Here is a 55710-nt window from a genome sequence, read left to right on the forward strand (position 1 = left end):
GATGAAGTGGCACTGGAGTTTACCTTTGATCAGGACAGATTGATTGCTAAAGCCAACGTCGCTTAAACAAGCATCCAATGAATAAAAACCGGCTTAGGCCGGTTTTTTGTGTTTTATAGTCGCTATTTTTTGGGCTCGGGCGCATTCATCCGAAACGGCATCAGAATGAGATGAAGGGAGAGCAAAATTGCACTGGCACCTGCACCAAAGAGCAGGGTGATGGACTCTATCGATTTCGGTGTGTCACTAAACCCGATAAACCATATCGGCCAAAGCACCATATTCATCACAGCAAGTTGAAACATGCAGCGTTTGCAGCGTCCGAGTTTGGCTCGGATGGTGAGAGAAGCGTCTTTGCAGAAGCGGCAGCTCATGAATAGTAAGCCTTAAAATATCAACTCGTTGCAGCCTACAAAGAAAAAAGCCCTCCGTAAAGGAGGGCAAATCATAAACCGAATCTTGGGGAGAGTCCGGTGTGCAAGTAAGGGGATTAACGTGTTATTGGAATCTTTTTTAACAGCCTGGACCGCAATCCAGACAGTGTTTGATCATTTCAGGACCTAAGTGCAGTTTGGCGTTCAGGTCACGCAGTGCAGTACGCACACCTTCTTCAATCACCGGGTGATAGAAAGGCATATCCAGCATTTGCGAAATGGTCATTTGATTCTGGTGTGCCCAAGCCAGCAGGTGCGCAAGATGTTCTGCGTTTGGACCCATCATCTCTGCGCCAAGGAAGCGGCCGGTACCCTGCTCACCGTAAACGTGCAGCACACCTTTGTTTCGCAGCATGACGCGAGAGCGGCCTTGACCTTCAAACGACACTACACCGGTTTCGAAACAGCCACAGGTGCCAAGACGTGCGGTGATTTCTTTGTAGGTTTCACCCACCATGGCGATTTGTGGGTCAGAGAACACAGCAGAGATTTTGCTTCGGCGCAGACCTGCACGGATATCTGGGAATCGACCTGCGTTGTCACCGGCGATTCGACCTTGATCAGCTGCTTCGTGAAGCAATGGGATCTGGTTGCTCGCATCTCCTGATATGAAAATCGACGCGACGCTGGTTTGCATGGTGTACGGGTCAGCCGTTGGTACACCGCGTGCGTCCAATTCCATGCCTGTGTTTTCAATGTCCAGCTTGTCGACGTTAGGACGACGGCCGGTGGCTGCCAGCACATAGTCCACTTCCATACGCTGCTCCTGACCTTGTTTGTCGAGGTAACGGATATGGACTTTCTCGCCTTCGCGCACCATTTCTTCGACTTTTGCGTCAGCATCCAGATAGAACTCTTCATTGAAGGCTTTATCTGCGTAAGCCATTACCGTTGGGTCAGTTAAAGGACCTACCTGACCGCCAACACCGAAGACTTTCACTTTCACGCCAAGGCGATGCAGTGACTGGCCAAGCTCAAGACCGATAACACCCGGACCAAATACAGCGACAGAACCTGGTAAATCATCCCAATCGAATACGTCATCGTTCACAATCAGACGGTCACCCAAATCATTCCAAGGGGCCGGCCAGGTTGGCCGTGAGCCCGTCGCAATGACAATGCGTTTTGCTTCAATGCGGGTGTGGTCGTCTACGATGAGAGTGTTATCGTCAATAAACTTGGCGTAACCGGCGATTTTGTCTTCTGCCGGGATTTCATCAACACCTTCGAGAACAAAGCCAACGAATCGGTCACGTTCGCGTTTCACACGATCCATCACCTCGCGGCCATTGATTTTAATTTCACCTTGAGGATGTACGCCAAAACCCGGCGCTTTTTCGATGTGGTGAACGGCTTCAGCAGCGGCAATCAGAAGTTTCGATGGCATACAGCCAACGCGCGCACAGGTCGTGCCGTAAGGACCGCCTTCGATGATCACAACATTGTCGGTGTGTGCTTTGGCTGAGCGGTAAGCACCCAGACCTGCGGTACCTCCACCAATGACGGCGACATCTACATTCAAGGTTTTCATTATTATTCTCCAGGTAAATCCGGTTACAAGCTTCAGGATTAAGTAGGGCAGCCTAAGCTGCCCTGTTCGGTGTTATGCGAAGTATGCTTCCAGCTCGTCGCTGCCACCGATGTGCTTACCGCCAATGAATACTTGTGGCACTGTAGCGCGGCCGCTTACTGCACGCAGGCTCACAGTGGTAGCATCCTGACCCAGCACAATCTCTTCAAACTGTAGCTTGTTATCAATCAGCAGTTGTTTCGCTTTCGCACAGAAAGGACAACCTGGTTTGCTGAATACCGTAATTGATTCTTGCAGTTTATGGTTTGGTGCAATGTGGCCAAGCATAGTGTCTGCATCTGAAACCTTGAACGGGTCGCCCGGCTCGTTTGGTTCGATAAACATCTTCTCTACCACGCCGTCTTTAACCAGCATGCTGTAGCGCCATGAACGCTCACCAAAGCCCAAATCGTCTTTAGCTACTGCCATACCCATGCCACGGGTGAACTCTGCGTTGCCGTCTGGGATGAAAGTGATGTTTTCTGCTTCCTGGTCTGCTTTCCAAGCGTTCATCACGAACGTATCGTTTACAGACACACAAAGAATGTCATCAACACCGTGCTCTTGGAACACTGAGTACAGCTCGTTGTAGCGAGGCAGGTGCGTTGAAGAACACGTCGGAGTGAAAGCACCTGGCAGGCTGAATACAACAACCGTTTTACCGGCAAACAGCTCGTCAGTGGTCACGTTAACCCACTCATCACCCTTGCGAGTTGGGAATGTAACGCTTGGTACTTTCTGACCTTCTTTGTTAATAAATTCCATGGTAATACCCCTTAAATAGATTTTGTTTTTCAGTTCTTTAATCCGGTGTTCCCGGTTGATGTGTGTATATTAGGGTGAAAGGGGTGGATAGTTCTAATTGATTGGGTTTATCATTTTAATAAGTAAAATCTATCAAAGAGGTTTGGTGTGAATATTCGCGATCTCGAATACCTGGTAGCTTTGTCTGAGCACCAGCACTTCCGAAAGGCAGCGGAAGCCTGTTTCGTCAGCCAGCCAACGTTAAGCGGCCAAATCCGCAAGTTGGAAGATGAATTGGGTGTGGTGCTACTGGAGCGCACCAGCCGGAAAGTGTTGTTTACCGATGCGGGCATGCAGCTTGTCCGTCAGGCTCAAAAGATCCTGATGGAAGTGAAGGTGCTGGAAGAAATGGCAAGCCAGCAAGGTGAGGAAATGTCAGGGCCACTGCATGTGGGCTTTATTCCCACCGTGGGGCCATATCTGCTGCCTCACATAGTGCCAGCGGTAAAAGAAGCGTTTCCTGAACTTGAGCTCTTCCTGCATGAAGCACAAACCCATCAGCTCGTGCAGCAGTTGGAAGAAGGAAAACTGGACTGCATTATCTTGGCCTCGGTAAAAGAGACTGAACATTTTAAAGAGATCCCGCTTTATCTGGAGCCTATGCTGCTGGCTTTGCCGGAAGGGCATAAGTGGTCAAAGGCAGAAACCGTGCCGATGGACGACCTGCGCGGCGAAACACTGTTGATGCTGGCAGATGGCCATTGTCTTCGCGATCAGGCGATGGGCTTTTGTTTTGCGGCAGGTGCGAAGGAAGATTCGCGTTTCCGTGCGACCAGTCTGGAGACGCTTCGAAACATGGTGGCCGCTGAGACGGGTATCACTTTGTTGCCGAAACTGTCAGTACCCAAGAGCATGCACCGAGATGGGGTGGTGTATGTGAAAGCCATCGACCCAGAGCCACAGCGCTTGATCACGCTGGATTATCGCCCGGGATCGCCGCTTCGCGCTCGCTATGAAAAGCTGGCGTCAGTGATTTCAGCAGCGATGAAAGGAACCTGTAACGCGATTGGCTAAATAAAACGACAGAAATAACAAAGGCGCCCGATGGGCGCCTTTGTTATTTCTTTAGAACTTAAAAAAGCTCTTCACCTTCAGACTCGTAGATATTTCCGCTACTGGCGGCGGAGGATACATAGTCAGTTGGCTCGGTGCCCTTCTCAAAGAACTCGAACATTGAGCTTGCGTCATTCTTGCGGGTCAGTAGGCCAGTGTCGCGGTCAATACGCACTTTTACGATGTCAGATGGCACCACTTTGCGCTGCGCTGGTACGTCGACCAATGCATCAACCATAAAGTCGATCCAAGCAGGTTGCGCAGTTTTTGCCCCCGCTTCCGCACCGGAGATCTGGGAGTTATCCAGGTTAGCGTTGCGGGAGGTTCTGCCGAGTTCACGTGAGTGATCATCAAACCCAACCCATACCGTTGCGACAAGCCCGGGTGCGAAGCCGCTGTACCACGCATCTTTAGAATCGTTGGTAGTACCCGTCTTACCGCCGATATCGCGTCGGTTCAGTGGTTTCTGCGCGCGCCAGCCTGTACCGTTCCAGCCAGTACCCTGACGCCAGTCGCCGCCGCCCCAGATATTCGCTTCCATCATTTCGCGGGTCAGGAAGGCATTTTGCTCACTGATGACCTGTGGTGCGAACTCTGGCTCGTTTTCCATGGCTGCGGTTTCATCGAGGAGGTTTTCCTCTTCCATCAGGTTATCTGAGCTGAGTTTAGACGTATTACTGTCGCAGTTTTCTCGGCAGATAGTTTGTGGGTGAGCAGTGAAAAGCAGCTGTCCAAACGGGTCTTCAACTTTGCTGATGAAGTAAGGCTTAAGATAGTAACCGCCGTTGGCAAACACACTGAAGCCTTGGGCTACTTGCATTGGCGTCAGGCTGCCAGCACCCAAAGCCAGGGTTTCAGAGCGCGGCAGTTCTTCATGCTTGAAGCCAAAGCGGGTCAGAAAGTCGATAGTTTCATCCAAACCCACTTTGCGCAGTACGCGGACGGCCATGACGTTTTTAGACGTTGCCAGACCAATGCGTGCCCGGGTTGGGCCAATGTAGGTAGGTGGGGAGTTTTTAGGACGCCATGCCGTGCCCTGACTTGAGTCCCATTTATTGATTGGAGCGTCGTTGATCAAAGTTGCCAGTGTCATCCCCTGATCCAATGCCGCCGAATAGATAAATGGCTTGATGGCAGAACCTACCTGACGAACTGACTGAGTCGCACGGTTGAACTTGCTGTGAACGAAGTTAAAACCACCTACCAGCGCTTTTATGGCGCCGTTTTCCGGAGACATGGCCACCATGGCGGTATTGGCATCCGGCACCTGGCTCAGCTGCCATGCATCATCGACCTTGCGTACCCAAATTTGTTCACCAACAGCCAGAATATCCGCGGCCTGCTTCGGTGCGGTGCCCTGGCGGGTATCTGTTCTGTAGCGGCGAGCCCATTTCATACCATCCCAAGGCAGCGTGGCGGTCTCACCACTTTGCAATTCAACTTCCGCCGCTTTTCCGTCGACCTTGATAACAACAGCCGGGTTGAGCTCGCCATAAGTGGGTTGTTGCTTCAGGTGCTTGGCAATCTTCTCTGCATCCCATGGCTCAGCGCCATCTTTCCAAAGTGTAGCTACTGCACCGCGATAGCCGTGACGTTCATCGTAGGAGAGGAGGTTGTTGATCGCTGCTTTTTCCGCTGCGTTTTGCAGACGTGAATCAAGGGTGGTGTAGACCTTCATGCCTGATTCATAAACATCTTCGCCATATTGCTCAACCGCCCAAGCACGCGCCATTTCAGCCATATAAGGCGCATTGAGTTCAATTTCAGCACCATGGTAGCGGGCGACAATCGGCTCATTCTTGGCTTGCTCGTATTCAGAGCGGGTGACATAACCTTCATCCAGCATACGCTTCAATACTACGTTGCGACGGTTAGTTGCCCGCTCAACTGAATAAATCGGGTTCATGGTGGATGGGGCTTTTGGCATTCCTGCGAGGGTGGCCAGTTCACTGAGCGTTAAATCTTGAAGGTCTTTACCGAAGTAAACGCGCGCGGCAGCGCCAAACCCATACGAGCGGTAACCCAGGAAAATTTTGTTGGCGTAAAGCTCCATGATTTCCTGTTTGGTTAGCAATTGCTCGATGTGGATCGCGATAAATATCTCTTTGATTTTACGCATAATCTTCTTTTCGTTAGAAAGGAAGAAATTACGCGCAAGTTGTTGGGTGATGGTACTTGCGCCCTGTTTGGCGCTCCCTGACATGGCCACGACAATGGCGGCACGGGTGATGCCGATAGGGTCGATGCCCGGATGGTCATAAAAGCGGCTGTCTTCAGTCGCGATCAGGGCGTCAATCAGATCTTGTGGAATGTCATTGTAAGTGACTGGAATACGTCGTTTTTCACCAAACTGGGAAATCAGTTTTCCGTCTGCGCTGTACACCTGCATTGGCGTTTGCAGTTCAACATCCTTGAGTGTGGCAACATCTGGTAATTCAGGTTTTACGTAAACGTAAAAACCAAAAATTGTACCCACTCCAAGTAATATGCAAATTATTGCAAGGATAAGCAGTCGCTTAATGAACTTCACTTGATATTTCCCGTAAGTTTTCAGTCGAGTCGTTCAAACCATTAGTGCTCGTAGTATAAAGAGAACTGAACAAAAAATAACGAACCTGCGGAGAGAACTTTCAAAAAAGTTACTTGATGCTGACTTTTAAGAAGGTGGCATTTCAAATGTTTGCTGGAAAAACCGCTATGGGGATCGATGTTGGCGCACATTCTGTTCGCGCTGCCATAATCCAAAAACGTGGCAAGGCATTAAAGCTTCAGGCTCTCGTTGTTGCACCGCGACAATCCTCCTTAGATGACTCCCTTAAATCGGTAAAAAAGCAGCTCAGAAAAGCGTGTGGTGTGCCTTGGAACTGGCCGCAGGCCCAGATCATGGGTGTGCCGCAAAGCAACGTGGCGATGAAGAGATTCCCCGCAGCCCTCGATATTCCAGAACACGAACAGTACGTTCAGGTTGGGCTTCAACTTAGCGAAAGCCTTGGGTTACCGATGGATGAGTTGCTCTATGACTTCCGCCCACTTCCCGAAAATGACGGTGTTGAAGTCTATGCCTGCCGTAAACCCATGCTGAAAGATACGCTGTCAGGCTTGAAATCAGCAGGATTTTCGTTGTCGGTGATTGAACTCCAAACCCATGCACTGATGCGACTCTATAAACAGCATATGACGTCCCGGCCTGATGCGGGGGCTTCGTTGATGGTGGATGTCGGAACTGAGCGCTTACAAATCTGTTTAGGGGACGCCAGTGATGGCAAATTCTACCGAGAGCTTCCCGTGCCCTTTGAACAAACGGATGCGGGTGCAGAAGAGCTAAGGGCGCTTTATACACAGCAACTGGCAGAGACTATACAGCGGCAGTATCAACTGGCTTCCACTCAGCTTCAAGGGATCAAGGTCTCGACAGTTTGGTTGTCTGGAGATGGGGCGAAAAAGATCGATATTTTCAAACTGGAAGCGGCGCTTGGTTGGAGAGTGAGGGCATTGAATCCGCTTCAGGGGCTGAGTTATTCACCAAAGCTTGTTGATGGTCTGAATGAGTCAGCTGCCGCCTGGTCAACATCTATTGGGCTCGCTTTGCGCGGAGTGATGGATGAACATTAGTATTAATCTTCTTCCTTGGCGTGAAATGCAGCGTCAGGCAATACGCCGACGCTTTATGAACAAATCTGTGTTGGTCCTCGTTCTGGTTTCCTTGTGTGTGATTGGTGGCCGTTGGACTGTTTATAACCAACTCACTATTCAGGAAGCGAGAAATGCGCGTCTTCAGCAGGAAATCAATGAACTGAATGCCACGCTCAGGGAATTTGCCAAACGTGAAGTCGAACGCGATGAACTTCACCGCCGCCTGACGCTCGTCAACTCGCTGCAAAAACAGCGCAATAATGCCACCTTGCTTTTCAATCTCTTGCCACAAATTACGCCGGATGGCGTGGTGCTGGATAAAGTCTCAATGGCAGCGGGAACAGTGACGATTGAAGGACGCAGCCGGGATAACGCTAAGCTCGCCAGCCTGTTAGCTTTGCTGGAATCGGATTCGGGTGCCAAGAATGTGCAAATTCATTCCATCATCAATAACACTGCGCAGTCTTCTCTGGTCGCCAAGAATTTTCGCGCGACGTTTGACCTTACCGATTACTTGACGCTGGAATTGCCGAAGGAGGACAGCAATGGGCGCTGATTGGCGCGATTGGGAAATCGATGAAATCCCCGAATGGTCAGCGACTGCGCAGAACGTATTGTTGGGAGTGCTGGGCATCATTGTGCTGGCGGCAGCGGTATTTTTTGTTGTCCTACCTGCACAGCAAGAAGTCGAGCTAGCCAGACAAGATGAGAGCTTGCTGCGGACACAATTTCGCATTAAGGCAGAACAAGTGGCGGCGCTTCCGAATGTTGATGAACAGCTGGAAGAGTTGCAGAAATTTTATAGCCACTTGACTAAACAGTTACCTGCGGAAGATGAATTAGCTTTGCTGCTTGCCGGCATCAACGACACCGGACTTCAGTACAACCTCAATTTCGAAAAGCTCAACTGGAACAAAGGAAAGCATGTTGGCTGGTTGTATCAGGTGCCTCTGGATATTGAACTCACTGGTGAGTATGCAGACATGGGCCAGTTCTCGGCCGCACTGGCAAGATTACCACGTATCGTCGCCCTCCAGGATTTCACGCTGTTACGTGAGAAAGATAAAACTGATCAATTGCGTTTCTCGGTAGGGGCTCATACCTATCGCTATGAGAAGCAAGAGGAGGTTTCGCAATGAGATACCAAGTTGCGATGCTAAGTGTGATCCTGCTTTCCGGCTGTATGCAGGAGCCCAAAACGCAGGACCTCGAACGCTTTATCGTCCAGACCTATGCGGCAGCCCAGGTAACAGCAACACCGCTTCCGCCTGAACCGACTTACTTCCCTACGCCTTTTGACCCAGGTATCGACACCGACCCTTTCGTGCTGCCGATAGCCATGGAAGAAGAGGAGTTGGTGAAAGGAGACTGCTGGCAGCCGGAAGATCTCCCAGGTAAAGACCCACTCGAGAGCTACGAGCTATCGTCACTCGAGTTTAAGGGAGTTATTGGACTGCCAGGGAGCTATTGGGCATTGGTCGCAGCGCCCGATGAAAGCATTCACCGCGTTGGATTGGGGCGTATGCTCGGCAACAATCGGGGGCGTGTGGACAGTATCAGTCAACACACGCTCTCTATCACAGAACACTTGCCTGACGGACTTGGCTGCTGGCAGGTACGTAACGTTAGATTGGCACTCAACAAAAACTAAAAAGGGTAACTCATGATAAGCCTGGGGAAAGGATGCCGTAGTCTAAGGCTGGGGGCGCTTTGTCGCAGCCTGATGGTGATAGCCGCAGTCGTGGCGACACCTTGGTCGATTGCGGCCAATCAGCTTCAAAATATTGAGGTCAAAGCAGGGGAGAATGGAAAAACCTTGCTGGCACTGTCTCTTGAAGATAAATCCGTGGTCACCAATTTCACAAAAAGCGACGGCGCTTTGTCGATAAGCCTTAAAGGCACATCGGTAGAAGACAATCTGGTGGGCGTCCGCAGCCTTCAGGATATCGGAAAGGCAACGGCGAATCTGGATGTTAAGCCTGTTGATGATGATGTTGAACTGACAGTACTAACAGATGGGCACTTCGGGTATGACTATTACCAGACCAGCAACGTGCTGACAGTAGAAATTTTCCCTTTTGCTTCTCTGCCTTCAGCGAAGAAATTTGATGCTGAGAAAAGCAAGAAAAACAAAAATATCTCCATCAATTTCCAAGATATTCCTGTCCGTTCTGTGTTGCAGATGGTGGCTGAGCACAACGGGTTCAACCTGGTCGTATCCGACTCCGTGCAGGGCAGTCTGACGTTACGACTGGACGATGTGCCGTGGCAAAAGGCGCTGCAGACTATTTTGAATGTCAAAGGTTTGGATAAGCGCCAGATGGGGAACATTCTGCTTGTAGCTCCAAAAGTGGAACTGGATGAACAGGAACGTCTAGTACTTGAAAAACGTCGTCAGGAGCGCGAACTCGCATCACTGAGATCAGAAGTGATTCAGATTAAGTATGCCAACGCCGTCGACCTGAAAGAAATGATTGGTGGGGGCAGCAGTGGTGAAGATGATGATGAAGGCATTAGTCTGTTGTCCGAGCGTGGCAGTATCGCCGTCGACCCACGCACCAATTCACTGGTGATTAAAGATCTGGCTGATAACATCGACGTCGTAAAAATGATGATTGATTCGCTGGATATTCCGGTCGACCAGGTTGAGATAGAGGCGCGTATCGTGACTGTGGATGAAGGTACGCTTGAAGAAATTGGCGTTCGGTGGGGAATTAACAGTCAAAACGGTAACTTCACGACGGGCGGCTCAATTGAGGGTAACTGGCAGCACTCTGACCGGATAGATTTTGGGGCAGACAATGAGCCTGACGAGTTGATTCTGGATGACCTGCTTAATGTCAACTTGGGAGCTGTGAGTCCAAACGCAAGTAGTATCGCATTCTCGGTCGCGAACTTAGGTAAAGATTTATTACTCGATCTTGAGCTGTCTGCGCTGCAGGCTGAGTCGCGCGCTGAAATTATTTCCAGTCCCCGCCTGTTAACGACGAACAAACGCGCTGCATATATCGAACAAGGCACAGAGCTACCCTATTTGGAAGCATCTTCAAGCGGTGCGGCTGCAGTGTCTTTTAAAAAGGCGGTACTCAGTTTGTCAGTGACACCACAAATTACGCCAGATAGCAGACTGGTCCTTGATCTTCAGGTCACTCAGGACAAACCTGCAGGTACTGTAAAAGCAGGTACTGGCGAAGCAATGGCCATTAATACCCAACGTATTGGTACTCAGGTGCTGGTGAATGACGGGGAAACAGTCGTACTTGGCGGGATTTATCAACACGAAATGATGGAAGGCGTCGATAAGGTGCCATTGTTGGGTGATATCCCTGGGCTTGGTCAACTCTTTCGCCGCAACTATGAAACCATGGGTAAACGAGAGCTTCTGATCTTTGTTACTCCAAGGATTATGGCGCAGTAAATTGAGTTAATTCATCTGTTTAACCATGGTTGGAGCGGGAATGCGTAACAAGGGCAGAGGTCTACGGTGAATGTGGGTTTCTGCCCTTTTCTTGTCCTTTTGAGCCTCTGGCAGGAATTTAAAGGCAAGGCGAAACGTATTTTAAGTTGCCAAACGCCCAGTCTACCTGAGATAATTTTTGGTCTGATCACGAATATACTGTGAGGAATTTGGCGCCTCGGGCTTTCTGATTGCGAGCCTGCGGGCGGTGTTGTTTTCATTAACCGCGCGTAAACTGCTTAAAATGGCTGAAAAACGAAATATCTTTCTTGTAGGTCCAATGGGGGCTGGCAAAAGCACAATTGGTCGACACCTGGCACAACAACTACACATGGAATTTTTCGACTCTGACACTGTGATCGAAGAGCGCACAGGTGCAGACATTGCATGGGTTTTCGATGTTGAAGGTGAAGAGGGATTCCGCGTTCGCGAAGAGAACGTCATCAACGACCTGACTGAAAAACAAGGTATCGTTCTGGCAACCGGTGGTGGTTCAATCAAGAGCCGAGAGAGCCGTAACCGTCTGTCTGCTCGTGGTATCGTGGTTTATCTTGAAACCACCATTGAGAAACAACTGGCACGTACTCAGCGCGATAAAAAACGTCCTTTGCTGCAAACTGAGCAGCCACGTGAGGTATTGGAATCACTGGCGGGCGAGCGTAATCCTCTGTATGAAGAAATTGCAGACTATGTAGTGCGTACTGATGATCAAAGCGCCAAGGTTGTGGCAAATCAGATCATCGAACTGCTGGAAAATCACTAATCAATAAAGGAACTCCATGGAAAGGATTGACGTAAGCTTAGGCGACAGAAGCTACCCTATCTCTATCGGTGCAGGATTACTCTCCGATCCCGCGTATTTTTCTGAAGCTCAAGGACGTCGCGTGGTGGTGGTCACCAATGACACCATCGCACCGCTTTATGCGGACCTTCTTTTGGATACCTTGAACAAAGCTGGCGGTGAGCCAGCTTTGTTGACCTTGCCTGATGGCGAGCAATACAAAACCCTCGATACCTTTAACACCATTAATACCTTTCTGCTTGAAGGCAATTACGGCCGTGATGTGCTGATTGTTGCTTTGGGCGGTGGTGTGATTGGTGATGTGGTCGGTTTTGCCGCAGCTTGTTATCAGCGTGGTGTGGACTTTATTCAGGTTCCAACCACTTTACTTTCCCAGGTGGACTCTTCTGTTGGTGGTAAAACTGCAGTGAATCACCCTCTGGGTAAAAACATGATTGGTGCCTTCTATCAACCGAAAGCGGTTGTTATCGATATCGATGTGATGAAAACCTTGCCGCAACGCGAGTTTGCAGCAGGTATGGCAGAAGTCATCAAATACGGCATCATCGCCGATCCAGAATTCTTCGTTTGGTTGGAAGACAACTACCAGCCACTCAACGCCTTGGATGCTAAAGCCTTGGTGTACGCCATCAAACGTTGCTGCCAAATTAAGGCAGATGTGGTGGCAGAAGATGAAAAGGAATCCGGTGTCCGCGCTTTGCTGAACCTCGGACACACTTTCGGGCATGCCATTGAAGCAGAAATGGGCTACGGCAACTGGTTGCATGGTGAGGCCGTTTCTGCGGGCACTGTGATGGCAGCGGTCACCGCAGTCCACCAACAATTGCTGACACAAGAAGATGTTAGCCGTATCACTTCCTTGCTCGAAAAAGCCAATCTTCCCGTGAAAGCACCCTCAACCATGGGCTATGATGCGTTTATTAAACACATGAAACGCGATAAAAAAGTGCTTTCCGGGCAACTTCGCTTTGTGCTGCCAACATCGATTGGTACTGCAGAGGTGGTTGCAAACGTGACTCCTGAAACGCTTGCTGAGGTCATCAAGACACACTAAGCGGGTTTGTATATGACAGGCTCCCATGAAATGATTGCGTTGGATCTGGATAGCCAGATCCAACTTTTATCTAGAATCCAATTTCTTACCCGATTCAGCTCCAACCTCGTTCAGGTCACTGGTGAGCCAGGGGCGGGGAAAACGTGGCTCAGTGAACGATACCTCGAAAACTGGGCAAACGAACCCATCCAATCTCTTCTAATCTGTAATCCAAGTCAGCAGGATGCCCAGCATCGTGCCATTATTCTCAGGCAAATTGTGCGTGATGGTGTCTTCAACGAGCAAGATTCGATGCTGCAAAGCCTCGACTACATGCTGGAAGGCCGAAGCGTGCACTGTTTGGTGGTGATAGATGACGCGCAGCGCCTGAGTGCCAACCTCATCGCAGAGCTTTGGGCATTGGTTACCGAAGCGCAGCAACGTGATAACTGGCAGATTAATATCCTGTTATTCAGCCTGCGTGGCAAGCTCAACAAATGGCTTCACAAAGTGTCTTATGGCCAGGGTGTGAAGCCGTTGGAGCTGGAGATCACCCCGCTGGCTGATAATGAACGAGAAATGTTCATCGAAGTGATGATGGTCAGTCGTCAACTCGATGCCGCACAGCGAAGAGCGCTGAAACAAAAAGCGGCATCATTGCCTTCTTTACCCGGAGCCCTTCGAGGGCTGGAACAGCAGGAGACCGCTGCAATGGAAGAAAAGAAACGTCGTTCACCCCTCCCTTTGATTTTGCTGGTGGTGGTGTTGCTAGCATTGGGTGGTGGCTTGGTGTGGTGGGCACTGAATCCACAGACTTCGACAGAAGAAGCGGCCGAATCTGTGCTGCCGGAAGGCGTAAAAGAACTCTCAGCCATTCTTGATGAGAAAGAAAAAGAAATGGCAGCCCAGCAAGGAGAAGAGGAAAGCGGTGAGCAGTCCCTCAATGCCAATGCTGAAGTCAACGATGACGATGTAGCCCTGCCGGATAGCCCTTCAGTAGAAGGCATGACAGTGGGCCGTCGTGATGAAAACCGCCGTATTGTGGTGCCAGACCGTGTGGTCGATGCCATCATCGATGAGCAAGCGGTTGGTGGAGATGGTACTGGCGCGGTTGAACAGCCGCTTATACCAGAATTGGTGCCACCTGCCGAAACTACTGTGCGTGTTGAGCCAACACAGCCAGAAGCGACAGCAGAAGTCGTGACTGAAGAAACTGAAGCGGTTGCACCATTATCACCACCGACATCAAATGCTGATGTCCCTCTGGCGAACCAGTTGTTATTGACGGTGCCAGAATCGCGTTACGCACTGCAGCTGGCAGCATTACAATCCAAGCAGGCAGTGACTGAGTTCTTACAAGAATATACGATTACTGATCGCGCGCTGGTGTATGAAACCCGCCGTAACGGTGAGCCTTGGTTTATGGTGTTGTTGGGTGATTACCCAACGGTCGCTGATGCGCGTCGTGCAGAATTGCAGCTTCCGGCCAATATTCAGGCACTGACGCCGTGGGCTAAATCTTTCGTTCAGATCCACAAAGAAATCGGACTGGTTAACTAACCCGCCTTGATGAAGACAGGGCACGAATTTACGCTGATTGATGGTTAAAAATGAGATACAATCCGCCACCTTTCGAGCAGCAGTGGTGGTGGATACACATTAATGAAAAAGCATCGTGCCTTTCTTAAGTGGGCCGGAGGTAAATATTCTCTGGTCGACGATATCCGCAAGCACCTGCCGGAAGGAAAAAAGCTGATTGAGCCATTTGTTGGCGCAGGCTCTGTATTTCTCAATACAGACTATGACCAATATCGTCTGGCTGACATCAATCCGGATCTGATTAATCTCTACAATCTTCTTAAACAGGAACCAGAGCGCTACATTGAAGACGCTAAGCGACTGTTTACACAAGAGTACAACCAAAAAGCGGCGTATCTGGCGATCCGTGAAGAGTTTAACCAGACGAAAGACCCTTACCTTCGCTCCCTTTACTTTCTGTATATGAACCGCCACGGTTTCAACGGTTTGTGCCGTTACAACAAAAAAGGCGGCTTCAATGTGCCTTTCGGTTCATACAAGAAGCCTTACTTTCCAGAAGCTGAGCTGGAGTTTTTCTCAGAGAAGGCGAAGAAAGCGACTTTTGTGTGTGAAGGCTATCAGCAGAGCTTTAAAAATGCCCGTCGTGGCAGCGTAATTTACTGCGATCCGCCTTATGCCCCGCTGTCGACAACAGCCAACTTCACGACCTATGCGAGTGGCGGTTTTAGCTTGGACGATCAAGCATTGCTGGGCGAGTGGGCTCGTAAGGTGAGCATCGAGAAAAACATTCCGGTGTTGATTTCTAATCACGATACGGCGCTGACCCGAAGCCTCTATCACGGTTCTCACTTCAATATGGTGAAGGTGAAACGTACCATCAGCCGTAACGGTGGTGGGCGCAATAAAGTGGACGAATTGCTGGCGCTATTTGCCCCAGACCTATCCGAGCTTCTTTAATCTGGCGTAACGAGCGAAACCAAGCCCATCAGCCCAAGCACAAACACAGCGACAAATACAAAACCGACAATGATATAAGGCACCATGCTGGATTGCTGAAAATCGCGTTGTCGGTTTTTGTCTGACTGCACGCCAAACATTGCCGCAAACACACTTTTCACCACATCCAGTAAACCCACTTTTTCCTGCTGCGGTTTTTCATTTTCCATTGTGTCTTCTTCTTTGTTCTCGTTTGTTAATCCCAGCTTAGAACAGGGGAAAGGTAGCCGTCTGTCCCAGCTTCAAAATTCAGGGGTTATGGTTTGAATCAGAGGATCTGATAAGACAGACGCTACGCAATCGGGTAGAATTGCGGCGAATTTCAGGTAATCGCTACGCCCGGCAAATGGGCACTTTACAGTGAGGCTATAGGATGAAGGATTTTCTCATTGCGCCGTCGATCCTCTCGGCGGATTTCGCACGTTTAGGTGAAGATGTTGAACGTGTACTGGCAGCAGGTGCTGACGTGGTGCATTTCGACGTGATGGACAACCACTATGTACCGAACCTCACCTTTGGTGCACCAATCTGTAAAGCGCTGCGCGACTATGGCATTACTGCGCCAATCGACGTTCATCTCATGGTGAAGCCGGTTGATCGCATCATCCCTGACTTTGCCAAAGCCGGTGCCAACATGATCACCTTCCACGCGGAAGCGAGTGAGCATATCGACCGCAGCCTGCAATTGATTAAAGAGCATGGCTGTCAGGCGGGCTTGGTATTTAACCCTGCGACCCCACTGCACCACCTGGATCACGTCATGGACAAGCTGGACATGATTCTGCTGATGTCTGTGAACCCGGGTTTTGGTGGCCAGTCCTTCATTCCTGAAACCCTGAATAAACTGCGCGAAGTGCGTCGTCGTATTGACGAAAGCGGTCGCGATATTCGCCTCGAAATCGACGGCGGCGTAAAAGTAGATAACATCCGTGAAATCGCAGAAGCGGGCGCAGATATGTTCGTAGCAGGCTCGGCTATCTTCGGTCAGCCGGATTACAAAGCTGTGATAGACGAAATGCGCGCGGAACTGAGCAAAGTAGGAAAATAAACCGTGACGGTAAACTTTGACGACATCAAATACATTGCCTTTGACCTTGATGGAACGCTGGTAGATAGCGTGCCGGATCTGGCGGAAGGTATTCGCATGGCACTGGCTGACCACGATCTTCATTCGCCAACAGACGATGAAGTACGCAACTGGATTGGCAACGGGGCAGAAATCATGCTTAAGCGTGCCTTAAGCCAGAGCGTGACCATTAAGGCGGATATTGATGAAGCGCTGTATCAAAAAGTCCGTGAGCGTTTTGATTTCCACTACGCAAACAACGGCCATGACAAAACCATTGTATACCCGGGTGTAAAAGAGACGCTGACCGAACTGAAAGCAGCAGGTTACACACTGGGCATCGTCACCAATAAGCCTTATCAGTTTGTACCGGAAATACTGGCAGACTTGGATCTGGCGCAATTCTTTACTGACGTGATTGGCGGTGATTCTCTGCCTACCAACAAACCAGACCCGGAAGGTCTTCTCAGCCTGCGTGACAAGCACAATCTGAACAATGAAAACGTGCTGATGGTGGGTGACTCGAAAAACGATATCCTCGCCGCGAAAAATGCAGGTTACGCTTCTGTAGGTCTGACTTACGGATATAACTATGGTGAGCCAATCAGCGACAGTGCTCCGGAATTTGTCGCTGACCACTTCAACCAGCTTTTAACGGTTCTCAGCACCGAAAAAACAGCGTAAATTAAAGCTTCGACTTATTTCTCGAAATGACAGCCAGCAGAGATGCTGGCTGAATTGACTGACAGGAACAGAAAGAACATGAGTAATCCTACGACCAAACCCATTGTACTTAGCGGTGTTCAGCCATCAGGCGAACTCAGTATCGGCAACTACATTGGAGCTTTGCGTCAGTGGGAGCAAATGCAGGATGATTACGATTGCCAATACTGCATCGTAGACCTGCACGCGATCACTGTTCGTCAGGAAGCGGAAAAGCTGCGTGAAGCAACACTGGACTCGCTGGCGCTGTGTCTGGCAGTGGGCGTGACCCCAGAGAAAAGTAACCTTTTCATCCAGTCTCACGTGCCTGAGCATGCGCAGCTGGGCTGGGTTCTGAATTGTTATGCTCAAATGGGCGAGCTGAACCGAATGACCCAGTTCAAGGATAAGTCTGCGCGCCATGCAGAAAACATCAACGCTGGTCTGTTTGGTTATCCTGTGCTGATGGCTGCTGACATCCTGTTGTACCAGGCAAATCAGGTCCCAGTTGGTAACGACCAGAAACAGCACCTGGAACTGGCGCGCGATATCGCGACCCGTTTCAACAACCTGTATGGCGATGTATTCACAGTGCCTGAACCTTATATTCCACAGGTGGGCGCGCGCGTGATGAGCTTGCAGGATCCGACCAAGAAGATGTCGAAGTCAGACGATAACCGCAACAACGTGATTGGTCTGTTGGAAGATCCAAAGTCCATCGCCAAGAAAATCAAACGTGCGGTGACAGACTCAGACGAGCCACCACGCGTATTGTTTGATGTGGAAAGCAAACCTGGCGTTGCTAACCTGATGGGCCTGATGTCTGTGGCGACGGGCAAAACTTTCGCGGAAATCGAAGCCGAGTACGAAGACAAGATGTACGGTCACCTGAAAACCGACACTGCTGATGCTGTGGTTGCTATGCTGGAGCCAGTGCAAACTCGTTACCAGGAGTTCCGTGCTGATCGAGCGTATCTGGATCAGGTAATGAAAGCCGGTTCAGAAAAAGCATCTGCACGTGCTGCTGAAACACTGAAAAAAGTATACGAAGCAGTAGGCTTTGTTGCTCGCCCATAATCACCGCTTGGAATGTTGAAAAAAGCAGCGAGAAATCGCTGCTTTTTTTATTTTCGCTGCTGTTCCCGCCACGTTCGCTCTCAATACCTCTCCCTTTTTCCTATTTTGGTTGTTACCTGAAACTGTTGATTACGGAACGCCGTCCTGATTATTGAGTGTCGTCTCAGCCCTGAAATACAAACTTGGGGATCTCATCACTTAAATGACATGTCGAGATGTTAAATCATTTGCAGTGTTTATGACTTCACTCGCAAATAAGGACAGCAAATGAAGATCTTTACATGGAGCCCTTTGGCTCTAGCTCTCAGTGCAGCACTTCCTGTCAGTGCTGATGTAATCATCACTGAATATGTCGAAGGCTCATCCAACAATAAAGCGGTTGAGCTGACCAACACAGGTTCAGTGGATGCTTCTCTTGACAATCTCTCGCTCCGATTGGCTTTCAATGGTGCCACCAGTTTTGGCAATACAATTGCGCTTTCCGGCACATTGGCGGCGGGTGAAAGCTACGTAGTTGCTAACAGCAGTGCGACGGGCGAAATCACCGACGTCAGCCAGCAAACTTCTGGTTCGCTCTCTTTCAATGGCAATGACGTGGTGGCGTTGGTTGATGAAAACGATAACGTGCTCGACAGCCTCGGGCAGCTAGGCAACAGTGGTAACTACGGAAAAGATGTGACGCTGCGCCGTATCGACGGCAGCACCGGTCGCACAGATGCGTCTTCGGCGTTTGACGCCTCAGTGGAATGGCAATCTTTCGCACAAAATACTTTTGATGGTCTGGGTTGTAGCGGTGTTGACGCTTGTGATGGCGGTGGTGGAGGTGGCGGAACCTTCAGCTGTGAAGGTGAAACCTTGACGCCAACCTATGCGATTCAAGGCAGTGGTGATCGCAGCCCATTGGTACCGGATGGCAGCTTTGAAGCAGAAGGAACCTACTATGTTGAAGGTGTGGTAACAGCGGTTACCGAAAGCCTCTACAAAGGTTTCTGGCTGCAAGATGCCAATGGCGATGGTGATAGCGCGACCTCTGACGGCTTATTCATCTTCACGGGTGATGCGCCGCAGGGCATTGAACCGGGTATGCAAGTGTGTGTCGCGGGTACGGTGAAAGAGTTCTTCAACCTGACTGAACTGGATGCCACTGACAAGCAGTGGGAAGTGATTGATACGGTGGGTGAACTGCCAGTGACTGATTTCGCGGTAGAAGACGGCGAAACACTGGATGAAGCGCTTGAGCGTCACGAAGGCATGAAAGTGCGTCTGACACAGGAAAGCGATTTGGTTGTCACCCGTAACTTCGGTTTCGACTTCGACGCTTTCCGAAACAATATGGTGCTGTCATACGAAGCGCCAAACTTCAAACCGACCCAGCTTTACATCGCAGGTTCTGATGAAGCCGCGGCTTTGGCAGCAGCGAACGATGCCAATCAACTGTTTGTAGAGTCTGATCTGAAAGCACCGGATGGTGTGGTGCCTTACTTCCCAGGTCTGGATGCAGAACAAGGTTACATTCGTATCGGCGATACTGTGACCAACCTTGAAGGTGTTGTTGGCTATAGCTTCAGTGATTACCGTCTGGTGGTGACCAATGAGCTGGTGGCGAGTGATTTCGTGCGTGAAGAAGACCGTACTGCGGCGCCTCAAACATTTGATGGTACCAACCTGAAAGTCGCAAGCTTCAACGTACTGAACTATTTCACCAGTGCCAGTGCGATTGGCGGTGATCTGAACGTGACGTGTGATGATCAGGCAGATGCTGATGCATCGCGTGGTTGTAACCGTGGTACGAAAGACGCCGCTGAGTTTGCATTGCAACAGGTGAAAATCGTGAATGCTTTGACGGCCATGGACGCTGATATCGTCGGTCTGATGGAAATCGAAAACAATGGCTTTGGTGAAAATGGCGCGTTGGCGAATCTGGTGACTGAGTTGAATAGCCAGTTTGCCGATGAGGCAGATCACTATGCGTTTGTCACTCCGGCAGAGGCTGATCTGACGGAAGGTGCATTCCTTGGCAGTGATGCGATTCAGGTGGCACTGATTTATCGACCGGCAAAAGTATCACTTCAAGGTGATGCAACGGTTGTCCGTATGCCAGAGCAACATATCAGTGGTGAAAGCCCGGACGGTGAAACTCGTCAGTTGGATAAATTCCAGCGTGATAGCTTGCTGCAAACCTTTGGTGTGAAAGATCAAAGCCTGTCAATTGCGGTCAGCCACTTCAAGTCTAAGGGGTCAGGTTGTTACGAAGATTGGGTCGCCGGTGAATTTGACGATGACCCGGCAGATCTTCAGGGTCGTTGTAACGAGTTCCGCGTTTCAGCATCAGAAACTCTGGGTAATGCACTGGCAGGTGTTGAAGGTGACATCATCGCCTTGGGTGACTTCAATGCTTACGGCCAGGAAGATCCAATGCGTGTGATGACGGATTACGATGCAGACACTGCAGAGCGTAAAATTGTGACCGCAGCAGGGACTTCTATCGCCGGTGAAACTTTGGATGAAACCGCGCGTGAAGTGGGTGATGGTTTTGGTTACATCAACCTTGCCAGCTATGTGTTGGGTGAAGAAGCCTTTTCTTACACCTTCGATGGTGAACTGGGCAGCCTTGACCATGCAGTCGGTAATGCCAGCTTACTTGAGAAAGTCACTGGCGTGGAAGACTGGCACATTAACTCGGTGGAAAGCACCTTGTTTGAGTACTCAGGCCGCTTCACCGGTGATTTGGTCAAATCGACTAACCCATATTCCTCTTCAGATCACGACCCTGTAATTGTGAGTCTGAACTACCCAGATCCGGTTCAGAAGTTCAAACTTCGCTTCAAGAACAAGAGCATCTTCTGGGTTCAGCCAACGGTGAATGGTTATGTTGACGAAGATCGTCCGTGGCTGCGTTGGAAAACTAATCGCAAATACAATCAAAACAGCGAGTTCCTGAAAGAACTCGGCGTGAGTTACGGCGATACCGTTGAGCTGGGCTACCGCTTGTGGGGCTTTATCGCCATCCCTTGTGGTGACGCAGTGCTGGAAGAAAATACACGCGCTGTGTTTAAAGGATTCCAGTGTAAGATCAAATAGTCGTCGACTTATCCTGCCACAGGCTCCTTCGGGAGCCTGTTTTTTTCCGACCTTTTAATGGGTTGCCTGCAGAATCTTGACTAAGCTTTAGAAGTGTCTCATGGACAAAGCAATGTCTTGTATTTGTGATGCTGCGTGTCAGGCACCCGAGAAATTCCGGCTGTCAGTGCACAGGTGAGGCATCACCATTTTGGCTTCGGAAGCTTTCATGTCGATCATTGAATCACTGTCGATGTTCCTGTTACCCGCGGCGAGCGAGCAATTGCTGCCAACGGGGTATATTGATCCCTGGCTGCAATTATTGGCGGCCATGGCAGCCTTTATTGCTGCCGCCATGACATTTATCCATCGTCCACTGGAAGAGCAAAAGCTGCCTTGGCTAAAGGTATCTCCAGTGCCGGTGAATGCACTCACGCTAACGGTCAGCATGTCTTTGGTGCATGTGGCGAACGTCACTGCCAGTCCGACTTATCAATCTCTCGGCTTCCAGCCTTCATTGCTCTATCTGCCATTGTTACTGACATTCGGGCTGAACTTCTCCGCCCTTAGGATGATTGCGTTCGGCAAAAATAGCCCATTCCGACTGTTGATGGCTTCTGGCCTTATCATGACTGCGCTGGTGCTGCAAAACTTGCTCGCCTTTACCGGCGTTAATCTCGCCTCTATCTCCCAATTGGACGCGGCTATCTACAGTTTTGCTGTGGTAATAGCAGGGTTTCTCGTCACCGTGGCGATATGGAGCCGCTTTGCTTCGGTGAAAACGGGTTTCTGGGACAGGAATCTGACGGCAGGCCTTTTGAGTGGCGCAAGCTTTACTGTGGCGTCGCTGGTGATGGCTCTGGCATCAACCGATGCTGTGGTGTTGTCTCGCCAGCCTATTCGCGACGAAGCCGTCTTGTTTACCATCCTCGATGTGGTGTTGGTTCAGGCATTTCTGGCGATGTTCGTTGTTGTGTTCAATCAATTGGCGAACGCCTGGCTTTGCAGTCATGCTGAAGCGCGTCTGCACAGCCGGCGAGAAGAACAACTGACGTCTATTCTCCAGACGGCAACTGAAGCCATCATTGCTATCGATCGAAAGGGTAACATCACTTATTTCAACCACTCGGCAGAGCGGATTTTCGGTTGGCATACTTCAGAAGTGCTGGGTAAAAATGTGCGCATGCTGGTGACAGATGAACACCAGCATCGGCACGACATGTATATCCACAATTACTTGGAACGTCGCGTGGATTCGGCAGTGGTGGGGTCAGTGCGTGAAGTCACGGCAAAGCGGCGTGATGGGTCGCAGCTCCCGGTCCGATTATCTATCGGACACCACGAATCACAAGGGCAGCATGAGTTTGTTGCCGTGATTTCAGATATTTCAGAGCAGCGCAGCATGGCTTGGGCACTTCGCGAAAATGCCAAACAGTACCGTGCGCTGGTATCCAATTTGCCTTGTATGGCGTTCAGGGAAATGACAGGGGCAACCCGGCATATCGTCTATATCAGTGATGCGGCGAAGTCGCTCACTGGATACAGTGCCTCAATCCTGACAGGAGAAAATGGTGTTTCTCATTTTGTCGATCGTATCCATCAAAGCGATACCGCAAGCTATCGCAAGGTGCGAGAGCTGGCTTCTCGTCGCAACGGCAAATATGACTGTGAGTACCGATTCCTGACCCGTGACGACGAGCAGAAATGGTTCTGGGAAATCGGACATAGCTACCGTGCCGAAGACGGGAGTACCTGGATTGACGGTGTCATTATCGATGTCACCGAGAAGCATGAAGCCGAAGAAGAGTTCGAGGAAAAGCTGCGACTTGCCGAGAAAGCAACCCAGTCTAAGGCCTCTTTTTTGGCCAACATGAGTTATGAATTCCGCTCGCCGATGAACTCCATTCTTGGGTTAACGGAAGTGTTGATTGAAGAAGCGGCCAGTCCAGCACATCGCCATCATTTGGAAGTGATACGCGAGTCTGGTAACAGTCTGCTGAAACTCATCAACGACATTCTTGATACGTCGAAATTGGAAAGCCAATCCTTGCCGCTCGACATTGCTGATTTCTCGTTGGTGCAGCTTTGTCGGCAGATTGAATTTATTGCCCGCGAGACGGTGCAAGCCCGTGACCTTCACGTTAGCCTTCATTACAACGATGCGCTGTGGGAACACTACGTCGGTGATTCGCGTCGTATCAAGCAGCTGCTGCAAAACCTGATGCGAAGTGCACTGACGAAAACTGAAAAGGGCAATGTGGCGCTTCATGTTTTGCCTACTAATGATGTGGTGAGATTTGCGGTAGCGAGTTATGCGCATAATCAGAAAGCAGCGAAGGAAGATGAAGCAGTAAATACCGGGCAAACGCTCTCCGCTACGTTGGTGACACAACTGATCGAATTGATGGGTGGTCATCTCTGGTTTGATGGTGAATCGATTCATGGCTCCGTGGTGTATGCTGACCTGCCACTCATTCCCGCGCAAAGCTCCTCCAGAATGAGCGATGAACCTGCTGTGAACTTTGCGCTTCCTGCGCTGGAAGTTCTGGTCATCGATGATGTTCAGCGTAACCAGCAGGAGCTTCGTGACATGTTGCTGAGACAAGGGGTAAAAGTGCTGACTTTTACTGATCTTGAGTCAGCAGAAGACGTGTTGAAAACTCAGCCCGTGGATGTGGTGTTCCTGGATGCCTACCTTAGTGATGAGCACTATCCTACACCGCAAACCTTGCGCAGTTGGGCGTTGGTGTGCCGGGAGGAACCGCTCAAGGTTGTCGCAATGAAATTGGCCGTCGACCCGACCACAGACAACCAGTGGCAGACGCTGGGCTTTGATTTCTCGATTGATAAACCATTTATCAGCAGTGATGTGTTCGGCATGCTGGCGAAATGCTGCGGTGGGGACTCTGCTGATAACATCGCAGTGCTTAATCCTCCCAATGAGGATGTTGACTTGTTTGATGATGCCTGGGCATTCCAGCACTGGCCAACGACCGACATCCTTCTGAGTGTCATCCGCGAATTTCATGCTACGTACAATGATCTGCCGGATACCATTCGTCACTTGCTGAAGGAGCAACCCGAGGCACTGGAGCCTTTGCTGAAACAGGCAAAAGAAGCAGCCAAATGTATCGGTTTCCCAGCTGTTGAACTGCGGATAGCAAAGCTCTTGGGCTATGTGGAAGCGGGGGACGTGGTGAAAGCAGAGTCCAAACTCGAACTGCTGCGCCACATGCTGGAAGAAACGTTTGATCGTGCATTGGCTTATCTGGGTGTCAGAGCGCATGAACTGGAAGACGATTCCTTAGTCAGCAAAATGCCGCAAGAACTGTTTGAACGCAAAACCGAAATGTTCGTCAGCAAGCTCGCAGAAGGGCAGTACGACGACGAGCTATACAAAGAATTGGTGCCAATGATGGCGGGATTTGTCTCGCCACCCTTGCTGTCACAGTTTGTGGCATCTATTGAAAGCTTTGAGCTGGATGAGGCATACCGTTTGATTCTGGCCGTGACAGAGCAGATGCCGATGTCACAGAACACGGGAGTACAAGGCTATGGCGTATAAAGTGCTTGTGGTCGACGATGAACCGAGCAATCTGCATGTGATGCGAACCATCCTGCAGGATCAATACACGCTTATCTTCGCTAAAAGTGGCGAGCGGGCCATAGAGCTGGCAATGCAACAACGCCCGGATTTGATTCTTTTGGATATTATGATGCCAGGAATGAACGGCTACGAGGTATGTCGCGCGCTGAAAAATGAAAAGGCGGTTAGCCATATTCCTATCATTATCGTGTCGGCGCTTGATGAATACCAAAGCGAAGTGGAAGGGCTGAAAAGCGGCGCGGCAGACTTTCTCATCAAGCCAGTTTCACCTGAGTTGGTGAAAAGCCGTGTTGCCAATCTGCTCGGTGAGGCGCGAGCCACCATCATGCGCGAAAACTATCAGTTGGTGATTAACCAGATCGCCGCGGTAGCCGCACTTCACAATAACTATGTGGAAATCACTGCGCCCCGTGTTGCCAAATTTTGTGAATGGCTGGCAGTGAAATACGGTCTCACCAAATCCAAAGCTGAGGACATTGGCCTGGCTTATCCGCTTTGCCAGATTGGCGAGCTTTGGGATGATGGTGGCAACAACACGACAGCAGAAAGCCGGAGTTTACTTTTGCTATCAGAGGCCACCAAAGGTTTTGCCTGTGTCGCTGCTACCTTGTTGACGTACAAAAATACCCGGTGGGATGGCTCGGGGTTTCCTGAAATAGAAGCAGAGAAAATCCCGGAAGAGTGTCGCGTTGTTACCGTTGCAGAAGCTATCGACATGGAAATCGAGGGTTTGGAAGGCAGTGTGTCTGAACGGGTTAAAACGGCAATATCGACGCTCTCCCAAGAGGCAGGAACCCTGGCTGACCCAAGGCTTATTCATATTCTCGACGAGAACAGTGAAGAGCTATGCCGACTCTATTTCGACTGGCTCGCCTCGCCCTGGCCAACGCCTATTCTTCCTATCAACGAGTTCTGATGCAGTGCGAATAAGCCTGTGTTAGCATTTGCGCCCAGTCCCGCTGATGTTTGGCGGGCAGGACGTGATGGGAACGACTGTGCTGCTGATTATTGATAACTACGACTCTTTTACTTACAACCTGTATCAGTACTTTTGTCAGTTGGGTGTCGAAGTGGAAGTCCACCGCAATGACGCCATCACCCTTGCCGACATCGAAGCCATAGCACCCTCACATTTGGTCATTTCGCCTGGCCCTTGCACGCCAGATGATGCCGGTATCTCCCTCCAGGCCATTGAACACTTTGCCGGAAAACTGCCGATTCTTGGCGTGTGTTTGGGGCATCAGGCGCTGGCTCAGGTGTTTGGCGGTAAGGTCATTCGCGCCAAACAAGTGATGCATGGCAAAACCAGCCCTGTGGTTCACCGCGATGGTGGTGTGTTCCAATCGCTCAATAATCCGCTAACCGTGACGCGTTACCACTCTCTGGTTGTGGAAGCTGACTCGTTGCCGGATTGTTTTGAAATCACCGCGTGGACGGAAGCAGATGGTGGGTTCGATGAAATCATGGGGATCCGCCACAAAACCCTCGACCTTGAAGGCGTGCAGTTCCATCCGGAAAGTATCTTGACTGAGCAAGGCCATCAGCTGCTACAGAACTTCCTTACCCGCGATTGATTATAATCTAGGGGCTGTTGACCTTCCGAGTCTGTGTTGAAAGCCGATCATCATCACTCTTTTTACATTTTTGTTTCGCCGTTTTCCTGCTGTTAACAGTGAAACCTTATTCACTCCCTTCGTGCCATCTCTCGTTTATTTCCCAACAGGAAAGACAGTCTTACCGCTTGTTCTATTAATCATTTACCCTTCTTCACGCATAAATATGGCACTTGTGTGAATTTCCCATAGTTTATTGCGCTAGATTATAAAATTTTCTGCTATTGATGCGGTTAATGAAATGTAAATACTATGCTTATAGCAGAATCGACAGAAGGATATGAGCGATGACAGCCGAACATAAAGTAGAACGTAAACTGTTCGATGAAGTGATGGTGCCATGTTATGCACCCATGAATATGATCCCGGACAGAGGCAAGGGCGCTCGTATTTGGGATCAGGACGATCGTGAATACATCGATTTTGCCGGTGGCATCGCCGTAAGTTGTTTGGGTCATTGCCACCCAGTGATGGTAGATGCACTGAAAACTCAGGCTGAAAAGCTTTGGCACCTGAGTAATGTTATGACCAACGCTCCAGCATTGCGCTTGGCGAAAAAGCTGACCGAAGTGAGCTTTGCTGATCGCGTCTTTTTCGCCAACTCCGGTGCGGAAGCCAACGAGGCAGCCCTGAAGCTGGCACGTCGCTGGGCGGTAGATGTTCACGGCCCAGAGAAGAGCGAAATCATCGCCTTCACCCAAGGATTCCACGGCCGCACCTTCTTTACCGTCACAGTGGGTGGTCAGGCAGCTTATTCTGATGGTTTCGGACCAAAACCGGGCGACGTTAGCCATCTGCCATACAACGATCTGGATGCACTGGCTGCGGCTATGTCTGACAAGACCTGCGCCATCATGATGGAGCCACTTCAAGGTGAAGGCGGTATCGTCACACCTGACCCTGCTTTCGTCCAAGGTGTTCGTGAGCTGTGTGACAAGCACAATGCTCTGCTGATTTTCGATGAAGTTCAGACCGGTAATGGCCGTACAGGTACTTTCTATGCATATGAGCAAACTGGCGTAACGCCAGACATCCTGAGCACGGCGAAATCCCTCGGCGGCGGTATTCCTATCGGTGCCATGCTGACCACTGAAAAACTGGCTGCCCACATGAAAGTCGGTACCCACGGCTCCACTTACGGCGGTAACCCGCTGGCATGTGCTGTTGCAGAAGCGGTGGTGAACGAGGTGAGCAAGCCGGAAGTATTGGCTGGCGTGAAAGAGCGCGAAGGTTGGTTCCGCGAAGGACTGGAAGCACTGAATGCCAAATACAATATGTTCAGCGAAATTCGCGGCAAAGGCCTGCTGATCGGTGCCGCTCTCAACGAAGAGTGGAAAGGGCGTGCCCGTGATGTGCTGCTGGCTGCTGGCGAAGAAGGTTTGCTGTTATTGGTTGCCGGTACCAACGTGGTACGTATGACTCCATCACTGGTCATCACCAAAGAAGAAGCAGAAGAAGGTCTCGCGCGACTGGATCGTGCACTGGCAAAACTGACGGCGGCGTGATCGCCCGAGGTTTTGACCACCCATCGCATCAGGAGGAAGTAGGATGCTGGTAATTCGCCCAATCAGAGAAACCGATTTTGACGCACTCATGCTATGTGCTGAGGAATCCGGACATGGTTTCACTTCTCTGCCAGTGGATGAAACACTGATCAAAGGTCGCATTGACCATTCTGTGGAGAGTTTCGCCCGTAACGCGCAAGCACCGGGTATGGAAGGCTACCTCATGGTAGCGGAAGACACCGAAACCGGCGAAGTGGCAGGCACCACCGGCATTGAAGCAGCTATTGGGTTGGATAACCCGTTTTACAGCTATCACATCAGCAAAATCGTTCACCATTCACGTCGTCTGGATGTGCATAACGTGGTGGAAGTGCTGACCTTCGGGAACAACTACACGGGTGCGACGGAAATTTGCACCCTGTTCCTGCGCCCTGAGTTCCGTCAGGGACTGAACGGTAAATTGCTGTCCAAGTGTCGCTTTCTGATGCTGGCCCAGTTCCCAGAAAAATTCTCCGACGTCATCTTCGCAGAAATGCGCGGTGTGTCTGATGAAGATGGCAATTCGCCATTCTGGGCATGGCTTAAAGAACATTTCTTCTCGATTGATTTCACCTTGGCAGATTACCTGACGGGGACTGGTCAGAAGGGCTTCATCGCTGACCTGATGCCTAAGCTGCCTATTTACGTGAGTCTTTTGAGTGAAGAAGCGCGCGAGGTGATTGGGCAGGTGCATGAGAAAACCCGTCCGGCACTTCGCCTTCTCGAAAAAGAAGGTTTCACTTGCCGCGGCTACGTCGACATTTTCGATGCGGGCCCAACGGTAGAGTGTCTTCGCCAGAACATAGATTCTATTCGTCGGTCATTCACCGCAAGAGTGAAGATCGCCGAGCACAGCAGCGCACAGGATTACCTGATTTGTAACAGTGACTTTGAAAACTTTCGCGCCACCGCAACCAAGGTTGGTGTTGATGAAGAGCGCAATGAAGTGCTTATCAGTAAGGAAGTGGCAGAAGCGCTGTTTGTACAAGATGGAGATACCGTGCGTCTGGTGTCGGTTTAGGAGAGACGATCAATGACACAATGGATTGAGAACAAAGCCATTGAGGGTAAAGGCGACGTATTCGAATCGCTCAACCCATTTAACAGCGAAGCGGTCTGGTCCGGCAAAGCGGCCACGCCTGAGCAAGTAGAAACGGCCGTTGATGCCGCGCGATGTGCGTTTATCAGCTGGAAAAAAACGCCGTTTACCGAGCGTCAGGCGCTTGTGGAGCGTTTCGCAGAAAAAGTAAAAGAAAATAGCGAGCACATTGCGAAAGTGATTGCGGAAGAAACCGGTAAACCGCTGTGGGAAACCCGTACAGAAGCAGCAGCCATGGTCGGAAAAATCGGTATCTCTTTGCGTGCCTATCAGGAACGTACCGGTGAGCGCGCAAAAGATGTTGCGGGCACACAAGCGGTGCTGCGTCACCGACCACTGGGTGTGATGGCCGTGTTTGGCCCTTATAACTTCCCTGGGCATTTGCCGAATGGTCACATTGTTCCAGCATTGCTGGCGGGTAACACTGTGGTGTTCAAACCATCAGACCTGACTCCGAAAACGGCCGAAGAGACCCTTAAGCTTTGGATTGAAGCGGGTCTGCCGGAAGGCGTGATCAACATGGTTCAGGGTGGCCGTGAAACCGGTGAAGCGCTGGCACAATCAAAAGGCATTGATGGCCTGCTGTTTACCGGCAGTGCCAATACTGGACATATCCTGCACCGCCAATTTGCAGGTCAGCCGGGCAAAATGCTGGCACTCGAAATGGGTGGCAACAATCCGATGGTGATTTCCAATGAGTATGGCGAAGTGGATGCCACGGCTTACACCATCATCCAGTCAGCCTTTATCAGTGCAGGTCAACGTTGTACCTGTGCCCGTCGACTTTATGTGCCTAAGGGTGGCAAGGGTGATGCCTTGGTCTCCCGTTTGGTCGAGATGACCAAGAATATCCGTGTCGGTGGTCAGTTTGATGAACCAGCCCCGTTTATGGGCGCTCAGATTTCTGTCCGCGCCGCAGAGGGTATTCTGGCGGCGCAGGCGAATCTTGAATCTCTCGGTGGCGAATCGCTGCTGAAAGCAGAGTTGCTGCACGATGCTGTGGTGTCTCCAGGCATCATTGAAGTCAGCCAGGTTGCTGAGCTGCCAGATGAAGAATACTTCGGTCCGCTACTACAGGTGGTTCGTTATGATTCGCTGGAGCAGGCCGTCGAACTTGCCAATGACACTCGCTATGGGTTGTCTGCGGGTCTGGTATCCACCGATGATACTGAATGGGAATACTTCCTCGACCACATTCGTGCAGGCATCGTGAACCGCAACCGACAGCTGACAGGTGCAAGCGGCGATGCACCGTTTGGTGGCCCTGGTGCGTCAGGCAATCTTCGCCCAAGCGCTTACTATGCGGCTGACTACTGTGCTTACCCGATGGCATCTATGGAAGGTGAAGACGTTTCACTGCCCTCGCAGTTGAGCCCGGGGCTCTCGCTTTAATATTCCGTAATCACAAGCATTCAGGAGGATGTGATGGAACGCGTTCAGGCTTTATTCGACGGACTTTGGAAAGATTATACTGCACGTCTGTGTCCTTCGGCTGCGAAGGTGCATCACTTGCTGGAAGAGGGGACACCGCTACTGAATGACCACATTGCGCTGCGCACCTTTGCGCTGCCAAAAGTAGGCCTAGACAGATTGGCAGCCCCTTTCATTGCCTTAGGCTACGAGCCAAAGGGTGAGTACGAATTCAAAGCCAAAAAGCTGTTTGCGCGCCATTTTGAACATCCTAACCCGGATGCGCCCAAGGTCTTCATCAGTGAGCTGTTGGTGGGGCAATGTTCATCTGAACTTCAACTGGCTGTCCGCTCGCTGGTGGACCAGGTCGATGAGGGTGCCTTGAATGATCCTGCTTTTATGTACGGTGGTCGCCTGTGGGATATCGACTTTGATACCTATAAGAAACTGGCCGATGAAAGTGAATATGCAGGTTGGCTGTCAGCACACGGGTTTGGTGCTAACCACTTTACAGTCAGTGTGAATCAGCTGAGCACGCTCGACACAGTAAAAGGTGTGAATGACCTTCTGCGCCAGTCTGGCTTTGCGATTAACGAGTCTGGTGGAGAAGTGAAGGGTAGCCCTGAAGTGTGCCTTGAGCAGTCTTCGACCATGGCTGACAAAGTGAGTGTGGCTTTCAGCGATGGCGAACAAAACATCCCTGGTGGCTTCTACGAATTCGCCAAGCGTTACCCGTTGGCAGATGGTTCGCTCTACCAAGGTTTTGTCGAAGCGTCAGCAGATAAGATCTTCGAAAGTACCGATCAGTAAACGCGTTGGATGTGGTGAGCCAGCCTAGGAAGTCAGTGAGGTTGGCCATTCATCATTTGAAGATGCATCAAAACGGCGTCTGTCTTCGCCCAGCATACGCTGGATATGATAGTGGGATGGGTCGCTGAATCCGGTCATTTCGGTGCTGAGATGCCCCGGTGTGACGGAAATTGGCGGTTGTTGAGTTGATGATGAAAAGTGTTGGATTTCCATGTCCATGCCGATGTTCCCTAATACAACGACTGCATGCGAATGCATACATAGCTTGCATTGAAAATTAGCACTGAATGATGACATTCGCAGGAAAATCGCCGTGATTGTGATCACGCTGCAAACAAAAAAGCCACCGCACAAACGGTGGCTTTCTTTTTAAACTGGGTGCTCTTAGCGAGTACCGTATACCACGATGGTTTTACCGTGTGCAGAAATCAGGTTCTGCTCTTCCAGCATCTTCAGGATGCGGCCAACGGTTTCACGTGAACAGCCAACGATTTGACCGATTTCCTGACGGGTAATCTTGATTTGCATACCGTCTGGGTGGGTCATTGCGTCTGGTTGTTTTGCCAGGTTCAGCAGCGTCTGAGCGATGCGACCGGTTACGTCCAGGAACGCCAAGTCACCGACTTTCTGGCTGGTCACTTGCAGACGGCGAGCCATCTGAGAAGACAAGCGCATCAGGATGTCTGGGTTAACCTGGATCAGCTGGCGGAATTTCTTGAATGAGATCTCTGCAACTTCACATGGAGATTTTGCGCGAACCCAAGCGGTACGCTCCTGATCTTCCTCAAATAGGCCCAGTTCGCCAATGAAGTCGCCCTGGTTGAGGTAAGAGAGGATCATCTCTTTGCCTTCTTCATCCTTGATCAGTACTGCCACAGAGCCTTTCACGATGTAGTACAGCGTTTCTGCTTTCTCACCCGCGTGGATAAGAGTACTTTTCGAAGGGTACTTATGAATGTGGCAGTGTGAAAGGAACCACTCTAGTGTTGGGTCTGTTTGAGGTTTTCCTGGAACCATATATCTCATTTCCTCTGCAGTTGTTGCCTGATGAGTCTTCCTTAGCCCACCGTCCTGCGGCACAAGTCCGTTGGATAGCATAAAGTGTCGGCAGTCAGGCTACAAGCTCTCTGTTTGAGTCATTGAGTTTATCCTTTTTCCAGCACGATTTCTTGATTTTGATATGGACTTAGGTCCCTATTAAAGGCTAAAAACGTGGACAAGATCACGACCCTGAAAGTAATTGGAGGTAAGAAATGCAAGCAAGCGTCAAATGGTGTGGAAACGAGACCTTCCTCGGACTCTCAAATTCCGGCCATAGCATTGTGATGGATGGAAACGGTGGTGCAAATGCCCCAAGTCCAATGGAAATGGTGCTGATGGGAGCGGGCGGATGTAGCTCTGTCGACGTGGTCGCAGCACTGAAAGAAGGTGCACAGCAGGTGGTTTCTTGTGTGGCTGAGCTAAGTGCTGAACGCCGTGAGCAAGCACCGAAGCTGTTTACCAAAATCAATATTCACTTTGTCGTGACAGGTAAAGCGCTTGATGAAAGCCGGGTGGCCTCTGCGGTGAAAGACAGTCTTGAAAAGTACTGCTCTGTTTGCTTGATGCTCGGAGCGGGGGTGGAAATGACACACTCTTACGAGATCATTGAAAACGCATAATCTTCTGGCGCTGACTATTGTTCCTGATGATGAATGAACGAAGGAGGGGAGAGCCCCTCCTTTAGTTTATCGGCGGTGTATCTAGATCCTCGGACAGTGCGGTTCGCACGTCATCAGCGACATTGACCCCTATAGTGAGAGCAGAATGATCTGCGCCTGCAGTTAATGTTTCGCCAAGTTTAAGGGCACTGATCATGGATGGGGTGAGCTCGAATCGCATAAAGTGCACGCTGGAGGTTTTCTCCTCGTTGTCACGCTCAAGATCCTCATCGCAGATAGGGTAAACCTTCGCGTCGTTGCCGACTCTCAGCCAGACTTTGTTCTCCACGCCAATGAGCTTGGCGAGTTCTACTTTCCTGATGTCAGGATCAGCATACTCAATCATCATGGTGGCTTTCAGGTTGCAGCCGTCAGGGATCAGCGGATTGTAAGCATCCAATTCCTCTGCAATGCCCTCTGGCTCAAAGATGCGCTCAATGCGCAGCATTTCCTGAATTTGGTATTGGATGGTCTGACGGTTTTCAAAAATCAGCCTTGCATGATCCCCAAGCTTCACGAAGCGGTGTTTTTTGTGCTCCATGATTTGGTGACGGAACTGGGTGCGGGCACGGGCGTAATCCTCCAGCGTCATCAGGTCATCTGCAGTCAGTTTTTCCATGTTTTTCGCTCCCTGTTACAGGCCGTAGGCCTTCCTCAATAAGGTCATGGGGTGTATTGGCTTATCCACCTCTGCCAGTTTGGCAATGTGTGCACCTGCCATCGGGCAGTCACTGGCAAAGTAGTCGGCGTTGGCTTGCTTCACTTTCTTTGCCACGGGACGACCAATTTTCACCGCCTTATCATGCGTTTCCACTTTCACAGCGTAAGTACCGTCGTGACCCGAGCAGCGTTGCTCCGGTGCCACATGAGTGCCGGGCACTAAACGGAGCAGCTCTGCGGTTTTCAAACCGATGTTTTGTACACGCAGGTGACAAGCAACGTGGTAGCTGATGTCGCCAAGCGGCGTATCGAACTCGGTGTTGAGCTTGCCTGCTTTGTGGCGAAGCATCAGGTATTCGAAGGGGTCATAGAAGGCATCGCGGACTTTGGCGACATCGGGGTCATCTGGAAACAAGAGTGGAAGCTCCTGTTTGAACATCAGCACGCAGGAAGGGACCGGTGCGATAAGGTCGAACCCTTTTTCAACCATTGCCAGAAGCTGCGGAATATTTTCTTCTTTGGCGCGCTGAACGCTTTCCAAATCGCCCAGTTCCATCTTGGGCATGCCACAGCAACGCTCTTTGCCGACCACTTCGATATGGATATGGTTCTTCTGAAAGACCTTGTAGAAATCTTCGCCGAGTTCCGGACTGTTATAGTTGCCGTAACAGGTGGTGAACATAGCCACCTTCCCTGTGGTTTCGCCAACAGGTTCTGGCGTGATGTCTTTTGCCATTGGGGCAACTCGTTTTCGCATGGTGTTACTGTCGTATGTCGGCACTATGGCATCTTTGTGCACGCCAGCTTTCTCCAACACGCTTCTAAATGCACTGTTTTTGTTCATCGTATTTACGGTGACATCCACAATGGGAATCGTTGCCATACTACCCACCAAATCTGTGCTGGAAAGCAGCTTGTCCCGCACTGATGCCCCTTGTTCACGAAATTTAACCGCTTTAGCGCGTAGCATCAGGTGCGGGAAGTCGATTTCCCACTCGTGCGGCGGTACGTAAGGGCATTTGGTCATGTAGCACATGTCACAGAGATAGCATTGGTCTGCGACTTTCTGATAATCCTTCTTGTCCACGCCATCGACTTCGAAGGTTTCGGATTCATCGATGAGGTCAAAAAGGGTAGGGAACGAATCGCAGAGGCTTACACAGCGGCGGCAGCCGTGGCAAACGTCGAAGACACGCTCCATTTCCGCTTCCAGCTTTTCGCGATCGTAAAAATCTGGAGATTGCCACTCAATTGCGTGGCGAGTGGGGGCTTCGATGCCTCCTTCGCGTTTTTCTTTCATGACGTGTCCCTGCTACTGGTTGTGCCGGTTTCCGGCAGTCACTGTGCGTTATCGTCATTGGCGCTTATTGCGTTCTGAAAGGGCGGACTGACCGCCCTTTTTTCGACTAGCTGTCGAGGTTGTCGAGTGCTTTCTGGAATCGGTTTGCGTGGCTTCGCTCTGCTTTGGCGAGCGTTTCAAACCAGTCCGCGATCTCATCGAAACCTTCGTCGCGCGCCGTGGCGGCCATACCCGGATACATATCGGTGTATTCGTGGGTTTCACCGGCAATCGACGCTTTGAGGTTTTCTACGGTGTTACCCATGGGTAAACCCGTGGCAGGGTCGCCCACTTCCTCCAGATACTCCAGATGGCCGTGTGCGTGGCCAGTTTCCCCCTCGGCCGTTGAGCGGAAAACGGCGGCGACATCGTTGTAGCCTTCAATGTCTGCTTTTGATGCGAAATAGAGATAACGACGGTTTGCCTGACTTTCACCGGCAAAGGCGTCTTTGAGGTTTTGCTCGGTTTTGGTTCCTTTCAGTGACATGGCTCTGTCCTCTTTTATGACATTGTCTTGCTTCTATTGGTTAAAAAGCAACCAATACACTTAAGTTAAGGACAGGTTCGTTATTCGGTCTAATGAATAAAAACGTAATCTGCCATCGTATTTTTCGATAACAGATTACGTTTTCAAATTAAGGGAAGAGGGCAGTGTTAGCTGATTTTGCCGGTTTCAATGAGCTGTTGAATAAGAGGTCGGATAATCAGTTCCATGGCGAAACTCATCTTGCCGCCCGGCACAACCAGAGTGTTATGGCGGGACATAAAAGAACCTTGGATCATTGAAAGCAAGTAAGGGAAATCGACTTTCTTGATGCCGCGAAAACGGATCACCACAAAACTTTCATCCAGGCTTGGGATGCCTTTTGCGTTGAGTGGATTTGAAGTATCTACCGTTGGGACACGCTGGAAATTGATATGGGTTCGGCTGAACTGCGGTGTGATGTAGTTCAGGTAGTCATCCATCGAACGAACAATGGAATCCATCACCGCTTCGCGGGAGTGACCACGGTCGCGGGTGTCGCGGACAAACTTCTGGATCCACTCCAGGTTTACGATTGGCACCATGCCAATCAGCAGGTCGACGTGCTGGGCGACGTTAATCTCGCCTTCTACCACACCGCCGTGCAGCCCTTCATAGAACATGAGATCTGTGTGCTCTGGGAGATCCTGCCATGCCGTGAAGGTTCCCGGCATTTGGTTGTAAGGTACCGCTTCATCAAAGGTATGGAGATAACGGCGAAACTGCCCCGTGCCTTCCTCGCCGTATTCTTTGAAGAAAGATTCGAGCCTTGGGAAGTCGTTGGCAGTCGGGCCGAAGTAACTGATATGACGGCCCTGTTCTTTAGCTTTACGGATTTCCACGTCCATTTCAGGACGGGTATATCGGTGAAAACTGTCACCTTCCACCCAGGCGGCGCTAATTTTCATCATATTGAAAATCTTGCGGAATGCGTCTGAGGTGGTGGTCGTCCCTGCGCCGGACGAACCGGTAACTGCAATAATGGGGTGCTTTGCAGACATGACAAACCCTGTCAATTTAGAAAGATGGCAACAGTTAACAGGGTCTCGGTGACTTGGTCAAGCGATGGGCATTAGGCAAGTGATCGCACAGGTTTGATATCAACCGTTTCATGCAATTCCGAAAACACCACAACCGCTTCTTTGTTTTTTAGCAGGTTGTAGACCTGTTCCACCTTTTCCTCGAAGCTTGCTTCCTGCTCACCATAATCTGTCCCTTCACGCAGCACAAAGTGCTCAATCAGATTTCTCAGGGTTTCTTCGGGAATCTCTTGCCAGGGAACAATCATGGTGGCTTTACCTACTACAAAAAACGGTGCCGGAAGGTGGCGTTAAACACGATATCCGTGCTGTTATCGTGATTGAACATATTCTCTAGAGCTACCAATTCTATCGCACTGTTGTCAAAAAGGTAGCGATAACCCAGCGCAAACTCGTGCACCAGGGCATTGAGTTCACCCAGCCCTGCATTATCCCCCTTCCCCTGTGATATCAGGTATTCAGCGATCAGTTCGTGGTGCTCAAACCACTGATACTGATAACTGACCCCAGCGTTGACGCCCCAGGGTTTGATGTCGATAAAATGCTGCTGTTTGTCAGGGCGGCGAATGAGGGAAATCATGGCGGTCAGTCTGTGTTTTTCCCTTTGGTAGCCATAGTTGATTTGGGCTGATTGCTCGAAAGAGGTATTAGCGAACACCCCATGGCTCACGCGGTTGAAGAAAAGGGTGACGCCAGCGCTGACTGCATGGTGCATCGATTGATACAGGATTTGCTCGCCATAAAGGTTTATGGCACTGACGATTGGATCGCCAACGAAATCTTCGATCGGCTCATCCATGGTATCGGGGATATAAATATAGAACCTGTCTTCATCGACCTCTGTTCGGCCATTTTGATCAATACCAAAAATACTGTGGAATTTTTCCGTCAGGCCATCCAATCGGTTGTTGGCAGCATAGCGGTATTGCAGCCAAACCCCGACCCGGTTTTCCTCATCCAGCGCATGGACAAAACCGGCCATAAATTGGTTGTGATAGTAGTCGAACTGGTATTCCGGGGTGTTAGCCCAAACGCTGCCGATGGTCGCTGAGGCAAAGAGATCCGTTTGTCCCACTTTTAACTGAAATGGGTCCTGAAGGATAGGGGTTAACCCGGTGGTTTGCAGTGGTGCTTGGCTTTGGACAATTAAGGGTCCAAAGCGCAAAGGGTCTGTGTGTTCTGCCTGCGCAGCGAAAGAGAGCCACCAAAGCAGCATAAAAGCAGTGCGAGATATTGCCATCGTCCACCTCTCTCGCCCTGCTTTCTTGGCGTTATTGCGCCTTTATCCGGCGTCGATGTGCAGGGCTAACCAGCGTGGCACCTCTTTTTCCAGCCAGAAGTCTGGTGCTTTCAAGGTGCCGGAGACAAATCCGACGTGACCGCCATGTTCGGTCAGGTGATAGTCAATATTGTCCGGTAGCGGCGCTTTGGGTATCACCGCCTCCGTCATAAAGGGATCATCTTTAGCATGGATCACTTTGAGCGGAGTCGCAATTTCCTGCAACACACCTAAGCCACTGCATTGGCGATAATAATCCTCAGCATCGCTGAACCCATGTAGTGGCGCAGTGACGGTTTGGTCGAACTGATAGAGATTCGATATCGCTACTTTCTCCCCACTTTTCCAGTGTCCGATTTGCGGGTGACGGGCAAGCTTGTTACCGAGGGTGCGGTTCATTGAGCGGAGCAGATACGCTTGATAGACGCGGGAAAAGCCCTGTCGAATGCGGCTGGAACATGCTGCCAGATCCAAAGGTGGACTGATGACGCACCCGGCTTGAATGATGGGATCCTCTTTAAACTCTGCCAGATAGCGCACCAACATGTTGCCACCGAGGGAAACGCCGGTAGCGACTTTGGCGTTTGCAGGAAATCGCTGTTTGAGGTGCTCTAGGAAAAAGCGGGCATCCCCCGTTTCACCTGAGTGATAGCTGCGCGGCATTTTGTTCAGCGAGCCGCTGCAACCGCGAAAGTGCATTAACACGCCGACCCAACCTTGCTGTTTGAAGGCGTTGAGCAAACCGTTGGCATAAGGGCTGTAAAAACACCCAGCAAGACCGTGAAACAGTACCACGATAGGCTTGCCACCGACAGTTGCCGGGTCTTGTGTCCAACTGATATCCAGAAAATCCCCATCCGGTGTTTCAAGGCGTTGCCAGACCGGTTCAAAGACCGCTTTTCTGCGCAAAAAGCGCGGAAGCAGGGTTTGAACATGTGGATTCTTACCGCCTTTCATCGGCACGAAAGGTGTGTTTGCTATTTGTTCCATTTCTATCTCTTACAACGCAAATTCGGTCAGTGGTGGGTTAGCTAACAGCTTGGAGAGTTTGTCACACCCTTGCTCAAGCACTTCACGGCTTGGCGGTGCACTCACAGCAATCCTTACTTTAGGCGGCGCAGAATACCCAGCTGGAACAAATAGCTCGGAAGATTTCAGTTCCAGACCTTCTGTTTTGCTGGCTGCCAGAAATTCGCTAAGTGCCCAGCCCTCGGGTAACATCAGCCATCCATGAAACGCATTGGGATGATAACGCAGTGAATCAGTACCAAGGTATCGGGTGGCAATTTCCCAACGCGTTTCCATTTCAGTACGAATGGTTTCAAGAATTTGGTTTGCAGCGCCGTTCTCCAACAGAATGGATGCCATGGCAGTCAATAACGGACTGATCATCCAGCTGTGGTTTTGCAGTGCGTTGACGAAGTGGGGATAAAAGCGTTCCGGCAGATGCAGGAAACCCAGACGAAGACCGGGTGCCAGTGTCTTCGCCAGCCCACCGATATATATCACATTGTCAGGCGCCAGATTGACCATTGGCGACGGACGTTCTGTCGGCAAAAGGCCATTGATGTCATCTTCCACGATCATCAGTTGCTGTTGTTCACACACCTCGATGAGTGCATGTCGGCGTGCTTCACTCATGGTTGCCGTCGTCGGGTTTTGCAATGTCGGCGTAAGGTACACCAACCTTGCTTGATACTGCTGGCAAGCCGCGCTCAGGGATTCTGGCAACATGCCTTCATCATCCATCTCTACGGGCTTCACCGTGAGTTGCAACTGTCTGGCAAGACTGAGTAAACCGGGATAGGTGAACTTGTCGGTAAGGATAGTATCCCCGGCTCGGCAGAGGGTCATCAGGCAAAGCTGCATAGCATTTTGCGCGCCGGAGCAGAACAGCAAGCGCGACGGATCGGCGTTCACCTGGTGCCCATTCAACCAGTCGGCCAGAATTTCACGGTGACGCACAATGCCGGAAGGCGGCTGATACAGCATCAGACTGTTGAGTTCCTGCGGGTGGGCTGCAAGTTGCTCCAGTGCCTCCGCGAAGAGATCGGCACGGTTAATCGTTGGCGGCACGTTGTAGCCAAAGCTCAGCACATCTTGTCGATCAGGATCGGAAAAAGACCACAGTGGGCGGTTGTTCTCGCAAATGTAGGTGCCTGCACCGACTTTGGCTTCGACAATGCCTCGTCGCTCCGCTTCTGCATACGCGCGGGTTACTGTTCCTACGGTGACTGACAAAGCATCTGCCAGCGCACGGTGGGTAGGTAACTTGGTGCCGGGTGCCAGTTCTTTGCTAACCACTTTATCCGCAATGGCATCGGCTATTTGCCGATACATGGGAGCGCCGGACTTCTCCAATGCAATATTCATGATTGTCATGGTGACAATAAACCTTTTGATCTGATTTTTGATCCCTGTTAGCGTGAATTTTGAACAACAAGTAGGTCAATTTCAAATTTTAGACTGAATTGTATCGATACAATGTGAGCAGGGAGACAATTCATGATGGAAGTATCTTTTTTGGCGACGCTGGCGCTTTTTGCCGCGACCATGACTGGCACGCCAGGACCAAACAACATGATGCTGACAGCATCAGGGGCAAACTTCGGATTTCGACGCACAGTGCCACACCTTATTGGCATTTCTTTGGGGGTGGCATCATTGATTGGTGTGGTTGCCGCCGGACTTGGCGCAGTATTTCAGCTCTACCCTTGGGTACAGGAAGGGATGAAGCTGCTCGCCAGTGCTTACCTGCTCTACCTTGCCTGGCGTATTGCGAGGGCGGGCGCACCTTCTGAAGATGCTTCCAGCGACCGCCGGCCAATGACCCTGATGGAAGGGGCATTATTCCAGTACGTCAACCCCAAGGCGTGGGCAATGGCGGTGAGTGCGGTGGGTACCTTTACCTTAGCGGGGGGAGACTATTGGTTATCTTCCATGGTGATTGTCATTACCTTTCTCATCGTTGGCTTGTCTCTCACATCTATTTGGGCGGGCTTTGGCGTCTGGGTGGGGAAAGTGCTGTCTTCAGAGAAAAGCTGGAAGGTGTTTAACCGCGTGATGGGCACCCTGACCGCGTCTTGTCTGATCTTTATCTGGGTCTAGCGCGGATTGATGACGTTCAAGCCTCTCATGAGTGCCGGATAAAGGTAATGTGCGTCTGCATCTAACTGAGAGCAGTACATCTCTAAAGATGAAGAGGCGTTTTCCTGCCAGGTTTGCTGGTTAACACAGGTGAGCAATTCCTGCTGCTGGAACTTTTCCAATGTCAGCTCATAGTTAAGCATCTTCTGGTAAGCCCCGCGTGAGAGCTGCGGTTTGAGATCGCGCCGCATCAAGCGATAACGGGTCAGCAGGGTTTCTGACTGAACCAATGATTGGCGAAGTTGAGCGAGTGATGATGCTGAAAGGGAAAACCCGGTATCTTCCAGCCAGGCTAACAGCAGAGCGAGGTTCACATTGCCTTTGAACTGATCCTGAAGCTTCAGGCAGGCGTGTTTCACCTCTTGTTGCCCATAGTGATGCAGACAAAACTGCCACAGCCCATCGGCTGTGGCTTGCTGTTTTAGCGGCCTTGGAACTCCGCTTCCATTTGCTCCAGTTGTTCCTGAAGATCCATCCATTCCAGTTCGACCTCTTCGAGCGATGATTTCGCGTCTGCCTGCTGGCGTAGCAATTCGGTAAGTTTCTCTTTGTTGGACGCTTCATAAATTGAAGGTTCCGCCAGTTGAGATTCTACTTCCGCAATTGTTGCAGAATACTTTTCGAGTTTTGTATCCAGCGTGTCAATTTTCTTGCGGATAGGCGCGGTCTGCTTCCGAAATTCTGCTTCCAGACGCTTTTGCTCTTTACGGGCTGCTTGAGTATTTGCACCTGCTGGTTTGGCGTTTTCTGCCTGTTCCTGACGACGCTCAGAGCGCTGCAATTCGTTTAACCATTGGTGGTAATCATTCAGATCGCCATTGAACGGTTCAACTTTGCGGTCATGCACCAGATACAGATCGTCAGTCGTTGCACGGAGCAGGTATCTGTCGTGGCTCACGATAACCATCGCGCCTTCAAACGATTGCAGTGCCATGGTCAGTGCAGCGCGCATGTCGAGATCGAGGTGGTTTGTGGGCTCATCGAGCAGCAACAGGTTCGGTTTTTGCCAGACAATTAATGCCAGCACCAGACGTGCTTTTTCACCGCCAGAGAAAGGTGCAATCACATCCAGTGCTTTATCGCCATGGAAGCCAAAGCTGCCGAGGTAATCGCGAAGTTGTTGCTCTGTCGCTTCCGGTGCCAGACGCATCATGTGCTGAATGGCTGTTTCATCATCACGCAGCGTTTCCAACTGATGCTGGGCAAAGTAACCAATCTTCACACCCTGAGAATAACGCAGCTCACCAGCCTGCGCCGGTACTGTGCCCGAAAGCAGTTTGATGAGCGTTGATTTACCCGCGCCGTTACGGCCAAGCAGACCAATTCGGCTGCCCGGAACCAGATTCAGGAAGATTTTTTCCAGAATCATGGTGTCGCCATAGCCTGCGCAAACTTCTTCCATCATCAGGATAGGATTCGGCAGGGCAGACGGCTCACGGAATTCGAAACTGAATGGGTTATCAAATTGCGCTGGGAGCATTTTCTCCATGCGCTCAAGTGCTTTAATACGGCTCTGCGCCTGACGGGCTTTACTGGCCTTATAGCGGAAGCGGTCAATGTACGACTGCATATGCGCCATTTGCTTTTGCTGCTTCTGGTACATTGCCTGTTGCAGGATCAGCTTTTCTGCGCGCATGGTTTCGAAGGCCGAATAGTTCCCCGTGTATTCATTCAGCAGGTCATTTTCGATATGGATAATACGGTTAACCACTGGATCGAGGAAATCACGGTCATGGGAAATAAGCACCAGGGTTCCACGGTAGTTCTGCAGCCACTTTTCCAGCCACATCACGGCATCCAAATCCAAGTGGTTGGTTGGTTCGTCGAGCAGCAATAAGTCTGAACGACAAAGCAGTGCCTGTGCGAGGTTCAGACGCATACGCCACCCACCGGAGAATTGGGTTAGGTTCCAGCTCATCTGATCCTGACGAAAGCCAAGACCATCCAGTAGCTCTGCCGCGCGGGCGCGAATGCTGTAGCCGCCGACGGCATCAATTTTGTCATGAAGGGTGGCGACCTTGTGCCCATCGTCCGATTCCTCAGCGGCACGAAGCGCTTGTTCCAGTGCGCGGTATTCACGATCACCATCAATTACATATTCAATCGCTTCGCGTTCCAGCGCCGGGGTTTCCTGTGCCACCCACGCCATTTGCCAGCCGCTTGGGAAGTTACAACTGCCCGCATCAAGGGACAGTTCGCCTTTCAGTAAAGCAAACAGGGTGGATTTACCGCAGCCGTTTTTACCGACCAGACCGACTTTGTCACCTGGGTGGATAGTGGCAGACGCATTGTTAAGCAGCGGTTTGCCACCACGAAGTAGCTGAATATCAGAAATAGTGATCATGACTCTTGGCGGCTCCGGCCGCAGGAATGTGGGGTCGAAAAACTGGCGCTGTTATATCACACGACGGCGATTTACTTAAGAGAGGCGCAAAAATGGACCACGGCAGAGCGGTGAAATGCGGGACGATTTACCGTATGGTTGAAGGATGACGCGAAAGCCGCAGAGTTGGCCGTTTTGTGTCATGATAAAAAGATTATAAAAAATATTATGTTACCTCTTCGCTCTACCACAAATTGGGCGTTGGAAAGCTTAAAAGGATTTTGCTGCCAAATGGGAACCCCGACAACGTCGTTATTTAAATCGAAAGTGCTGGTGGTCTTTGCTCACCCGGACCCGCACGAGTCTGTCGCCAACAAACGGATGATTGAGGCTGCCCGTCAATTTGACCATGTCAAAGTACACGATCTCTATGCGGCCTATCCTGACTTTATTATTGATGTTCACCATGAGCGTGAGCTTCTTCTAGAACACGATGTGATTGTGTTCCAACACCCACTCCAAATGTATTCCTGTCCCTCGCTCCTAAAAGAGTGGATTGATGTGGTGCTTGGTAAAGGCTTTGCCCATGGTGGCGGTAATGCACTGGCTGGCAAGATTTGCCGCTTTGTCATTACCACTGGCGGTGCTGCGGAAGCCTTCAGCCAAACCGGTTACAACAAATACAGTATGGAAGAGCTGTTGCAGCCATTTGAGCTGACTGCGCTCCTTTGCCAGATGCGTTGGGTTGATCCACTAGTGCTTCACTGGGCACGCCGCGTAAGTGATGAAGACAGGGAAGCCCACGCCGAACTCTACGCCGATTGGCTCTGCCATCCTGTGTCGGAGGTGGTGTAATGGGACATAACTACCTTCTCGATGCATTGATCTTCCTCGCCGCTGCCGTAGTGGCAGTTCCTCTTGCCCAGCGCCTTGGTATTGGCTCTGTGCTGGGGTATCTAATTGGTGGCGTGGTGATTGGCCCTTGGGGGCTTGGCCTGATTACAGATGTAGAAGCGATTCTGCACTTTGCCGAGCTTGGCGTGGTGCTTCTGCTGTTCCTGATTGGTCTGGAATTGAATCCAAAGAAGTTGCTGCAGATGCGAAGGCCGATTTTAGGTTTTGGCGGCTCTCAGGTCTTTATCAGTACCGTGGTGATTGCTCTTATCGCCTATTACTGGGATGTCGGTCGTGTTGATGCCTTGGTTGTCGGGATGGGGCTGGCGCTTTCATCCACGGCCATCGCCATGCGGATTATCGAAGAACAACGCTTGATGCGCAGCGAAGCAGGACAATCCGGTTTTGCAGTGCTCTTGTTTCAAGATATCGCAGTGATCCCCATGCTTGCGGTGCTTCCTGCGATGGCAGGCGGTGCGGGTGGCAGCTGGCTGGATGTAGGTATCATGTTGGGAGCGATTTTGGTGCTCTTGGTCGGTGGTCATTACCTGTTGCGTCCTTTGCTACGCTGGGTGGTGCTAAGCCGCGTCAAAGAAATGTTCACCGTGACTGCTCTGATGCTGGTGATTGGTATCGCGATTGGTATGCAATCACTCGGCCTCTCTATGGCGCTAGGCACCTTCTTGGCAGGTGTGCTGTTGGCTGAGAGTGAATACCGTCACGAGCTGGAAATCGCCATCGAGCCCTTTAAAGGTTTGTTGCTGGGCCTCTTTTTCATCGCTGTAGGCATGGCGGTTGATCTTGGTTTACTGCTTCAATATCCGCTGGAAATTCTATCTGCGGTAGCTGGCCTGATTGGCGTAAAAGCCGCCATCATATATGGATTAGCCCACGCCTTTGGTGGTAGCGAGAAATCCCGCAGTCACGTAGCTTTACTGCTTAGTCAGGGTGGGGAATTTGCCTTCGTATTGTTTACTGCCGCGCGAAGTGAAAACCTGCTGACGCCAGAGCTCAATGCGTTCCTGCTGGTGGTGGTGAGTCTGTCTATGATGACGACGCCAATATTACTGATGCTGCAATCCAAATGGTTTGCCCGCACCATTAATGCCGAAGCTTCGACGCCAGAAGCTCAGCAGTTTGACCATGATGGTGCGCGCGTCATCATCACCGGCTTTGGCCGGTTTGGTCAGGTAGTAGGTAGATTGCTGTTTGCCAACAAGATTAAACTTACCATACTGGAACGCGACCCATCGCAAATCGCCTTGCTCAGAAAGTTTGGCTACAAGGTTTATTATGGGGATGCGACCCAGCTTGATTTGTTGAGGGCCGCGGGTGCGGCAACGGCAGAGGCCATCATTGTTTGTGCGGATTCGCCGGAAGAAGTGATGGAAATTGTTCACCTTTGCCAGCAGCATTTCCCGAACCTGAAGGTGCTCGCACGGGCTCGAAGCCGTGTTGAGGCGAACCAGTTACTCGGCCACAATGTGGATGGGTTTTCCCGTGAAACATTTTTAAGTGCATTGGATCTTGGTAAGCAAACCCTGATCGCTCTTGGGATGCATCCGTATAAAGCCAAACGTGCAGAAGCATTTTTCAGAAAACTCGATGAAATGCGTCTACATGAAATGCAGCCCCACCATAGTGAAGACGTGACGGCTGCCTCGCGAACCAAAGAAGCCCGACTTGAACTGGAAGAGCTGTTCGACCTCGAAATGAAGGGGGATACTGAGCGGCACCAGAGCTGGAACCGAGATAGCTAACAATAAGAACGAAGGCAAGGAAGTACATGGCCAAGAAACGATTTATCGCTGGCGCGACCTGTCCATCATGCAGCGCAACGGACACGATGCGCTGGTGGCAAGAACACCACGTGGAAGTGGTGGAGTGCGTGCAGTGCGGTCATACCGACAGGCGCTCACCGATGTCTGCGGAAGAGAAACAGCCTGTTGCGCAGCAGCAGGATGCTCAGGTTATAGGGATATTTAAACCGCAATAACGAATCCCATAGTCGAAGTCAGTTTATTTCTGTATTATCGGCGCCGAAATGAGCAGGTGTCGCTGTGTCGACACCCTTGAACCGCTTCCGGAGTTAAGATGAAAATCACTAAAGACGTGGTAGTAAGCATTGCTTACCAAGTGAAAAACGAAGACGGCATCGTGGTTGACGAATCAACCAAAGAAATGCCACTGCAGTACCTGCAAGGTCACAACAACCTGATCGTAGGTCTTGAAAATGCACTGGAAGGTCGCGAAACTGGCGAATCTTTCGAAGTGACTGTTGCGCCGGAAGAAGCGTACGGCGAATACCTGGATGCAATGGTTCAGCGCGTACCTGCTGACGTGTTCCAGGGCGTTGATGAAATCGTTGTTGGTATGCGCTTCCTGGCGGATACTGACCAAGGTCCAATCCCAGTTGAAGTGACTGATGTTGACGGCGACGAAGTCGTGGTTGACGGTAACCACATGCTGGCTGGTCAAACCCTGACGTTCAATGTGGAAGTGGTTGAACTGCGTGCGGCTACGGAAGAAGAAATCGCACACGGTCACATCCACCAGTCTGGCGGCTGCTGCGGTGGTCACGACCATGACGACGAAGGCGGTTGCTGTGGCGGCGAAGACAAAGGCGACGACCACGAATGTTGTGGCGGTGGTGGCTGCGGCTCTCACTAAGCCTTAGGCTTGCAGCTATCGCTGGTAGCTGGGTCTGAAAAGAAAGCGCTAATCGATCAGTCGGTTGGCGCTTTTTTATTATGCAGTTTCATATTAATCTCATCGGACATCCACTCTCATTTCGAAAGGAATCATCATGACCCGCCCCTTTTCTATCGCCATACACGGTGGTGCTGGCACCATTGAACGCAGTCTGATGACACCAGAGCTGGAAGCTTCTTATCGTAAAGCACTGGCGCAGTCAGTGATGGCAGGACATGCCGTGCTCGAACAGGGTGGATCTTCGGTTGATGCGGCAGTCGCTGCTGTGACTGTGATGGAAGACAGCGAGCTTTTCAATGCAGGCAAAGGCTCGGTGCTAACCCACGACGAAACTGTTGAGATGGACGCTTCTGTTATGGATGGCAGAAACCTTGAAGCCGGCGCGGTAACCCTAATTCGTCATATCAAAAACCCGATACAACTTGCCCGTGATGTGATGCAAAAAAGCCCCCATGCGATGTTGGCGGGTGAGGGCGCGGAGTCCTTTGCCTTCAAAGAGTGCGGCTACGAGTACGTCGAGCAGGATTACTTTTTCACAGATCGTCGCTACAACGAGCTGAAAACGATGAAAAAAACCGGCGGAGTTGCACTATCGGAAGCGCGCTATCCAGATGAAAAGAAACATGGCACAGTCGGAGCGGTAGCGCTCGACAAAGAAGGCAATCTGGCTGCTGCAACCAGCACGGGTGGACTCACCAACAAGCGCTGGGGCAGAGTCGGTGACACACCGATCATTGGTGGAGGCAACTATGCCCGCAATGGCAACGTGGCGGTATCAGCAACCGGTATGGGCGAACTTCTCATGCGCTGCACGGTTGCAGGCGATATTGCAGGGCGCATGCAATATGGCAACGCATCTATAGATCAAGCTTGCCGCGATGTGATTCACGGTGATTTCCTGAGCCTTGGCGGAGAAGGCGGTGTGATTGCCATTGATGCTGACGGACGGGTGAATTTCGAGTTGAACTGTCCGGGCATGTACCGCGCGACGGTGAACGAGAAAGGTGAAGCGTTGGTGGCTATTTTTGCGGATGAAGAACTTCAGGCCCTAGGAACCTAGGGCCTAGGACCTGCTTTCAATAATGCGGTGGCGGTGTTTCTTCCGACATGCTGGCAATGTTTGCCGGCTCCATCGCTTTCAGCTTGGTTACCAAAAAGGTGATTTGCGTTGCCATCTTGTCGATGGTTTTTTGCTGCTGGGTGATCGCATCATTCAGCTCTTCAATCGTGTGTTCCTGAAAAGCCTGTTTGATCTCCAGATCGTCAATTTGTTTCTGCAGACGCAGTTCTGTCTCGGTCATTTTGGTATCTCAAATTACTCTGCTATCCACGCCTGAGCGATACCGGCGGAAGTGCCGGAAATCACGCGACCAGTTGGATCGATGGCGACATCATACACGACTGCACTGGGTGGACGCGTATTTTGTTGCTCTTCCGCCAACCAGCGGCCGAGATTGTCCCCGCTTTCTACATCCCAAAACTCTACCCGTCGTCCCGGTGTTCCAGTCACCAGTTTGGAGCCATCATCTGAAAAACGGGCGGTTGAAAAATTCGGATGGCGGTGGAACATATTGAGCTCGGTTTTTGGCTCGCCCGTCGATAAATCCCAGATAATGGCGGTGTCATCACCATCTGCAGAAAAGGCGAACTTACCGGTGCGGTGTAACTCTACGCGGGTAATACGGTGTTCATGAGGAAACTCATTGAGGATTTGTCCGGTTTCCGTGCTCCAGAAAAAAGCGTTGTGATCATTACCGCCTGACATGGCGAATTTTCCGTTGGGCGCGAGTGACACACTGTTCACTTTATCTTGGTGGGCAAGGAACTCTAAGCGTCTTCCTGTGCCTAAGTCCACGAACAGGGCTTTGCCATTAGAAAGGGCAAGCAGCACTTTTTCGCCATTATTACTGATATCGACATCGCGGATGATGCCGTCGGAAATCGACCACAGACCTTCGGCTTGTCCCCATGCCAAATCCCATACCGCAAAGTTTTGCGATGTGGCGGTAATGGCGTAGCGGTTGCTGTCAGAGATCTGACTGGCGATCACGGTGTTTTTATCCGGGTCCTGATCGCCGAATTCGGCCAGTTTTTTATTCTCTACCAAATCCCACAAATCAATGCCGTGGGACGTGGAAGCGATAAGCGCGAACCGGCCGTCTCGGCTAAGGCTGAAACTGGTGACACCATCCGGATCCAGCGTCCAGCGCTGGGCTTCATGTGTAGAGTGAAAGCAACCGGAAAGTGCTAACAGTGTCAGAAATAAGCAAATTGTGCGGACGAATTGTCGCATTGCCCTTGTGTTCCTTATCTTGGACCCCTATAACGTCGAGTATATTGATCGTTTCGGGCTTTCGCATCGTTATCGCGTAAGCGAATAAAAGAAATGTGGGTTTTATACCAACGGAGTCACTAATGAAATCAGTTTTTAAAATGTCGCTGCTGGCTGCCACTGTTGCACTAGCTGTGGGTTGTCAGGAAGAAGCGAAAGACGAAACCGCAAAAGTTGAAGCGCCAGTTGCTGCTGAAGCTGTCACGTTCGCCACTGAAGATGACAAAGCGGCATACGCGATTGGTGCGTCCCTGGCGCAGTACCTGAAAGCTAATCTGGACCAACAAGAAGAGTTGGGCTTGTCACTGAGCAACGATTTGGTTCTGCAAGGTGTGCAGGATGCATTTGCTGATAAATCCAAGCTGACCGAAGAAGAGGCGCAATTGGCACTGCAAGCGCTGGATCAGCGTGTCGCCCAACTGGCTCAGGAAAAAGCTCAGGAAAAAGCAGCAGAAGCAGTGAAAGCGGGCGAAGACTTCCGTGCACAGTTTGCGAAAACCGAAGGTGTTAACACCACGGATTCTGGTCTGATGTACCTGGTTGAAACTATGGGCGAAGGCAACAAGCCAGCCGCAGAAGATACCGTAGTGGTTCACTACAAAGGTACCCTGACTGACGGCACGCAGTTCGACAGCTCTTACGACCGTAACCAACCAGCGACTTTCCCGTTGAACCGCGTGATCCCAGGTTGGACTGAAGGTGTGCAGTTGATGCCAGTGGGCTCTAAATTCAAGTTCGTCATTCCGCCAGAGCTGGCATACGGTTCTCAGGATACGCCAGCAATCCCAGCTAACTCGACCTTGGTATTTGAAGTTGAACTTCTGGAAATCAAAGGTGAGGCTGGCGAAGCGAAAGGTTAATCCTTCCACTGCACGTTTGCTTACAAAGAGAACCCCGGCTTTTGTCGGGGTTTTTTTATTTTCTTGATCTAAGTCTGTTAGACTTATCGCTAGATTTTAAAGTTTGCAGCTTTCGTTTATCTTTGCCTGCGGTAAACGAAATCCATCACAAAGGAAGATAAACCTGTGGTATCGACAGACAGCTTTGGTGCGGACGTGATCGTCGAAAGTGATTTTATCGAGAGTAATCCTTTCACTGACACCGATCGCGTTATCCTGAAATCTTATGAAGCCGTGGTAGATGGTCTTGCAGCCCTGATTGGTCAGCACTGTGAAATCGTGCTGCACTCACTGGAAGATTTGAACACCTCTGCTATCAAAATTGCCAACGGTGAGAACACTGGCCGTCAGGTGGGTTCGCCAATTACTGATTTGGCACTTCGCATGCTGCGTGATATTGAAGGGTCTGAACGAAACTTCTCACGTGCTTATTTCACACGTGCCAAAGGCAATACCCTGATGAAGTCCATCACAGTAGCCATCCGCAATGCGGATAACCGCGTGATTGGTCTTTTGTGTATCAACATCAACCTGGATGCGCCTTTCTCTCAAGTGCTGCAAGCTTTCATGCCGACAGAAGAAGCGCGTCAGGCAGTGTCTTCTGTTAACTTTGCCAGTGATGTTGATGAGCTGGTAGACCAAACGGTTGAACGCACCATTGAAGAAATCAATGCCGATAAGTCAGTGTCGAATAACACCAAGAACCGCCAGATTGTGATGGAGTTGTTCGATAAAGGTATTTTCGATATCAAAGATGCTATTAACCGTGTGGCGGATCGCCTCAATATTTCCAAACACACGGTTTATCTTTACATCCGCCAGCGTAAAGGTGAGGACGGCGAAAAATGAGCCTGAGTTATGTGCTCGTGGTGAATGGTCCAGTGTACGGGCGCCAGTCATCGCTCACCGCGTTCCGCTTTGCCAAAGCAGTGATAGAAAAAGGACACACGTTAACGCGTGTGTTTTTCTATCAAGACGGTGTGTCCAATGCTTCCTCCCTGACTGTGCCAGCCAATGATGAGTTTGATTTGGTTGCTGCTTGGCAATCGCTGTCAAAAGAGAGCGGTGTGGAGCTTGAAACCTGTGTTGCTGCTGCGCTGCGTCGTGGTCAGGTGAGCGAAGAAGAGGCCAAACAGCACGCCCTCACATCTTCCAACATGGCTGATGGCTTTTCTCAGGCAGGTCTTGGCGCGCTTTCGGAAGCTCTGCTGACTGCCGATCGCGTTATTCAGTTTTAGGTGCATCCATGAATAAGATAGGTTTTGTTTTCTCTTCTGCGCCTCATGGTAACGCGTCTGGCCGGGAAGGACTTGATGCAGTGCTGGCAACCTCCAATTACAGTGAAGATCTCATTCTGTTTTTCGTCGGTGATGGTGTGATGCAACTGCTGGCGGACCAAAAACCGGATGAGGTGCTGAGTCGCGACTATATTTCTACCTTTAAAATGTTGTCACTGTGCGATGTGGAAGAAATCTACGTGTGTGCTGACTCATTGGCTGAGCGTGGTCTGAGTGACCATCCCCTTGTTATTGGGGTAGAAAAAATCTCACCAACGGACATTGCAGCTTCACTGGGCCAATGCACCAAAGTGCTCCAGTTTTAAGGAATGACAATGCTTCATACCGTTAACGCTTCCCCTTACGCTTCGTCAGCTCTGGCGAATTGTCTGCGATATTCCGAGAAACACAGTGAGATCCTTTTGTTGGAAGATGCAGTTGTTGCCGGGATCCTCGGTGGGCAATGGGAAGGGCAGCTTATTTCATCAGGACGAAGAATTTATGTGCTTCAGGAAGACGCTATCGCCCGTGGCATCGAGCAGAAAATCGTATCACAATTTGAACTTATTGATATGGAAGGGTTTGTTGAACTCACGGCCCGGCATGTCACGCAAATGAAATGGTGATTTAGCCGTCTATCTACTAGCGTAAAGGCTTGGGAATGTAGCGGTTATAAAACGATCAATGCAAAGATCGTTGTATAAATCTTGACACCCAATTTGACGACGCCTAAAATTTCGCGTCCCTACTTTTGTGGGGCATAGATTTTTCACACTTATACGTAAGTAATATCAGGAGCTATTTAATGGCAACTATTAACCAGCTGGTACGCAAGCCACGCATCAAGCAAGTTGCAAAAAGCAACGTGCCTGCGCTGGAAGCGTGTCCGCAAAAACGTGGTGTATGTACTCGTGTTTACACCACTACTCCTAAAAAACCTAACTCGGCACTGCGTAAAGTATGTCGTGTTCGCCTGACCAACGGTTTTGAAGTTACTTCATACATCGGTGGTGAAGGTCACAACCTGCAAGAGCACTCAGTTGTTCTGATCCGCGGTGGTCGTGTTAAAGACCTTCCAGGTGTGCGTTATCACACCGTTCGTGGTGCACTTGACTGTGCAGGCGTTAACGACCGTAAACAAGGTCGTTCTAAGTACGGTGTGAAGCGTCCTAAGTCTTAATGGAATCCGTTAAGTAAGGCCAAACACTAATTAATTTGTAATTTTGAAAAAACTGAAAAGTTTTGGATAAAACCTGAAGAAGACAACGGAGAATTTCCATGCCACGTCGTCGCGTAATTGGTCAGCGTAAAATCCTGCCGGATCCTAAGTTCGGATCAGAGCTGCTGGCAAAATTTGTAAACATCGTAATGGTTGACGGTAAAAAGTCGACTGCTGAAAAAATCGTTTATGGTGCACTGGACATCATGGCAGAGCGTTCTGGTAAAGAGCACCTGTCTGTGTTCGAAGCCGCTCTTGAAAACGTACGCCCTGCGGTAGAGGTTAAATCTCGCCGTGTTGGTGGTTCAACTTACCAAGTGCCAGTAGAAGTACGTCCTGTACGTCGTAACGCTCTGGCAATGCGTTGGTTGGTTGAAGCTGCGCGTAAGCGTGGTGAAAAATCTATGGCTCAGCGTCTGGCTAACGAAATGCTGGATGCATCTGAGAACAAAGGTACTGCTGTTAAGAAACGTGAAGACGTTCACCGTATGGCAGAAGCGAACAAAGCATTCGCTCATTACCGCTGGTAATACCTTTTTGGGCGCGACTCCGGTCGCGCCTAAACCACATTCTAAGGATACCCTTAGTAAGAGGATACTACTGTGGCTCGTAAGACCCCTATTGAGCGCTACCGTAACATCGGTATTTGTGCGCACGTAGACGCAGGTAAAACTACAACAACAGAGCGTATCCTGTTTTACACTGGTCTTTCTCATAAAATTGGTGAAGTGCACGATGGTGCGGCAACCATGGACTGGATGGAACAGGAGCAAGAGCGTGGTATCACCATCACCTCCGCTGCGACTACAACTTTCTGGCGCGGTATGGATGCACAATTCCCTGAGCATCGCATCAACATCATTGATACCCCAGGACACGTTGACTTTACCATCGAGGTAGAGCGTTCCTTGCGCGTATTGGATGGTGCAGTAGTTGTATTCTGTGGTTCTTCCGGTGTTGAACCTCAGTCAGAGACCGTTTGGCGTCAGGCTGACAAATATGAAGTTCCTCGTATGGTTTTCGTCAATAAGATGGACCGTGCAGGCGCAGATTTTTTGCGTGTGGTTGAGCAGATTAAAGTTCGACTGGGCGCAACTCCAGTGCCAATTCATCTGAATATCGGTGCTGAAGAAGACTTCCGCGGTGTTATCGACCTTATCAAAATGAAGGCGATTAACTGGAGCGAAGCTGACCAGGGCATGAGCTTCACATACGAAGACATCCCGTCAGACCTGCAAGAGCTGGCTGATGAGTGGCACCAAAATCTGGTAGAAGCCGCTGCAGAAGCAAACGAAGAGTTGATGGACAAGTACCTTGAAGAAGGTGAATTGACCGAAGCTGAAATCAAGCAAGCTCTGCGTGAACGTACACTGAATAATGAAATCGTACTGGCGACTTGTGGTTCTGCATTTAAGAACAAAGGCGTTCAGGCGGTTCTTGATGCTGTTATTGAGTTCCTTCCTTCTCCTGTTGACGTAAAAGCGATCAAAGGTGAAGACGAAGATGGCAACGAGATCGAACGTCACTCTGACGACAACGAACCGTTCGCAGCTCTGGCATTTAAGATTGCTACAGACCCATTCGTAGGTACTCTGACCTTCCTGCGTGTTTACTCAGGTGTGGTTAACACTGGCGACACTGTGTACAACTCAGTGAAGCAAAAGCGTGAGCGTTTCGGCCGTATCGTTCAGATGCACTCAAACAAGCGTGAAGAAATCAAAGAAATTCGCGCGGGTGACATTGCAGCGGCCATCGGTCTGAAAGACGTCACTACAGGAGACACCCTGTGTGCGCAAGAATCAAAAGTTGTTCTTGAGCGCATGGAATTCCCTGAACCAGTTATTCAGATCGCTGTAGAGCCACGCTCTAAAGCAGATCAGGAAAAAATGGGTATCGCGCTGGGCAAACTGGCGGCAGAAGATCCATCATTCCGCGTTGAAACCGATGACGAGTCAGGCCAGACCCTGATCTCAGGTATGGGTGAGCTTCACCTGGACATCATCGTTGACCGTATGCGTCGTGAGTTCAGCGTAGAATGTAATGTAGGTAAGCCACAGGTGGCATACCGCGAAACCATCCGTGGTTCGGCTGAAGTCGAAGGTAAATTCGTCAAGCAGTCTGGTGGTCGTGGTCAGTACGGTCATGTTTGGCTGAAACTGGAACCATCTGAGAAAGGCGAAGGTTTTGTCTTCGTCGATGAAATCGTTGGTGGTGTGGTACCTAAAGAATACATCGGTGCTGTTGCTAAAGGTGTTGAAGAGCAGATGAGTAGTGGTGTACTCGCCGGCTACCCAGTGCTTGATATCAAAGCAACGCTTTTCGATGGTTCATACCATGATGTTGACTCCAACGAAATGGCGTTTAAGATCGCTGCATCTATGGCGTTCAAGAAAGGTGCACTTGAAGCGCAACCTGTCATTCTTGAGCCAATGATGAAAGTGGAAGTTACCACTCCAGAAGACTGGATGGGTGACGTAGTGGGCGACCTGAACCGTCGTCGTGGTCTGATTGGCGGTATGGATGAAGGTCCTGCCGGTTTGAAGATCATTCGCGCGCAGGTGCCACTGGCTGAGATGTTTGGTTACGCAACTGACTTGCGTTCAGCGACTCAGGGCCGCGCATCTTACTCTATGGAATTCAGTGATTACGCTGATATTCCTAAGAATATCGCTGATTCAATCATCGCAGAGCGTTCTTGATTGATAGGTGGTTTTAATGCTGGCATTATTGGCCCGCATTAATAAAAACTTCTGATCGCACTCACGACGGTGAGTGCGGCTCACAACTAGGAAGGAACACGATCGTGTCTAAAGAAAAATTTGAACGTACGAAACCGCACGTTAACGTTGGTACTATCGGCCACGTTGACCACGGTAAAACCACTCTGACTGCAGCAATCTGTACTGTACTGTCTAAAACTTACGGCGGTTCAGCGCGTGACTTCGCATCAATCGATAACGCGCCAGAAGAGCGCGAGCGTGGTATCACTATCTCTACTTCACACGTAGAGTACGATACTCCAACTCGCCACTACGCACACGTAGACTGCCCAGGACA

At 50.5% G+C, this 55710-nt stretch carries 57 protein-coding genes (1 of these 57 cut by a window edge); 38 read left to right on the forward strand and 19 right to left on the reverse strand.

The genetic code is table 11. The features are described 5' to 3' along the window. Positions 1-66 carry the 3' end of an argininosuccinate lyase gene (argH, locus tag GCE9029_RS22180; protein ID WP_062667000.1) on the forward strand. The gene continues 1812 nt to the left of window position 1, outside the view, so the window shows 66 of its 1878 coding nt (coding positions 1813-1878); the start codon falls outside the window, past its left edge; it ends in the stop codon at positions 64-66. Positions 67-122: 56 nt separating this feature from the next. Here argH and GCE9029_RS22185 read toward each other — a convergent pair whose 3' ends face one another. From GCE9029_RS22185 to GCE9029_RS22195, 3 genes are all read right to left on the reverse strand, one after another. After that, positions 123-374 (reverse strand): DUF3624 domain-containing protein, encoded by a 252-nt coding sequence (locus GCE9029_RS22185; protein ID WP_062667002.1) that lies wholly within the window; start codon positions 372-374, stop codon positions 123-125. A 139-nt stretch (positions 375-513) separates the two neighbouring features. After that, on the reverse strand, positions 514-1965 hold the full coding sequence (locus GCE9029_RS22190) for a dihydrolipoyl dehydrogenase (RefSeq protein ID WP_062667004.1): 1452 nt from the start codon (positions 1963-1965) through the stop codon (positions 514-516). Positions 1966-2037: 72 nt separating this feature from the next. Then, the gene (locus GCE9029_RS22195; protein ID WP_046307677.1) at positions 2038-2769 is read right to left on the reverse strand and encodes a glutathione peroxidase; all 732 of its coding nucleotides are present in this window, start codon (positions 2767-2769) and stop codon (positions 2038-2040) included. A gap of 147 nt (positions 2770-2916) precedes the next feature. Between GCE9029_RS22195 and oxyR the strand changes: the two genes are divergently transcribed. Beyond that, positions 2917-3822 carry a DNA-binding transcriptional regulator OxyR gene (oxyR, locus tag GCE9029_RS22200; protein ID WP_062667006.1) on the forward strand — a complete coding sequence of 302 codons (906 nt, stop codon included), beginning with the start codon at positions 2917-2919 and terminating at the stop codon, positions 3820-3822. A gap of 58 nt (positions 3823-3880) precedes the next feature. On the opposite strand, the gene GCE9029_RS22205 is transcribed toward oxyR, so the two are convergent. Further along, positions 3881-6391, reverse strand: coding sequence for a penicillin-binding protein 1A (locus tag GCE9029_RS22205; protein WP_062667008.1), 2511 nt, complete (start codon positions 6389-6391; stop codon positions 3881-3883). 146 nt (positions 6392-6537) lie between these two features. Here GCE9029_RS22205 and pilM point away from each other — a divergent pair, with 146 nt between their 5' ends. The 9 genes from pilM to GCE9029_RS22250 all read left to right on the forward strand — a co-directional run bounded on the left by pilM (position 6538) and on the right by GCE9029_RS22250 (position 15282). Further along, the gene (pilM, locus tag GCE9029_RS22210; protein ID WP_197475414.1) at positions 6538-7473 is read left to right on the forward strand and encodes a type IV pilus biogenesis protein PilM; all 936 of its coding nucleotides are present in this window, start codon (positions 6538-6540) and stop codon (positions 7471-7473) included. Then, positions 7463-8050 (forward strand): PilN domain-containing protein, encoded by a 588-nt coding sequence (locus GCE9029_RS22215; protein ID WP_062667013.1) that lies wholly within the window; start codon positions 7463-7465, stop codon positions 8048-8050. Before pilM ends, GCE9029_RS22215 begins: the two co-directional genes overlap by 11 nt. After that, the gene (locus GCE9029_RS22220; protein ID WP_062667015.1) at positions 8040-8633 is read left to right on the forward strand and encodes a type IV pilus inner membrane component PilO; all 594 of its coding nucleotides are present in this window, start codon (positions 8040-8042) and stop codon (positions 8631-8633) included. Before GCE9029_RS22215 ends, GCE9029_RS22220 begins: the two co-directional genes overlap by 11 nt. Then, positions 8630-9145: a pilus assembly protein PilP gene (locus tag GCE9029_RS22225; RefSeq protein WP_062667017.1), complete on the forward strand. Its 516-nt coding sequence runs from the start codon at positions 8630-8632 to the stop codon at positions 9143-9145. The genes GCE9029_RS22220 and GCE9029_RS22225 overlap by 4 nt, the downstream gene beginning before the upstream one ends. A gap of 12 nt (positions 9146-9157) precedes the next feature. Then, positions 9158-10912 (forward strand): type IV pilus secretin PilQ, encoded by a 1755-nt coding sequence (locus GCE9029_RS22230; RefSeq protein ID WP_082804418.1) that lies wholly within the window; start codon positions 9158-9160, stop codon positions 10910-10912. A gap of 283 nt (positions 10913-11195) precedes the next feature. Next, positions 11196-11714 (forward strand): shikimate kinase AroK, encoded by a 519-nt coding sequence (aroK, locus tag GCE9029_RS22235; RefSeq protein ID WP_062667127.1) that lies wholly within the window; start codon positions 11196-11198, stop codon positions 11712-11714. 16 nt (positions 11715-11730) lie between these two features. Next, positions 11731-12807, forward strand: coding sequence for a 3-dehydroquinate synthase (aroB, locus tag GCE9029_RS22240; protein ID WP_062667020.1), 1077 nt, complete (start codon positions 11731-11733; stop codon positions 12805-12807). Between the two features lie 30 nt (positions 12808-12837). Continuing rightward, positions 12838-14346, forward strand: a complete 1509-nt coding sequence (locus GCE9029_RS22245; protein ID WP_062667129.1) for an AAA family ATPase — start codon at positions 12838-12840, stop codon at positions 14344-14346. Between the two features lie 102 nt (positions 14347-14448). Then, on the forward strand, positions 14449-15282 hold the full coding sequence (locus GCE9029_RS22250) for a Dam family site-specific DNA-(adenine-N6)-methyltransferase (protein ID WP_062667022.1): 834 nt from the start codon (positions 14449-14451) through the stop codon (positions 15280-15282). Here GCE9029_RS22250 and GCE9029_RS22255 read toward each other — a convergent pair. Beyond that, positions 15279-15491, reverse strand: coding sequence for a DUF2970 domain-containing protein (locus GCE9029_RS22255; protein WP_062667032.1), 213 nt, complete (start codon positions 15489-15491; stop codon positions 15279-15281). The genes GCE9029_RS22250 and GCE9029_RS22255 overlap by 4 nt on opposite strands. Before the next feature lie 203 nt (positions 15492-15694). Here GCE9029_RS22255 and rpe point away from each other — a divergent pair, with 203 nt between their 5' ends. From rpe to GCE9029_RS22310, 11 genes are all read left to right on the forward strand, one after another. Continuing rightward, on the forward strand, positions 15695-16369 hold the full coding sequence (gene rpe / locus GCE9029_RS22260) for a ribulose-phosphate 3-epimerase (protein WP_062667034.1): 675 nt from the start codon (positions 15695-15697) through the stop codon (positions 16367-16369). Positions 16370-16372: 3 nt separating this feature from the next. Then, positions 16373-17071, forward strand: a complete 699-nt coding sequence (locus GCE9029_RS22265) for a phosphoglycolate phosphatase (RefSeq protein WP_062667036.1) — start codon at positions 16373-16375, stop codon at positions 17069-17071. A gap of 78 nt (positions 17072-17149) precedes the next feature. Further along, positions 17150-18166, forward strand: coding sequence for a tryptophan--tRNA ligase (trpS, locus tag GCE9029_RS22270; protein ID WP_062667038.1), 1017 nt, complete (start codon positions 17150-17152; stop codon positions 18164-18166). Positions 18167-18433: 267 nt separating this feature from the next. Next, on the forward strand, positions 18434-21247 hold the full coding sequence (locus tag GCE9029_RS22275) for an ExeM/NucH family extracellular endonuclease (RefSeq protein WP_062667040.1): 2814 nt from the start codon (positions 18434-18436) through the stop codon (positions 21245-21247). A gap of 208 nt (positions 21248-21455) precedes the next feature. After that, positions 21456-24791: a PAS domain S-box protein gene (locus tag GCE9029_RS22280; protein WP_062667042.1), complete on the forward strand. Its 3336-nt coding sequence runs from the start codon at positions 21456-21458 to the stop codon at positions 24789-24791. Further along, positions 24781-25749, forward strand: coding sequence for a response regulator (locus GCE9029_RS22285; RefSeq protein WP_062667045.1), 969 nt, complete (start codon positions 24781-24783; stop codon positions 25747-25749). The genes GCE9029_RS22280 and GCE9029_RS22285 overlap by 11 nt, the downstream gene beginning before the upstream one ends. Before the next feature lie 79 nt (positions 25750-25828). After that, entirely contained in the window at positions 25829-26407 is a 579-nt protein-coding gene (locus GCE9029_RS22290; RefSeq protein WP_062667131.1) for an aminodeoxychorismate/anthranilate synthase component II, read from the forward strand. A gap of 326 nt (positions 26408-26733) precedes the next feature. Then, on the forward strand, positions 26734-27951 hold the full coding sequence (locus tag GCE9029_RS22295; RefSeq protein ID WP_062667047.1) for an aspartate aminotransferase family protein: 1218 nt from the start codon (positions 26734-26736) through the stop codon (positions 27949-27951). 43 nt (positions 27952-27994) lie between these two features. After that, positions 27995-29011, forward strand: coding sequence for an arginine N-succinyltransferase (gene astA, locus GCE9029_RS22300; RefSeq protein ID WP_062667050.1), 1017 nt, complete (start codon positions 27995-27997; stop codon positions 29009-29011). A gap of 12 nt (positions 29012-29023) precedes the next feature. Continuing rightward, a complete protein-coding gene (astD, locus tag GCE9029_RS22305; protein ID WP_062667052.1) occupies positions 29024-30481 on the forward strand; it encodes a succinylglutamate-semialdehyde dehydrogenase in 1458 nt (485 codons plus the stop codon). 33 nt (positions 30482-30514) lie between these two features. Then, complete coding sequence (locus GCE9029_RS22310) at positions 30515-31309, forward strand: DUF1338 domain-containing protein (RefSeq protein ID WP_062667055.1); 795 nt, start codon at positions 30515-30517, stop codon at positions 31307-31309. Between the two features lie 24 nt (positions 31310-31333). Here the strand turns inward: GCE9029_RS22310 and GCE9029_RS22315 are convergent, their stop codons facing one another. Both GCE9029_RS22315 and crp read right to left on the reverse strand, forming a co-directional pair. After that, complete coding sequence (locus GCE9029_RS22315) at positions 31334-31567, reverse strand: hypothetical protein (RefSeq protein ID WP_231870184.1); 234 nt, start codon at positions 31565-31567, stop codon at positions 31334-31336. Positions 31568-31693: 126 nt separating this feature from the next. Beyond that, on the reverse strand, positions 31694-32326 hold the full coding sequence (crp, locus tag GCE9029_RS22320) for a cAMP-activated global transcriptional regulator CRP (protein ID WP_002535199.1): 633 nt from the start codon (positions 32324-32326) through the stop codon (positions 31694-31696). A 236-nt stretch (positions 32327-32562) separates the two neighbouring features. Between crp and GCE9029_RS22325 the strand changes: the two genes are divergently transcribed. Then, a complete protein-coding gene (locus GCE9029_RS22325; protein WP_062667059.1) occupies positions 32563-32970 on the forward strand; it encodes an OsmC family protein in 408 nt (135 codons plus the stop codon). 61 nt (positions 32971-33031) lie between these two features. On the opposite strand, the gene GCE9029_RS22330 is transcribed toward GCE9029_RS22325, so the two are convergent. From GCE9029_RS22330 to GCE9029_RS22365, 8 genes are all read right to left on the reverse strand, one after another. Further along, a complete protein-coding gene (locus tag GCE9029_RS22330) occupies positions 33032-33628 on the reverse strand; it encodes a DUF3501 family protein (protein ID WP_062667061.1) in 597 nt (198 codons plus the stop codon). Between the two features lie 15 nt (positions 33629-33643). Further along, entirely contained in the window at positions 33644-34969 is a 1326-nt protein-coding gene (locus GCE9029_RS22335; protein WP_062667063.1) for a heterodisulfide reductase-related iron-sulfur binding cluster, read from the reverse strand. Positions 34970-35075: 106 nt separating this feature from the next. After that, positions 35076-35495, reverse strand: coding sequence for a rubrerythrin family protein (locus tag GCE9029_RS22340; protein ID WP_062667065.1), 420 nt, complete (start codon positions 35493-35495; stop codon positions 35076-35078). Between the two features lie 167 nt (positions 35496-35662). Next, on the reverse strand, positions 35663-36532 hold the full coding sequence (locus tag GCE9029_RS22345; RefSeq protein ID WP_062667067.1) for a phosphoribulokinase: 870 nt from the start codon (positions 36530-36532) through the stop codon (positions 35663-35665). A 71-nt stretch (positions 36533-36603) separates the two neighbouring features. Beyond that, entirely contained in the window at positions 36604-36819 is a 216-nt protein-coding gene (locus GCE9029_RS22350) for a YheU family protein (RefSeq protein WP_002535189.1), read from the reverse strand. 14 nt (positions 36820-36833) lie between these two features. After that, positions 36834-37811: a DUF3187 family protein gene (locus GCE9029_RS22355; RefSeq protein WP_062667069.1), complete on the reverse strand. Its 978-nt coding sequence runs from the start codon at positions 37809-37811 to the stop codon at positions 36834-36836. A 42-nt stretch (positions 37812-37853) separates the two neighbouring features. Further along, a complete protein-coding gene (locus GCE9029_RS22360; protein ID WP_062667071.1) occupies positions 37854-38840 on the reverse strand; it encodes a hydrolase in 987 nt (328 codons plus the stop codon). A 9-nt stretch (positions 38841-38849) separates the two neighbouring features. Then, on the reverse strand, positions 38850-40232 hold the full coding sequence (locus GCE9029_RS22365) for an aminotransferase-like domain-containing protein (protein ID WP_062667072.1): 1383 nt from the start codon (positions 40230-40232) through the stop codon (positions 38850-38852). A 123-nt stretch (positions 40233-40355) separates the two neighbouring features. On the opposite strand from GCE9029_RS22365, the gene GCE9029_RS22370 reads away from it, so the two are divergent. Next, positions 40356-40958, forward strand: a complete 603-nt coding sequence (locus GCE9029_RS22370; protein ID WP_062667074.1) for a LysE family translocator — start codon at positions 40356-40358, stop codon at positions 40956-40958. Here the strand turns inward: GCE9029_RS22370 and GCE9029_RS22375 are convergent. Both GCE9029_RS22375 and GCE9029_RS22380 read right to left on the reverse strand, forming a co-directional pair. Further along, entirely contained in the window at positions 40955-41476 is a 522-nt protein-coding gene (locus GCE9029_RS22375) for a TIGR02444 family protein (protein WP_082804419.1), read from the reverse strand. The genes GCE9029_RS22370 and GCE9029_RS22375 overlap by 4 nt on opposite strands. Then, entirely contained in the window at positions 41419-43341 is a 1923-nt protein-coding gene (locus GCE9029_RS22380; protein WP_062667079.1) for an ABC transporter ATP-binding protein, read from the reverse strand. Before GCE9029_RS22380 ends, GCE9029_RS22375 begins: the two co-directional genes overlap by 58 nt. Before the next feature lie 270 nt (positions 43342-43611). On the opposite strand from GCE9029_RS22380, the gene kefG reads away from it, so the two are divergent. From kefG to GCE9029_RS22405, 5 genes are all read left to right on the forward strand, one after another. Then, positions 43612-44175 carry a glutathione-regulated potassium-efflux system ancillary protein KefG gene (kefG, locus tag GCE9029_RS22385; protein WP_002535180.1) on the forward strand — a complete coding sequence of 188 codons (564 nt, stop codon included), beginning with the start codon at positions 43612-43614 and terminating at the stop codon, positions 44173-44175. Continuing rightward, positions 44175-45974, forward strand: a complete 1800-nt coding sequence (kefB, locus tag GCE9029_RS22390) for a glutathione-regulated potassium-efflux system protein KefB (RefSeq protein WP_062667081.1) — start codon at positions 44175-44177, stop codon at positions 45972-45974. Before kefG ends, kefB begins: the two co-directional genes overlap by 1 nt. A gap of 26 nt (positions 45975-46000) precedes the next feature. Next, entirely contained in the window at positions 46001-46210 is a 210-nt protein-coding gene (locus tag GCE9029_RS22395; RefSeq protein ID WP_002535178.1) for a YheV family putative zinc ribbon protein, read from the forward strand. 98 nt (positions 46211-46308) lie between these two features. Next, positions 46309-46884 carry a peptidylprolyl isomerase gene (gene slyD, locus GCE9029_RS22400; protein ID WP_062667083.1) on the forward strand — a complete coding sequence of 192 codons (576 nt, stop codon included), beginning with the start codon at positions 46309-46311 and terminating at the stop codon, positions 46882-46884. A gap of 136 nt (positions 46885-47020) precedes the next feature. Further along, complete coding sequence (locus GCE9029_RS22405) at positions 47021-47986, forward strand: isoaspartyl peptidase/L-asparaginase family protein (protein ID WP_062667085.1); 966 nt, start codon at positions 47021-47023, stop codon at positions 47984-47986. 16 nt (positions 47987-48002) lie between these two features. On the opposite strand, the gene GCE9029_RS22410 is transcribed toward GCE9029_RS22405, so the two are convergent. Together GCE9029_RS22410 and GCE9029_RS22415 are read right to left on the reverse strand one after the other, a co-directional pair. Continuing rightward, the gene (locus tag GCE9029_RS22410) at positions 48003-48227 is read right to left on the reverse strand and encodes a SlyX family protein (RefSeq protein ID WP_002535174.1); all 225 of its coding nucleotides are present in this window, start codon (positions 48225-48227) and stop codon (positions 48003-48005) included. A 14-nt stretch (positions 48228-48241) separates the two neighbouring features. Then, positions 48242-49219, reverse strand: coding sequence for a WD40 repeat domain-containing protein (locus tag GCE9029_RS22415; RefSeq protein ID WP_062667087.1), 978 nt, complete (start codon positions 49217-49219; stop codon positions 48242-48244). Positions 49220-49341: 122 nt separating this feature from the next. Here GCE9029_RS22415 and fkpA point away from each other — a divergent pair, with 122 nt between their 5' ends. The 9 genes from fkpA to GCE9029_RS22460 all read left to right on the forward strand — a co-directional run. Then, positions 49342-50118, forward strand: coding sequence for an FKBP-type peptidyl-prolyl cis-trans isomerase (fkpA, locus tag GCE9029_RS22420; RefSeq protein ID WP_062667089.1), 777 nt, complete (start codon positions 49342-49344; stop codon positions 50116-50118). Between the two features lie 165 nt (positions 50119-50283). Beyond that, positions 50284-51006, forward strand: coding sequence for a helix-turn-helix transcriptional regulator (locus tag GCE9029_RS22425; protein ID WP_002535169.1), 723 nt, complete (start codon positions 50284-50286; stop codon positions 51004-51006). After that, positions 51003-51395 carry a sulfurtransferase complex subunit TusD gene (tusD, locus tag GCE9029_RS22430; RefSeq protein ID WP_062667091.1) on the forward strand — a complete coding sequence of 131 codons (393 nt, stop codon included), beginning with the start codon at positions 51003-51005 and terminating at the stop codon, positions 51393-51395. The genes GCE9029_RS22425 and tusD overlap by 4 nt, the downstream gene beginning before the upstream one ends. Positions 51396-51403: 8 nt before the next feature. Continuing rightward, a complete protein-coding gene (gene tusC / locus GCE9029_RS22435) occupies positions 51404-51760 on the forward strand; it encodes a sulfurtransferase complex subunit TusC (protein WP_062667093.1) in 357 nt (118 codons plus the stop codon). A 9-nt stretch (positions 51761-51769) separates the two neighbouring features. After that, positions 51770-52060, forward strand: coding sequence for a sulfurtransferase complex subunit TusB (gene tusB / locus GCE9029_RS22440; protein ID WP_062667094.1), 291 nt, complete (start codon positions 51770-51772; stop codon positions 52058-52060). A 179-nt stretch (positions 52061-52239) separates the two neighbouring features. After that, on the forward strand, positions 52240-52614 hold the full coding sequence (gene rpsL, locus GCE9029_RS22445; protein ID WP_002535163.1) for a 30S ribosomal protein S12: 375 nt from the start codon (positions 52240-52242) through the stop codon (positions 52612-52614). A gap of 98 nt (positions 52615-52712) precedes the next feature. Beyond that, complete coding sequence (gene rpsG, locus GCE9029_RS22450) at positions 52713-53183, forward strand: 30S ribosomal protein S7 (protein ID WP_062667097.1); 471 nt, start codon at positions 52713-52715, stop codon at positions 53181-53183. A 72-nt stretch (positions 53184-53255) separates the two neighbouring features. Further along, positions 53256-55352 (forward strand): elongation factor G, encoded by a 2097-nt coding sequence (gene fusA, locus GCE9029_RS22455; protein ID WP_062667099.1) that lies wholly within the window; start codon positions 53256-53258, stop codon positions 55350-55352. A 104-nt stretch (positions 55353-55456) separates the two neighbouring features. Further along, positions 55457-55710, forward strand: a 254-nt coding sequence (locus tag GCE9029_RS22460; protein WP_231870185.1) for a GTP-binding protein, incomplete at its 3' end; no start/stop codon positions are given.

The sequence above is a fragment of the Grimontia celer genome, assembly GCF_900055185.1.
In the GTDB taxonomy this organism is placed as follows: domain Bacteria; phylum Pseudomonadota; class Gammaproteobacteria; order Enterobacterales; family Vibrionaceae; genus Enterovibrio; species Enterovibrio celer.

What these genes read in the sequence shown, in the direction of transcription:
- GCE9029_RS22185 (WP_062667002.1), bottom strand. Translation starts at nt 374, where the DNA reads ATGAGCTGCCGCTTCTGCAAAGACGCTTCTCTCACCATCCGAGCCAAA.
- GCE9029_RS22190 (WP_062667004.1), bottom strand. Translation starts at nt 1,965, where the DNA reads ATGAAAACCTTGAATGTAGATGTCGCCGTCATTGGTGGAGGTACCGCA.
- GCE9029_RS22195 (WP_046307677.1), bottom strand. Translation starts at nt 2,769, where the DNA reads ATGGAATTTATTAACAAAGAAGGTCAGAAAGTACCAAGCGTTACATTC.
- pilM (WP_197475414.1), top strand. Translation starts at nt 6,538, where the DNA reads ATGTTTGCTGGAAAAACCGCTATGGGGATCGATGTTGGCGCACATTCT.
- GCE9029_RS22215 (WP_062667013.1), top strand. Translation starts at nt 7,463, where the DNA reads ATGAACATTAGTATTAATCTTCTTCCTTGGCGTGAAATGCAGCGTCAG.
- GCE9029_RS22220 (WP_062667015.1), top strand. Translation starts at nt 8,040, where the DNA reads ATGGGCGCTGATTGGCGCGATTGGGAAATCGATGAAATCCCCGAATGG.
- GCE9029_RS22225 (WP_062667017.1), top strand. Translation starts at nt 8,630, where the DNA reads ATGAGATACCAAGTTGCGATGCTAAGTGTGATCCTGCTTTCCGGCTGT.
- GCE9029_RS22230 (WP_082804418.1), top strand. Translation starts at nt 9,158, where the DNA reads ATGATAAGCCTGGGGAAAGGATGCCGTAGTCTAAGGCTGGGGGCGCTT.
- aroK (WP_062667127.1), top strand. Translation starts at nt 11,196, where the DNA reads ATGGCTGAAAAACGAAATATCTTTCTTGTAGGTCCAATGGGGGCTGGC.
- aroB (WP_062667020.1), top strand. Translation starts at nt 11,731, where the DNA reads ATGGAAAGGATTGACGTAAGCTTAGGCGACAGAAGCTACCCTATCTCT.
- GCE9029_RS22245 (WP_062667129.1), top strand. Translation starts at nt 12,838, where the DNA reads ATGATTGCGTTGGATCTGGATAGCCAGATCCAACTTTTATCTAGAATC.
- GCE9029_RS22250 (WP_062667022.1), top strand. Translation starts at nt 14,449, where the DNA reads ATGAAAAAGCATCGTGCCTTTCTTAAGTGGGCCGGAGGTAAATATTCT.
- GCE9029_RS22255 (WP_062667032.1), bottom strand. Translation starts at nt 15,491, where the DNA reads ATGGAAAATGAAAAACCGCAGCAGGAAAAAGTGGGTTTACTGGATGTG.
- rpe (WP_062667034.1), top strand. Translation starts at nt 15,695, where the DNA reads ATGAAGGATTTTCTCATTGCGCCGTCGATCCTCTCGGCGGATTTCGCA.
- trpS (WP_062667038.1), top strand. Translation starts at nt 17,150, where the DNA reads ATGAGTAATCCTACGACCAAACCCATTGTACTTAGCGGTGTTCAGCCA.
- GCE9029_RS22275 (WP_062667040.1), top strand. Translation starts at nt 18,434, where the DNA reads ATGAAGATCTTTACATGGAGCCCTTTGGCTCTAGCTCTCAGTGCAGCA.
- GCE9029_RS22280 (WP_062667042.1), top strand. Translation starts at nt 21,456, where the DNA reads ATGTCGATCATTGAATCACTGTCGATGTTCCTGTTACCCGCGGCGAGC.
- GCE9029_RS22285 (WP_062667045.1), top strand. Translation starts at nt 24,781, where the DNA reads ATGGCGTATAAAGTGCTTGTGGTCGACGATGAACCGAGCAATCTGCAT.
- GCE9029_RS22295 (WP_062667047.1), top strand. Translation starts at nt 26,734, where the DNA reads ATGACAGCCGAACATAAAGTAGAACGTAAACTGTTCGATGAAGTGATG.
- astA (WP_062667050.1), top strand. Translation starts at nt 27,995, where the DNA reads ATGCTGGTAATTCGCCCAATCAGAGAAACCGATTTTGACGCACTCATG.
- astD (WP_062667052.1), top strand. Translation starts at nt 29,024, where the DNA reads ATGACACAATGGATTGAGAACAAAGCCATTGAGGGTAAAGGCGACGTA.
- GCE9029_RS22310 (WP_062667055.1), top strand. Translation starts at nt 30,515, where the DNA reads ATGGAACGCGTTCAGGCTTTATTCGACGGACTTTGGAAAGATTATACT.
- GCE9029_RS22315 (WP_231870184.1), bottom strand. Translation starts at nt 31,567, where the DNA reads ATGCATTCGCATGCAGTCGTTGTATTAGGGAACATCGGCATGGACATG.
- crp (WP_002535199.1), bottom strand. Translation starts at nt 32,326, where the DNA reads ATGGTTCCAGGAAAACCTCAAACAGACCCAACACTAGAGTGGTTCCTT.
- GCE9029_RS22325 (WP_062667059.1), top strand. Translation starts at nt 32,563, where the DNA reads ATGCAAGCAAGCGTCAAATGGTGTGGAAACGAGACCTTCCTCGGACTC.
- GCE9029_RS22330 (WP_062667061.1), bottom strand. Translation starts at nt 33,628, where the DNA reads ATGGAAAAACTGACTGCAGATGACCTGATGACGCTGGAGGATTACGCC.
- GCE9029_RS22335 (WP_062667063.1), bottom strand. Translation starts at nt 34,969, where the DNA reads ATGAAAGAAAAACGCGAAGGAGGCATCGAAGCCCCCACTCGCCACGCA.
- GCE9029_RS22340 (WP_062667065.1), bottom strand. Translation starts at nt 35,495, where the DNA reads ATGTCACTGAAAGGAACCAAAACCGAGCAAAACCTCAAAGACGCCTTT.
- GCE9029_RS22345 (WP_062667067.1), bottom strand. Translation starts at nt 36,532, where the DNA reads ATGTCTGCAAAGCACCCCATTATTGCAGTTACCGGTTCGTCCGGCGCA.
- GCE9029_RS22350 (WP_002535189.1), bottom strand. Translation starts at nt 36,819, where the DNA reads ATGATTGTTCCCTGGCAAGAGATTCCCGAAGAAACCCTGAGAAATCTG.
- GCE9029_RS22355 (WP_062667069.1), bottom strand. Translation starts at nt 37,811, where the DNA reads ATGGCAATATCTCGCACTGCTTTTATGCTGCTTTGGTGGCTCTCTTTC.
- GCE9029_RS22360 (WP_062667071.1), bottom strand. Translation starts at nt 38,840, where the DNA reads ATGGAACAAATAGCAAACACACCTTTCGTGCCGATGAAAGGCGGTAAG.
- GCE9029_RS22365 (WP_062667072.1), bottom strand. Translation starts at nt 40,232, where the DNA reads ATGACAATCATGAATATTGCATTGGAGAAGTCCGGCGCTCCCATGTAT.
- GCE9029_RS22370 (WP_062667074.1), top strand. Translation starts at nt 40,356, where the DNA reads ATGATGGAAGTATCTTTTTTGGCGACGCTGGCGCTTTTTGCCGCGACC.
- GCE9029_RS22375 (WP_082804419.1), bottom strand. Translation starts at nt 41,476, where the DNA reads ATGGATGGATCTTCAGGAACAACTGGAGCAAATGGAAGCGGAGTTCCA.
- GCE9029_RS22380 (WP_062667079.1), bottom strand. Translation starts at nt 43,341, where the DNA reads ATGATCACTATTTCTGATATTCAGCTACTTCGTGGTGGCAAACCGCTG.
- kefG (WP_002535180.1), top strand. Translation starts at nt 43,612, where the DNA reads ATGGGAACCCCGACAACGTCGTTATTTAAATCGAAAGTGCTGGTGGTC.
- kefB (WP_062667081.1), top strand. Translation starts at nt 44,175, where the DNA reads ATGGGACATAACTACCTTCTCGATGCATTGATCTTCCTCGCCGCTGCC.
- GCE9029_RS22395 (WP_002535178.1), top strand. Translation starts at nt 46,001, where the DNA reads ATGGCCAAGAAACGATTTATCGCTGGCGCGACCTGTCCATCATGCAGC.
- slyD (WP_062667083.1), top strand. Translation starts at nt 46,309, where the DNA reads ATGAAAATCACTAAAGACGTGGTAGTAAGCATTGCTTACCAAGTGAAA.
- GCE9029_RS22405 (WP_062667085.1), top strand. Translation starts at nt 47,021, where the DNA reads ATGACCCGCCCCTTTTCTATCGCCATACACGGTGGTGCTGGCACCATT.
- GCE9029_RS22410 (WP_002535174.1), bottom strand. Translation starts at nt 48,227, where the DNA reads ATGACCGAGACAGAACTGCGTCTGCAGAAACAAATTGACGATCTGGAG.
- GCE9029_RS22415 (WP_062667087.1), bottom strand. Translation starts at nt 49,219, where the DNA reads ATGCGACAATTCGTCCGCACAATTTGCTTATTTCTGACACTGTTAGCA.
- fkpA (WP_062667089.1), top strand. Translation starts at nt 49,342, where the DNA reads ATGAAATCAGTTTTTAAAATGTCGCTGCTGGCTGCCACTGTTGCACTA.
- tusD (WP_062667091.1), top strand. Translation starts at nt 51,003, where the DNA reads ATGAGCCTGAGTTATGTGCTCGTGGTGAATGGTCCAGTGTACGGGCGC.
- tusC (WP_062667093.1), top strand. Translation starts at nt 51,404, where the DNA reads ATGAATAAGATAGGTTTTGTTTTCTCTTCTGCGCCTCATGGTAACGCG.
- tusB (WP_062667094.1), top strand. Translation starts at nt 51,770, where the DNA reads ATGCTTCATACCGTTAACGCTTCCCCTTACGCTTCGTCAGCTCTGGCG.
- rpsL (WP_002535163.1), top strand. Translation starts at nt 52,240, where the DNA reads ATGGCAACTATTAACCAGCTGGTACGCAAGCCACGCATCAAGCAAGTT.
- rpsG (WP_062667097.1), top strand. Translation starts at nt 52,713, where the DNA reads ATGCCACGTCGTCGCGTAATTGGTCAGCGTAAAATCCTGCCGGATCCT.